This window comes from Bradyrhizobium genosp. P (assembly GCF_049949265.1).
Lineage (GTDB): Bacteria > Pseudomonadota > Alphaproteobacteria > Rhizobiales > Xanthobacteraceae > Bradyrhizobium.
In genome coordinates, this window is record NZ_CP188195.1 from 1,910,589 (window position 1) to 1,967,532 (window position 56,944).

At 58.9% G+C, this 56,944-nt stretch carries 54 protein-coding genes and 5 pseudogenes (2 of these 59 only partly in view); 36 read left to right on the forward strand and 23 right to left on the reverse strand.

What is annotated here, in order from left to right; genetic code table 11:
• Positions 1-182 carry the 3' portion of an ABC transporter substrate-binding protein gene (locus tag ACP2YO_RS09395; protein ID WP_426440612.1) on the forward strand. It extends 1,012 nt beyond the left edge of the window, so 182 of the gene's 1,194 nt are visible here — the last part of the coding sequence; its start codon lies off the left edge, out of view; its stop codon occupies positions 180-182.
• Between the two features lie 81 nt (positions 183-263).
• A complete protein-coding gene (locus tag ACP2YO_RS09400) occupies positions 264-1,145 on the forward strand; it encodes an NmrA family NAD(P)-binding protein (protein ID WP_426440613.1) in 882 nt (293 codons plus the stop codon).
• Positions 1,146-1,283: 138 nt separating this feature from the next.
• Here ACP2YO_RS09400 and ACP2YO_RS09405 read toward each other — a convergent pair whose 3' ends face one another.
• A complete protein-coding gene (locus ACP2YO_RS09405) occupies positions 1,284-2,417 on the reverse strand; it encodes a zinc-binding dehydrogenase (RefSeq protein WP_426440614.1) in 1,134 nt (377 codons plus the stop codon).
• Positions 2,418-2,726: 309 nt separating this feature from the next.
• Here ACP2YO_RS09405 and ACP2YO_RS09410 point away from each other — a divergent pair, with 309 nt between their 5' ends.
• The 4 genes from ACP2YO_RS09410 to ACP2YO_RS09425 all read left to right on the forward strand — a co-directional run bounded on the left by ACP2YO_RS09410 (position 2,727) and on the right by ACP2YO_RS09425 (position 5,477).
• Positions 2,727-3,518: an SDR family oxidoreductase gene (locus tag ACP2YO_RS09410; RefSeq protein WP_426440615.1), complete on the forward strand. Its 792-nt coding sequence runs from the start codon at positions 2,727-2,729 to the stop codon at positions 3,516-3,518.
• Between the two features lie 140 nt (positions 3,519-3,658).
• Complete coding sequence (locus ACP2YO_RS09415; protein WP_426443111.1) at positions 3,659-4,132, forward strand: MaoC family dehydratase; 474 nt, start codon at positions 3,659-3,661, stop codon at positions 4,130-4,132.
• 51 nt (positions 4,133-4,183) lie between these two features.
• Positions 4,184-4,951, forward strand: coding sequence for an SDR family NAD(P)-dependent oxidoreductase (locus ACP2YO_RS09420; RefSeq protein ID WP_426440616.1), 768 nt, complete (start codon positions 4,184-4,186; stop codon positions 4,949-4,951).
• Between the two features lie 73 nt (positions 4,952-5,024).
• Positions 5,025-5,477: a MaoC family dehydratase gene (locus ACP2YO_RS09425; protein ID WP_426443112.1), complete on the forward strand. Its 453-nt coding sequence runs from the start codon at positions 5,025-5,027 to the stop codon at positions 5,475-5,477.
• Between the two features lie 82 nt (positions 5,478-5,559).
• Here ACP2YO_RS09425 and ACP2YO_RS09430 read toward each other — a convergent pair whose 3' ends face one another.
• Positions 5,560-5,709: a hypothetical protein gene (locus ACP2YO_RS09430; protein WP_426440617.1), complete on the reverse strand. Its 150-nt coding sequence runs from the start codon at positions 5,707-5,709 to the stop codon at positions 5,560-5,562.
• Between the two features lie 375 nt (positions 5,710-6,084).
• Positions 6,085-6,507 (reverse strand): MarR family winged helix-turn-helix transcriptional regulator, encoded by a 423-nt coding sequence (locus ACP2YO_RS09435; protein WP_426440618.1) that lies wholly within the window; start codon positions 6,505-6,507, stop codon positions 6,085-6,087.
• A 160-nt stretch (positions 6,508-6,667) separates the two neighbouring features.
• On the opposite strand from ACP2YO_RS09435, the gene ACP2YO_RS09440 reads away from it, so the two are divergent.
• Positions 6,668-7,006 carry an NAD-dependent epimerase/dehydratase family protein gene (locus ACP2YO_RS09440; RefSeq protein WP_426440619.1) on the forward strand — a complete coding sequence of 113 codons (339 nt, stop codon included), beginning with the start codon at positions 6,668-6,670 and terminating at the stop codon, positions 7,004-7,006.
• 109 nt (positions 7,007-7,115) lie between these two features.
• The gene (locus tag ACP2YO_RS09445; RefSeq protein ID WP_426440620.1) at positions 7,116-7,325 is read left to right on the forward strand and encodes a hypothetical protein; all 210 of its coding nucleotides are present in this window, start codon (positions 7,116-7,118) and stop codon (positions 7,323-7,325) included.
• On the opposite strand, the gene ACP2YO_RS09450 is transcribed toward ACP2YO_RS09445, so the two are convergent.
• The 4 genes from ACP2YO_RS09450 to ACP2YO_RS09465 are packed head-to-tail and all read right to left on the reverse strand — an operon-like array spanning position 7,304 to position 10,449.
• A complete protein-coding gene (locus tag ACP2YO_RS09450; RefSeq protein WP_426440621.1) occupies positions 7,304-7,579 on the reverse strand; it encodes a hypothetical protein in 276 nt (91 codons plus the stop codon). The genes ACP2YO_RS09445 and ACP2YO_RS09450 overlap by 22 nt on opposite strands.
• Before the next feature lie 45 nt (positions 7,580-7,624).
• Positions 7,625-8,482 carry an SDR family oxidoreductase gene (locus ACP2YO_RS09455; protein ID WP_426440622.1) on the reverse strand — a complete coding sequence of 286 codons (858 nt, stop codon included), beginning with the start codon at positions 8,480-8,482 and terminating at the stop codon, positions 7,625-7,627.
• A 7-nt stretch (positions 8,483-8,489) separates the two neighbouring features.
• On the reverse strand, positions 8,490-9,221 hold the full coding sequence (locus ACP2YO_RS09460; RefSeq protein ID WP_426440623.1) for a GNAT family N-acetyltransferase: 732 nt from the start codon (positions 9,219-9,221) through the stop codon (positions 8,490-8,492).
• 31 nt (positions 9,222-9,252) lie between these two features.
• Entirely contained in the window at positions 9,253-10,449 is a 1,197-nt protein-coding gene (locus ACP2YO_RS09465; protein ID WP_426440624.1) for an alpha/beta fold hydrolase, read from the reverse strand.
• 467 nt (positions 10,450-10,916) lie between these two features.
• On the opposite strand from ACP2YO_RS09465, the gene ACP2YO_RS09470 reads away from it, so the two are divergent.
• A complete protein-coding gene (locus ACP2YO_RS09470; protein WP_426440625.1) occupies positions 10,917-11,213 on the forward strand; it encodes a hypothetical protein in 297 nt (98 codons plus the stop codon).
• A 21-nt stretch (positions 11,214-11,234) separates the two neighbouring features.
• Positions 11,235-11,519, forward strand: a complete 285-nt coding sequence (locus ACP2YO_RS09475; RefSeq protein WP_426440626.1) for an integrase core domain-containing protein — start codon at positions 11,235-11,237, stop codon at positions 11,517-11,519.
• A 316-nt stretch (positions 11,520-11,835) separates the two neighbouring features.
• On the opposite strand, the pseudogene ACP2YO_RS09480 reads toward ACP2YO_RS09475, so the two are convergent.
• From ACP2YO_RS09480 to ACP2YO_RS09515, 8 genes and pseudogenes are all read right to left on the reverse strand, one after another.
• Positions 11,836-12,084, reverse strand: a pseudogene (locus ACP2YO_RS09480) (2Fe-2S iron-sulfur cluster-binding protein); the annotation flags it as partial.
• A gap of 40 nt (positions 12,085-12,124) precedes the next feature.
• Positions 12,125-13,057: a helix-turn-helix domain-containing protein gene (locus tag ACP2YO_RS09485; protein ID WP_426440627.1), complete on the reverse strand. Its 933-nt coding sequence runs from the start codon at positions 13,055-13,057 to the stop codon at positions 12,125-12,127.
• A gap of 432 nt (positions 13,058-13,489) precedes the next feature.
• Positions 13,490-13,843: an aromatic-ring-hydroxylating dioxygenase subunit beta gene (locus ACP2YO_RS09490; protein WP_426440628.1), complete on the reverse strand. Its 354-nt coding sequence runs from the start codon at positions 13,841-13,843 to the stop codon at positions 13,490-13,492.
• A 286-nt stretch (positions 13,844-14,129) separates the two neighbouring features.
• Positions 14,130-15,062 (reverse strand): Rieske 2Fe-2S domain-containing protein, encoded by a 933-nt coding sequence (locus ACP2YO_RS09495; protein ID WP_426440629.1) that lies wholly within the window; start codon positions 15,060-15,062, stop codon positions 14,130-14,132.
• 201 nt (positions 15,063-15,263) lie between these two features.
• Positions 15,264-15,803: a LysR family substrate-binding domain-containing protein gene (locus ACP2YO_RS09500; RefSeq protein WP_426440630.1), complete on the reverse strand. Its 540-nt coding sequence runs from the start codon at positions 15,801-15,803 to the stop codon at positions 15,264-15,266.
• Between the two features lie 137 nt (positions 15,804-15,940).
• Positions 15,941-16,608, reverse strand: a pseudogene (locus tag ACP2YO_RS09505) (IS630 family transposase); the annotation flags it as partial.
• Positions 16,609-17,354, reverse strand: a pseudogene (locus tag ACP2YO_RS09510) (IS630 family transposase); the annotation flags it as partial.
• A gap of 67 nt (positions 17,355-17,421) precedes the next feature.
• Entirely contained in the window at positions 17,422-18,336 is a 915-nt protein-coding gene (locus ACP2YO_RS09515; protein WP_426440631.1) for an alpha/beta hydrolase, read from the reverse strand.
• A 519-nt stretch (positions 18,337-18,855) separates the two neighbouring features.
• Here ACP2YO_RS09515 and ACP2YO_RS09520 point away from each other — a divergent pair.
• The 6 genes from ACP2YO_RS09520 (at position 18,856) to ACP2YO_RS09545 (ending at position 23,622) form a co-directional block, all read left to right on the forward strand.
• Positions 18,856-19,377 (forward strand): hypothetical protein, encoded by a 522-nt coding sequence (locus ACP2YO_RS09520; protein ID WP_426440632.1) that lies wholly within the window; start codon positions 18,856-18,858, stop codon positions 19,375-19,377.
• 279 nt (positions 19,378-19,656) lie between these two features.
• Complete coding sequence (locus ACP2YO_RS09525) at positions 19,657-20,415, forward strand: SDR family NAD(P)-dependent oxidoreductase (RefSeq protein WP_426440633.1); 759 nt, start codon at positions 19,657-19,659, stop codon at positions 20,413-20,415.
• The gene (locus ACP2YO_RS09530) at positions 20,402-20,890 is read left to right on the forward strand and encodes a hypothetical protein (RefSeq protein WP_426440634.1); all 489 of its coding nucleotides are present in this window, start codon (positions 20,402-20,404) and stop codon (positions 20,888-20,890) included. The genes ACP2YO_RS09525 and ACP2YO_RS09530 overlap by 14 nt, the downstream gene beginning before the upstream one ends.
• A 9-nt stretch (positions 20,891-20,899) precedes the next feature.
• The gene (locus tag ACP2YO_RS09535) at positions 20,900-21,193 is read left to right on the forward strand and encodes a methyltransferase domain-containing protein (protein WP_426440635.1); all 294 of its coding nucleotides are present in this window, start codon (positions 20,900-20,902) and stop codon (positions 21,191-21,193) included.
• 56 nt (positions 21,194-21,249) lie between these two features.
• Positions 21,250-21,507: a ferredoxin gene (locus ACP2YO_RS09540; RefSeq protein WP_426440636.1), complete on the forward strand. Its 258-nt coding sequence runs from the start codon at positions 21,250-21,252 to the stop codon at positions 21,505-21,507.
• Positions 21,508-21,732: 225 nt separating this feature from the next.
• Positions 21,733-23,622, forward strand: a complete 1,890-nt coding sequence (locus tag ACP2YO_RS09545; RefSeq protein WP_426440637.1) for an AMP-binding protein — start codon at positions 21,733-21,735, stop codon at positions 23,620-23,622.
• Positions 23,623-25,221: 1,599 nt separating this feature from the next.
• Here the strand turns inward: ACP2YO_RS09545 and ACP2YO_RS09550 are convergent.
• Positions 25,222-26,136 (reverse strand): helix-turn-helix domain-containing protein, encoded by a 915-nt coding sequence (locus ACP2YO_RS09550; RefSeq protein ID WP_426440638.1) that lies wholly within the window; start codon positions 26,134-26,136, stop codon positions 25,222-25,224.
• Positions 26,137-26,922: 786 nt separating this feature from the next.
• Here ACP2YO_RS09550 and ACP2YO_RS09555 point away from each other — a divergent pair.
• From ACP2YO_RS09555 to ACP2YO_RS09575, 5 genes and pseudogenes are all read left to right on the forward strand, one after another.
• The gene (locus ACP2YO_RS09555) at positions 26,923-27,477 is read left to right on the forward strand and encodes a class I SAM-dependent methyltransferase (RefSeq protein WP_426440639.1); all 555 of its coding nucleotides are present in this window, start codon (positions 26,923-26,925) and stop codon (positions 27,475-27,477) included.
• A gap of 463 nt (positions 27,478-27,940) precedes the next feature.
• Positions 27,941-28,381 carry a MarR family winged helix-turn-helix transcriptional regulator gene (locus ACP2YO_RS09560; protein ID WP_426440640.1) on the forward strand — a complete coding sequence of 147 codons (441 nt, stop codon included), beginning with the start codon at positions 27,941-27,943 and terminating at the stop codon, positions 28,379-28,381.
• A gap of 152 nt (positions 28,382-28,533) precedes the next feature.
• Positions 28,534-28,865: pseudogene (locus ACP2YO_RS09565) on the forward strand (aldehyde dehydrogenase family protein); the annotation flags it as partial.
• 35 nt (positions 28,866-28,900) lie between these two features.
• A pseudogene (locus ACP2YO_RS09570) lies at positions 28,901-29,086 on the forward strand (aldehyde dehydrogenase family protein); the annotation flags it as partial.
• Between the two features lie 339 nt (positions 29,087-29,425).
• Positions 29,426-30,655 (forward strand): cytochrome P450, encoded by a 1,230-nt coding sequence (locus ACP2YO_RS09575; RefSeq protein WP_426440641.1) that lies wholly within the window; start codon positions 29,426-29,428, stop codon positions 30,653-30,655.
• A 508-nt stretch (positions 30,656-31,163) separates the two neighbouring features.
• Here the strand turns inward: ACP2YO_RS09575 and ACP2YO_RS09580 are convergent.
• From ACP2YO_RS09580 to ACP2YO_RS09590, 3 genes are read right to left on the reverse strand one after another with little or no spacing between them, the layout of a single operon-like run.
• Complete coding sequence (locus tag ACP2YO_RS09580; protein WP_426440642.1) at positions 31,164-31,466, reverse strand: YciI family protein; 303 nt, start codon at positions 31,464-31,466, stop codon at positions 31,164-31,166.
• A gap of 46 nt (positions 31,467-31,512) precedes the next feature.
• A complete protein-coding gene (locus tag ACP2YO_RS09585; RefSeq protein WP_426440643.1) occupies positions 31,513-31,833 on the reverse strand; it encodes a 2Fe-2S iron-sulfur cluster-binding protein in 321 nt (106 codons plus the stop codon).
• A gap of 57 nt (positions 31,834-31,890) precedes the next feature.
• Positions 31,891-32,922: an NAD(P)H-binding protein gene (locus ACP2YO_RS09590; protein ID WP_426440644.1), complete on the reverse strand. Its 1,032-nt coding sequence runs from the start codon at positions 32,920-32,922 to the stop codon at positions 31,891-31,893.
• Between the two features lie 473 nt (positions 32,923-33,395).
• Between ACP2YO_RS09590 and ACP2YO_RS09595 the strand changes: the two genes are divergently transcribed.
• Together ACP2YO_RS09595 and ACP2YO_RS09600 are read left to right on the forward strand one after the other, a co-directional pair.
• Positions 33,396-34,637: an ABC transporter substrate-binding protein gene (locus ACP2YO_RS09595; protein ID WP_426443113.1), complete on the forward strand. Its 1,242-nt coding sequence runs from the start codon at positions 33,396-33,398 to the stop codon at positions 34,635-34,637.
• A gap of 108 nt (positions 34,638-34,745) precedes the next feature.
• On the forward strand, positions 34,746-36,593 hold the full coding sequence (locus ACP2YO_RS09600; RefSeq protein WP_426440645.1) for an AMP-binding protein: 1,848 nt from the start codon (positions 34,746-34,748) through the stop codon (positions 36,591-36,593).
• 644 nt (positions 36,594-37,237) lie between these two features.
• Here the strand turns inward: ACP2YO_RS09600 and ACP2YO_RS09605 are convergent.
• The 3 genes from ACP2YO_RS09605 to ACP2YO_RS09615 all read right to left on the reverse strand — a co-directional run bounded on the left by ACP2YO_RS09605 (position 37,238) and on the right by ACP2YO_RS09615 (position 39,785).
• Positions 37,238-37,600, reverse strand: coding sequence for a helix-turn-helix transcriptional regulator (locus tag ACP2YO_RS09605; RefSeq protein ID WP_426440646.1), 363 nt, complete (start codon positions 37,598-37,600; stop codon positions 37,238-37,240).
• A gap of 118 nt (positions 37,601-37,718) precedes the next feature.
• Entirely contained in the window at positions 37,719-38,840 is a 1,122-nt protein-coding gene (locus tag ACP2YO_RS09610) for an IS630 family transposase (protein ID WP_426440647.1), read from the reverse strand.
• 291 nt (positions 38,841-39,131) lie between these two features.
• Entirely contained in the window at positions 39,132-39,785 is a 654-nt protein-coding gene (locus ACP2YO_RS09615) for a hypothetical protein (RefSeq protein WP_426440648.1), read from the reverse strand.
• A gap of 744 nt (positions 39,786-40,529) precedes the next feature.
• Here ACP2YO_RS09615 and ACP2YO_RS09620 point away from each other — a divergent pair.
• From ACP2YO_RS09620 to ACP2YO_RS09675, 12 genes are all read left to right on the forward strand, one after another.
• Positions 40,530-41,144 carry a hypothetical protein gene (locus ACP2YO_RS09620; protein ID WP_426440649.1) on the forward strand — a complete coding sequence of 205 codons (615 nt, stop codon included), beginning with the start codon at positions 40,530-40,532 and terminating at the stop codon, positions 41,142-41,144.
• A gap of 594 nt (positions 41,145-41,738) precedes the next feature.
• Positions 41,739-42,539 (forward strand): response regulator, encoded by an 801-nt coding sequence (locus ACP2YO_RS09625; protein WP_426440650.1) that lies wholly within the window; start codon positions 41,739-41,741, stop codon positions 42,537-42,539.
• A 454-nt stretch (positions 42,540-42,993) separates the two neighbouring features.
• Positions 42,994-44,595, forward strand: coding sequence for a GMC family oxidoreductase (locus ACP2YO_RS09630; protein WP_426440651.1), 1,602 nt, complete (start codon positions 42,994-42,996; stop codon positions 44,593-44,595).
• Between the two features lie 235 nt (positions 44,596-44,830).
• Positions 44,831-45,112, forward strand: coding sequence for a hypothetical protein (locus ACP2YO_RS09635; protein WP_426440652.1), 282 nt, complete (start codon positions 44,831-44,833; stop codon positions 45,110-45,112).
• A 514-nt stretch (positions 45,113-45,626) separates the two neighbouring features.
• Positions 45,627-46,244, forward strand: coding sequence for a hypothetical protein (locus tag ACP2YO_RS09640; RefSeq protein ID WP_426440653.1), 618 nt, complete (start codon positions 45,627-45,629; stop codon positions 46,242-46,244).
• A 343-nt stretch (positions 46,245-46,587) separates the two neighbouring features.
• On the forward strand, positions 46,588-48,219 hold the full coding sequence (locus ACP2YO_RS09645; protein ID WP_426440654.1) for a GMC family oxidoreductase: 1,632 nt from the start codon (positions 46,588-46,590) through the stop codon (positions 48,217-48,219).
• A gap of 77 nt (positions 48,220-48,296) precedes the next feature.
• The gene (locus tag ACP2YO_RS09650; protein WP_426440655.1) at positions 48,297-48,446 is read left to right on the forward strand and encodes a hypothetical protein; all 150 of its coding nucleotides are present in this window, start codon (positions 48,297-48,299) and stop codon (positions 48,444-48,446) included.
• A 114-nt stretch (positions 48,447-48,560) separates the two neighbouring features.
• A complete protein-coding gene (locus tag ACP2YO_RS09655; RefSeq protein ID WP_426440656.1) occupies positions 48,561-49,520 on the forward strand; it encodes an ABC transporter substrate-binding protein in 960 nt (319 codons plus the stop codon).
• Between the two features lie 136 nt (positions 49,521-49,656).
• The gene (locus tag ACP2YO_RS09660; protein ID WP_426440657.1) at positions 49,657-50,466 is read left to right on the forward strand and encodes an ABC transporter substrate-binding protein; all 810 of its coding nucleotides are present in this window, start codon (positions 49,657-49,659) and stop codon (positions 50,464-50,466) included.
• 1,207 nt (positions 50,467-51,673) lie between these two features.
• The gene (locus ACP2YO_RS09665; protein WP_426443114.1) at positions 51,674-51,874 is read left to right on the forward strand and encodes a leucine zipper domain-containing protein; all 201 of its coding nucleotides are present in this window, start codon (positions 51,674-51,676) and stop codon (positions 51,872-51,874) included.
• Between the two features lie 35 nt (positions 51,875-51,909).
• Positions 51,910-52,389, forward strand: coding sequence for a DUF2231 domain-containing protein (locus tag ACP2YO_RS09670; RefSeq protein ID WP_426440658.1), 480 nt, complete (start codon positions 51,910-51,912; stop codon positions 52,387-52,389).
• Positions 52,386-53,708 carry a PQQ-dependent sugar dehydrogenase gene (locus tag ACP2YO_RS09675; protein ID WP_426440659.1) on the forward strand — a complete coding sequence of 441 codons (1,323 nt, stop codon included), beginning with the start codon at positions 52,386-52,388 and terminating at the stop codon, positions 53,706-53,708. The genes ACP2YO_RS09670 and ACP2YO_RS09675 overlap by 4 nt, the downstream gene beginning before the upstream one ends.
• A gap of 327 nt (positions 53,709-54,035) precedes the next feature.
• Here the strand turns inward: ACP2YO_RS09675 and ACP2YO_RS09680 are convergent, their stop codons facing one another.
• Positions 54,036-55,523: a hypothetical protein gene (locus tag ACP2YO_RS09680; RefSeq protein WP_426440660.1), complete on the reverse strand. Its 1,488-nt coding sequence runs from the start codon at positions 55,521-55,523 to the stop codon at positions 54,036-54,038.
• 588 nt (positions 55,524-56,111) lie between these two features.
• Here ACP2YO_RS09680 and ACP2YO_RS09685 point away from each other — a divergent pair.
• Positions 56,112-56,944, forward strand: partial view of a tetratricopeptide repeat protein gene (locus ACP2YO_RS09685; protein WP_426440661.1) — the 5' portion only. It continues 328 nt past the right edge of the window; 833 of the gene's 1,161 nt are visible here — the first part of the coding sequence; it begins with the start codon at positions 56,112-56,114; its stop codon lies beyond the right edge, outside the window.

Here is a 56,944-nt window from a genome sequence, read left to right on the forward strand (position 1 = left end):
TGGCCAAAGCCGCCTCGATGAACTTCGATCTGCCCATGTTGCTTCCGGGCATTGTCATCAAGACTTCGTCGTCAGACTACTTTCCGCTGCAGCAAATGAGGCTGGGCAGGTTTGACGGCGAACGATGGCAGCTATTCGGCGACGTGTTCGAGGACGAAGCCGACCTAGCCGAACCACGATAGAGAACGCTGAACCAAGCGTCCGCGAAGGCGTGAGGTCCAGACTTAAACGAGTATATGCTCTCAAACCAGAGGAGACTCAGGATGTCTGATCCAGTTTATCTGATCACCGGTTCGACGGGAACGACCGGGAGCGTTGCGGTCGAACAGCTCCGGAAAGACGGCAAGCGTGTCCGGGCGATGATTCACAAGGAAGACAAGCGCTCGGCCGCCCTGCGCGACCTGGGCGCCGAGACGGTAGTCGGCAACTTCCTCGATCTCGACGAGGTCAAGGCTGCCATGGAGGGCATAGCAGGGGCCTACTTTTGCTATCCGCTGCGGAATGGACTGATTGATGCCACAGCATTTTTCGCACAAGCCGCCCGCGAGTGCGGCGTCGGATCCATCGTTAACATGTCGCAGATATCGGCCAGGCGAGAGGCGAAAAGCCACGCCGCCCGCGACCATTGGATTTCCGAGCAGGTTTTCGACTGGAGCGGGATCCCGTCCACGCACATCCGGCCGACGTATTTTGCAGAATGGCTGACCTACAACATGCCTGGCTGGCGCGTAAAGGATGGCGCGCTGCGTTTCCCGTTTGCGAACGCCCGGCACGCACCCATCGCCGGAGAGGACCAAGGCCGAGTCGTTGCAAAGCTGCTACAGGATCCCAAGCCGCACGCCGGCAAGGTCTACCCGCTGTTTGGACCTGTCGAGCTCGATCACCACGAAATCGCGACGCGACTGTCCAAGACACTCGGCAAGACCTTTACGTATAAGCCGCTTACGATTCCCGAATTTCGAGCTGAAATGGAAGCCGGAGGGTTTAGCCCCCGCATGGTGCAGCACATCTGCTCGACAGCTCAAGACTATCAAGACGGTGTTTTTGCTGGCACCAACGACGTGGTAGAGAAAATAACCGGACAACCACCCCTCAGCGTCGAACAATTCGCTGAACGAAATCGAGCAAAATTCGTAACCAAGTAGGACCATCGGAGCATCGGCCCACGCCGGGCCGATGCACTTTTTGGATTTTTCGATTTGGACGTGATTGAGGGCAGATTTCTATGGCGCGAGCCTGTCTGCCCAGCACCCCTTTTTGAGAATGCGCTTTGCTGGCATTTCTCAAGCCTTGTGCGGAGCAATCAGGAATTTTTCGCCCGTCGCGTTCCGCGCGTAAACAGTCATGTTGGACAATGAAAGTGCTTCCGGCAGTGAGACCACCTTGGTGTATTTGCTCGCGAAGGTGGTGGTAATTTCTGCTCCGACCCTTTGTCGCAATTTCTGCTTTGCTTGCAGGCCTATCTTCTCGAGGAACGGAAACAGTAGCCATCCGCCCACGCCCCAGGCCATTCCGAAGCTGCGCCGCAATTCCATCGGACGAAGGTCGAGCGCGCCGTAAACGTAGACCTGCTTATGCAAGGGCGAGCCGTAGGTGCTGTATCCAGTGGAATTCTTGCTCAATGCGGCTTCCATGCAAGTCAGTATCTGGCCGGCAAGCTTTCCGCCGCCGATCGCATCAAAGGCCAGCGTCGCGCCCGTCGTGATCAAAGCCTTGGTCAAGTCGTCGAAAAAGGTGGTGGACGTAGAGTCGCAGATATACTTTGCGCCTATCCCCTTCAGGAGTTCCGCCTGTTGCGGACTGCGAACGATATTGACGAGCCCAATTCCGTCCTTCATGCAGGCTTTGTTGAGCATCTGACCAAGGTTAGAAGCTGCGGCCGTATGAACAAGCGCCTTATGGCCTTCGCGCCGCATGGTCTCGATCATGCCCAGCGCGGTGAGAGGATTGATATAGGCCGACGCGCCTTGTTCCGCCGTGACGCCTTCAGGGAGGACAAAACACTCGTCCGCGCGAATACAGCGATACTGAGCGTACATGGCGCCGCCCGCGATGGCGACCGTCTTCCCGACCAGCGCCTGCGCAGCGGGGGAGGCGCCGGCCCTCACGACCGTGCCCGCGCCCTCGTTGCCGACGACCATGGACTGATCGACTCGGGCGGCAAGGGCCCTCATGGCGGCCGGCGTCACCGGCGCCGTCACAACCGTTTTGTCGGCCGATCCCGTCTCTTTGGCCGTCGAGAGATCTGCGGCGCCAAGAAGAAGGCCGAGGTCGGATGGGTTGATGGGTGTCGCTTCCACACGAACGATCACTTCGTCCGCGGCCGGTTCAGGCAAGACGTCTTGAACCAGCGATATCTCGATTTCACTGCTGCTCTTGAGCAACGATCTGAGCTGAACGCCTGTAATTTGTTCCACGATGTCTACTCCTTTTGCTCGCTTCCGGTCGTCTCGACCGGGCGAGATTCACGGTTCAATGAGCGTGGCTGATTCCGTCTGCAGTCGTCCGGAGCGCGCGAACTTCCAGATCCTCGAAGCGCATAAATCATAGACACTTCGGTACCTTACCTCGAAAGTGGCGCGCCGATTGACAACTTACTTAACGGTCAGTATGTTATAGCACCGCGCTTCGATGTCAAGTCGCGGACGTCCCTTCGGCGGCACGCCAGCTCGCTGCGACGGGCGACCGCCCATCGGGCGAGGAGCAACAGTTAACGGAGTAGCTCAATGGCAAGCGTGAAAAGCACCTTTGACTTGACGGGCAAGACGGCCCTCATAACCGGCGGTTCGCGCGGACTTGGCTTGCAGGTTGCGGAGGCCCTGGGCGAACAGGGCGCAACAATTGTTCTGTCGTCCCGGAAATCCGCGGATCTTGAGCAAGCCCAGGCTCATCTTTCCAAGTTCGGGATCCATGCGGACTGGATTGCGGCCGACAACTCAAAGGATGACGATGTCGCCCGTCTCGCAGAACAAACGATGTCGAAGCATGGACGCGTCGATATCCTGGTGAACAACGCGGGCGCCACTTGGGGTGCGCCGACGGAAGATCATCCTGTTGACGCTTGGGACAAGGTGATGAACCTGAATATTCGTTCTCTCTTTCTGCTGAGTCAGCAGATCGGAAAGCGGTCGATGATCCCGAACAAATACGGCCGCATCGTCAACATCGCATCGATAGCGGGGCTTCTCGGAAGTGTCAGCGAGATGCAGACGATCGCCTACAACACAAGCAAAGGGGCTGTCGTGAATTTCACCCGCGCCCTGGCCGGTAGCTGGGGCCGCTATGGCATCACCGTCAATGCACTCGCGCCCGGTTTCTTTCCATCGAAGATGACAAAGGGGGTCATCGACAACGTGGGCATCGACAAGCTAACGACCGGCGTTCCGTTGCAGCGGATCGGAGACGGGGACGACCTCAAGGGTGCCGCGCTCCTTTTTTCAAGCGATGCCGGCAAACACATTACGGGACAAATACTGGCGATCGACGGCGGTGTGACGGCGGTCATGCCGTCCTCGTAAGCGACGCTGGGCTGAGCGCTTTCAACGCACGGTTCAAGCACCGGATGGAAGGCGCCGGCAGGCTTCATGTTAGAACTGATCGTACCTACAATCCTTAGCGAGCCCCGCCCGATGCAGGCCTACAAACACCCGTGAGCAAGATGGCGGTATCTCGATTTCTGACGTCGATCAACGAACGCTACTTCGAGGATTATGAAGTGGGTTCGGTATTTGTGTTCGGCCCGATCACCGTGGATGAAGCGGAGATCATTTCCTTTGCAACCAGGTTCGACCCGCAGATCATGCATGTCGATCCCGTGAAAGCGGCGGAAGGCCGGTACAACGGGCTGATTGCCAGCGGATGGCACACCCTCTCCCTCATGATGGGCCTGTACGTGGACAATTACCTGTCCGCGGTCGCGAGCCGAGCTTCCCCGGGCGTGGATGAAGTCCGCTGGGTTCAACCGGTAAGACCCGGCGACGAGCTGAGGCTCCGCGTTTCGGTGCTCGAAGTTCGGCCGTCCCGCTCGAAACCGGACCAGGGAATGGTTATTTCCCTGCTAGAGGCCTTGAGTCAGGATGACGCAGTCGTTTGCAGCCTCAAAGCCATGAACCTGTTCGAAAAGCGAAAATAACAAGCGCTGCCGACAAGCCGCGAGCCAGCTGTCGAACCATGGAGAAACCACTTGACGACGAATATGGAAGGAAATCACATCATTTCGCATGAAACGAAGGGCGCCGTGCTCATAGTCGGCGTCGGTGCATCACAGGGTTTGGGAGCGGCGATCGCGCGTCGCTTCGTTCAAGGCGGCCATCCCGTAGTGATCGCTGGCCGGAATGCGGTTAAGCTTGAGGCTACCTTGGCGGAATTGAAGGCGACGGGGGCAAAAGTCGTTTCCGTCGTCGGTGACGCGTCTGTCGCAATCGACGCTCAGCGGTTCGTGGCGACGGCCTGCGAACTTGCTCCTCTAGCAGTCGCAATTCACAACGCGGGAAGCAACCGGCCCGCGCCCTTTCTAGAGATCAGCGAAGAGCTTTTTAGCGATCACTGGCGCGAGCATACGCTAGGTGGCTTTCATGTGGCCCAAGCGGCTCTTCCGCGCCTCATCGAAGGCGGCGGCGGATCTTTGTTTTTCACAGGGGCGAGCGGCAGCCTCCGCGGCAAATCGCATTTTGCGCCGTTTGCGGCGGCAAAAGCCGCTCTTCGCAACATGAGCCAGAGCATTGCGCGGGAGTTTGGTCCGAAGGGCGTCCACGTCGGACATGTGGTGATCGACGGCGGCATCGACGGAGATCGCTTCAATACCGTGAGGCCCGGCGTCAAGGAGAAACGGGGCGCCGACGGTCTCCTTAATATCGAAGCCATTGCCGAGGCCTATTGGACGCTGCACCACCAGCATCGGAGCGCGTGGACGCTCGAACTTGACGTTCGTCCATGGTCGGAGCGCTTTTGAGTTCTCGCTTCCTAACGACGGCGGCGTGCCGTCTGTTCGCCACATCGCAACCGATAATCTGTGGGTAGATAACATGAACCGCGAAGACTACATGAAGCTTGTCGGTCAAGAGGTCGGCGTATCCGAATGGCATACGGTCGATCAAAAACAAATCGACGCGTTTGCTGATGCGACCAACGATCATCAGTTTATCCACGTCGATCCGGAACGGGCCAGGCGAGACGCGCCGTTCGGCGGAACTATAGCGCACGGCTTCTTGTTGCTGTCAGCGCTGCCGGCGATGGCTTATGAGACGCTGCCGCCTCTCGATGGCGCAGCCATGGTTATAAACTATGGATTCGACAAGATCCGATTTTTGACGCCTGTACGCGCGGGAAAACGCGTGCGCGCACGCTTTACTCTGAGCGAGGTCACGATGAGGTCGCCAAAAGAGCTGTTGGGACGTACGGCGACTATGCTCGATATCGAAGGGGAGCCTAAACCGGCGTTGGTCGCCGACTGGTTGGGATTGCATTATTTCGAGTGAACAGGCGGGACATCAGTACCACATCCGTCGCGTCTAGCATCGACCTCCGAAGCGAATCCTTAGACCGCGGCCTCCCGAAAGTTTATTGCCGATCACCAGGGAGAACGAAGCTTTCGACGACCACGGCCTTGCCGTCCCGGTTTGCATAGCCTGCGTCGGTTCCCGCGCCGATCATCTCTTTGATCCCGAGAGGACGGCCGATCTCACCGTAGATGCCGCGCGCCTTTTCCACGAGGACGCGTGCGGCGGGACTTGCGACAAGGGCGGGTTCTCCCGGCCGTGACTTTCACGGTCGTTTCCGTATCCGGGGCCAACTTCTGCTTCACCATCTCGTCGAGAGCCGCCGGAGCCTCTGCAGGCCAAATGAGAGACCGCACTGCGGAGCGGTCGGAACACCCTTCGTGAACAACACGACCTCGTTCGATTGAACCTGATTCTTTATGAAGTCTTGGACGCTCACGATCGATCTCCTCATGTTGCCGAGCCGACACCCCGGGCGTGCTCGGTTTTTACGACAATCCTTCGCACCGGGGCTTCCATTGGGAGAAAAGAGCATATGCACCTATCAGCGTGGGGTTCAATGCGACCAGCGCCAGAGCTTCTTCTCTCACGCCTCCGTGACCTCGCGCAGCATCTCCCGGTAATCCGCGGCGAACTTTGCGCCATGCTTTCGCTGAAACTGCTCGTGAGCCGACTTCCATAGGGGATAGGCCTGCGCCAGCAATGTCTTGCCCTTGCCGGTGAGCGATATGCTGCGGCTTCTTCTGTCCGTCTTGGAAACGACCGATTTCAGGTAGCCGTCGCGCTCCATCGGCTTCAAGTTCTTTCCGGTCGTGGTGCGGTCCAGGACCATGATCTCGGCAAGGTCGTTGACGGTGAGCTCGCCCTTCCGGTCGATGGCCGCCAGGATCGTGAGTTGGCTCGTCTTGATTCCGCAAGGTGCAAGCTTCGCATCGTAGACCAGGGTGAGGCGCCGTGCCGCCTTGCGGGCTGCGAGGCAATTGCATTCGCTGAAGTCGAAGACGGGCATCGCCGGTCTTTCTCGTCGGTCGGAAACGGGCCGGACTTTACTGCCGTCTAACGCCCGAGATAAGGGCCTTTGCGGGTCGGGTCTCGGGCGGCCTTGATCGAAGTCCGAAACGCCGCTATACAAATAGGAGCATATACTCTTATTACAGGACGGTGGTCAAATGGAGGCGATTTATGTAGTGACGGGAGCGACAGGGCCGACCGGAACGTTTGCTGCCGAGGAGCTGCGAAAGGCCGGTGCGAAGGTGAGGGCATTCGTCCACAAGGAGGACGAAAGGGCGTATCGGCGCCGAAGTCACCTTCTGGACTATGGTGCCGTGCAGAAAGCGCTGAAGGGCGTCACAGCGGCCTATTTAGTATATCTGATCCGGCACGGACTGCTCGACGTCACGGTCTACTTTGACCAGGCTGCCCTGGATGCGGGTCTGAAGGCGATCGTCAACTTGTCGCAGATTTCCGCCCGCCAGGTCTCGAAGAGCAATGCGGCGAGGGACCTGTGAACGCCTTCTCGACCGTTCCGGCGTTCCGACCACGCATTTGAGGCCGACGTTCTTTGCCCAATGGCTTCTCTACCACCGCCGCGCCAAGAGAATCGCCGAGACTGGGATCATGAGCTTTCCGTTCGGAAACGGCCGGCATGCGCCCATCGCCGCCGAGGATCAAGGGCGCGTCATCGCCGCCATCCTGAAGGATACCGCTCCGCACGCGGGCAAAACCTATCCGTTATTTGAGCCCGTGGAGGTGGACCATTACGAGCTGGCCAGGCGGATCAGCAAGCCGCTGGACCGGGAGGTGACCTATATGCGCCGAAGCCGATAGAGGATTCTCGCGCGAAGTTCGCCAACAATCCGAACGCGCCCGCTCATCTGGTGCAGCACCTGTGCGAAGTCGCGCAGGACTATCAGGATGGCCTGTTCAAGGGAACGAGCGATAGCGTCGAAAGGATCACCGGACAGAAGCCCTTGAGCATCGAAGAGTTCGTCCAACTTCATAAGTCCGAGTTCGTTGGCTGACCCATCGAGGCTGCGCGTCACGTCTTTCGTGGCGCGCGGCGATCGGATATCCGTCGTCATATAACCGGAGAGGTCGGCTGCAGCTTGCTCTCCGGAATGAGTTCGCTAGTGCGCTTCGATGAAATGAGTGAAAGACGTTGGCTGCGTTCCTGCCATCCGCTGCCAAAGGTCGGAGACCGGCATTGGGGTCCTGGTTCGCAGCGCGGCGGACTGGGCCACGAGGTGATCGGCGCCGCGCGGGTTCGGTTCGCCGGCTTCCTCCACCTTCCAGATCAGGATCCTCCGCCACTCGTCGGCGCCAGTTCGGTATATCCGACATGCTTCCCGATGGTCGCGGCGATGGTTTCGGCGACCTCTGAATAGGCGAGTGGATAGTGGGGGCGCCGCGAGCACCCTTTCTTGCGTCAGCGTTTCGTTCGCCAGAAGCGCTGCCGCCAGCCTGCCGACGTCGACGCTCAGTGCCGCGTTGCCGAACGCGTTTGCGATCCTTCCCGTCTTTCGGATTTCGGGACCGCCATTCTTGAGGATGTTTTCCATGAAGAACGCAGCGATCCGCAATGAACTCCTTGAAATTCTGCCATTCGAAGATCTTTTCTGCGACCCATTGCGCCCGCCCTTGCGGCGTCGCGCTATCCGGGCTTGTGGATCGCAGCGACAGATCGATATGCGTTCGAGGCCGCGCTCCTTGCCCGCAGTCGCGAACAGACCCGCGGCTCCGGCGCCGACCGGGTAGCAGAAGTAGGCTGATTTGACGTTTTCGAGCGCCTTCAGAAGACTGGCGTAATCGCCGTAGTCGCCCACCGTGATTTCGGCGCCGAGAGCTTCGACTGCGGCCGAACGTTCTTCTCTTCGGCGGACAAGCGCTCGAATGCGAAAGCCTCTCTCGATAAGGGTGCTGGCCACGGACCGCCCCTGGCGGCCCGTGGCACCAGTGACAAGAATGGGACGGGTTTGATCCGGCATGTGTCACCTATCGATTAGTGTTCTGCAATACCGTGAGATGCATGCGACTTCGGCGAACGAAGCCCAGCTTTTGATACAGCGCTATGGCGGGCGTGTTGGAGGCGAAGACGTGGAGGAAAGGCACCTCGTGACTGAAGACGATCGCACGGACGACCGCTCCGATCAGTTCCGCCGCCAATCCGGTTCCGCGATGCGAAGGATGCACGCAGACGGCACTGATCTCCGTAAAACCGTCGAGCTTCATGCGTTCGCCCGTCATGGCGACGAGCCTTCCGTTCTCACGGACGCCGAGGTAGCGGCCAAGTTCGATGGTCCGAGGCCCGAACGGGCCCGGGTTTGTCAGATCGACGAGAGCGCGCATCTCGGAGATGTCGGCGGTCCCCAGCGTCACGAGCGGCGTGGCGCCCGGACCGGGCGGCTGAGCCGCAAGCACCATCTGATCGACCAGATCGCGCTTGACGACCGTCAACTCCGGCGGGGTCGAAACCTCTTCGACCGTGAAGAATGCAAGGCGATCGCCCGGGGGGAGCAACGGAACCAGCGAACGATAGCTGTCCGGGGTCGCGTCCACCGTGGCGCCGAATGGTCCGAATGCCGCCGGATAGCGACGTGCGCGATCATCCCCCTGCGCCAAACTCTTGTGGCGGCTGACGAGGGCCTCCCAGATCACGCGGTCGAGCGGGTGAGGCGACGACGACGGAGCGCCTGCGCCATGAACGTCTGATCCGTTCAGGGCCATCGTCGTGTCCTGTACGCAAGTGCCGCCCGCATCAGTTGCGATCCTTGGCCGATGCGGAAGCGCCGCGCAGATGCATGAAGGAGGCCACGCGGCCCGCCCACAACGACGGAAAGGCCATGGTGAAATGGCCGTGCGACTGCTCCGATCCCGCTTGAACCGCGTATGTCGCCCCCGGAACGCGTTTCGCAAGCGTCTCCAGCACGCCGAGTCGCACAGGGTTGAATTCGCCGTCGTCGAAGCCGAGCGCGTAGACTTTCGCCTTGATCTTCGCAAAATCGGATTCCAGGTCGCAGTCAACCGACGATTTGATCGTGTAGAGCACGTCGATCGCGTCGTGGCCCTTGGCCTGCTTGCCGATCGAACCGATGAATTTGTCCGCGGCGGCCTGGTCGGGGATCGTGGACTGAAATCTCGGAACTCCGTCGAAGACGAGCCGAAGGAGGTAGTAACCATCTGTCAATCCGCGCGGTTGACGGACGTAGTTGCCCTGGCTCCAGTCCGGATCGGACTGAATCGCACTGACGATCATTCGCCGCCAGAGAAGATTACGGCCGGATATTCGGGTCGGAAGCGCAACGACGGGTATGATGCCTTCCACCGACTCAGGATAGGCCTCGGCCCACTGCCAGGCGTTCATCCCGCCCATCGAGACGCCGACGATCGCGTGAAGTCGCTTGATGCCCAGCGTCTCCGTGACCTCGACCATGTCCTGGTAGCCGTAGGCGGGAAATCCGGTTTTCAATCCGTCGCTGGGCTTGCTCGACTGGCCGTGGCCGACGTTATCCGGAAACACCAGAAAGTAGCGCTTCGCGTCCAACGGACGCCCGGGACCATAGAGCGCCTTCATGAATTCGGGCGTCAGAAGGGCGCCTCCGTCCGCGGCAGTCCAGTGCAGCATCAGCACCGCATTGTCGATTTCGCCCTCGGCGTCGCGATGCGGACTTCCGAGCGTCGCGTAATGCAGGCGAAGCTTCGCCAGGGCCTTTCCGTCGCGGAATGCGTAGTTTTCGTACCGGGCGCCGGACTCGCGTCTTACGTCCGTCACGGTTGCAGGCGCCGTCTGTACGGTCGGCGCAGCGCCGCTTTGTGCCATGCCGGGCGCGGCGTAGAAGGCCGCCCACGCCAATGCCGCAAGAAGGACGGATTGTCGGACGCGAGAATATTGCGCGGACCGCATCGGGACGGCCGGTCGGTCGAACGTGTCGTGGGGATTGCCTGTGTTGCGCACGATTTCAGATCCTTTGAGATTATACGAGCATATGCTCTCATATGAAAGAGGAAATTGTTGCCGACGAGGCCTTATCTCCTCCAAGCAACTCCGCGAGGGGCGGCAGGATCTCCAACGCTTTCCTCGACCAGATGGAGTTCGCCGGTCTGGATATCGTAGAGATCCGTACATGTTCACATGTTTCGGAGTGCCTCGAGAGTTTCTGATGCTGCGCACGTCGCGATGCAGCGACTGAGAGAAGGTCTCCAGGCAGATGTCGTCCTGATCCCACAAGTTCGGTGATGTCCTGCTCGAACTCCTCCTTGAATGTCTGCAGAAATCCTTCCGGCGTGAAGTGCGTGCCCCCGCCAGTCGGTATGATGCACCACGACCACGCTGTCGATTTCGAAGAGATGGCACGCCACGCTGAGGGAACGTTGCGCGCTTCCGGAGGCTCGCCCCCTGCGACAACGACGGGAAAGATCGTCGTGTTCGAACCGATCCGCTTCTTTCCGTCCCCGTCGATGGGGTTCAATCCGAGGCTCGAATCCATTCCGCTTAACGGCGCCGAGATTGTTATTCGCGAGGTAAGCGATGCCGCACAGTCCGATGACAGGGGAGCGCCTGAGCGCTTTCTCACGCTCGCTGCGCTATCCCACGGAAAACCGATTAAGGCGAAAACGGTCCACGCCTCGTGGTCCTTGCCGCTCAGATTGCACTTGGGTGTACCGAAAAACCTCGTCTGGGTTGATGGCGTGACGGAAACGCGTAAGCTGGTGGAATGATCAGGCTGTTGTGTTTGCGCCATGGGCATCCGGGACAAGCCTACCGCACCGGCTTCACCTTGGCAGAATGGCTTTGCCGAACGGCTGATCGGATCGATCCGGCGTGAGTGTTTGGACCACGTCCTTGTCCTGGGCGAGGTGCATCTGCGTCGAATCCCGCGAGACTACGCTCGTTATTACAACGACATCAGAACGCACCGGTCTTTGGACAAAGATGCTCCGATCGCGCGCCAAGTTCAGCAAACCGGAAGCATCAGATCACGCGCTATCCTTGGCGGCCTTCACCACCAATACGCCCGAGCTTAAGTTTTCAGTACACACAGGGATGCGAAGCCCTCCCTCTCCGCCACGTTATAGTGACATCGAGAGAGCCCCGTAAATCAGGCTCTTCTGCACACCGAGGACTTGCTGGTGTAGCCCCGGGGTTTAGCCTCAGTGCGGAGCCTCTATTTGGCACGCGCGGTTGTTGCTGGCAACCGCCGGACGCGGTCATTGGCGCCCGTTCTACGGCGGATGCCCCATGCAGCAACCGACGGGCTGAACGGCTTTGATGACGCGTCGTCGCTTGAGATGTGCGGTATCCGCCTCACAATCAGCCAACGGAAGAGCCTGAACTGAGCCGTCAAACCTGCCGATCCGGCAAGCGCAGCACGAGGCCGTCGAACTCGGGCGTGAGCTTGATCTGGCAGGACAAACGGCTCATGGGCCGCCGCTCGGCGGCGGCGCCGTCGAGCAGCGCGTTCTCCTCGCTGCCCATCGCAGGCAGGCGGCCGAGCCAGCTCTCGTCGACATAGACATGGCAGGTCGCGCACATGGCATTGCCGCCGCACTCCGCGAGGATGCCGTCGATGCCGTGGCTGGTCGCGGCCAGATGCAGCCAAGCGCTAGACGTTGTGAGCGATGATGAATGCTTACCAGCGCACTATCCGGGTGCCAGTGGCGCCGCTTCCTTCGAGATGGGCGCCCGGTGCATGGCCAAACCGATCCCGGAATCTTCTTGCGAAATGGACATAGTTGCGAAAGCCGCAGGCGTACGCGATTTCGTTTAGATGCTGACCAGTACTGAGCGACGCCCGGCGTTCCAGCAGGTGCGCGGCACGATCCAAACGAACGGAATAGACCAATTCGCTGCATGTAAAGCCGCGTGCCGTTAAGAGCTTCTGGACGTAACGTAGCGAAATCCCTGTTTCGGCTGCCACCGCCGCAGGGCCGAAGTCAGGATCGGCACAGCGATCCATGATGACGCCCCGGATACGGGCGAAAAGCCTGTCCGCATGACGGGAGACAGGCCCCGGATCAGAGGGCGCAAATAAAGCGCCAAGTAGATCGTAAAGGGCGAGTCGCATGTGTGGGCCGGCTGACGCAGCTATGGATTGATCGTCTCCGATGCCGTCGAGAACGAGTTGCCGGAGGACGCGCGCTGGTGCCGTTCCGCCGCGCCCGTACAAGCAAGTCTGCGGCTCGAATCCGAGATGAGAAATGAGCGAGTGACGCGGCAGATAAATAGACAGCCATTGCGAACCACTCTCAGATAAGCGCGTCGAGGGCCGCGCCCCATCCAGGAGCCCAACGTCCCCCACTCCGAGTTGCACAGTGTGCTCGTTCTGGGTCACGGCTGACCTACCAGCGACCTGAAATGATGCACAGTACCAATCCACGTCAGCGAGGCGAACATCGCGACCCGTCCGCTCGAACCGGTAAATGTTGCCGCCATGATCCGCCGCCGCAAGCCCGCATTGGATCTTGATCGCGGCTGCCGCGATCCCGTGAACGCTTACTCGGCGCGTCCAACCGGCAAAAGCATTGAGGGACTGACGAAATCGCAGCTCTTTGGAGCCGACCACTTTGTGGTCGCCTCCGCACGTTGAACGGAGCAAAGCCGCCCATTCTTCGAGATTCAACTGCGGAGTGCCGACGAAATCACAGTTTTGTTGCACCATCGCCTCTAAATTTACAGGTATACCGGGTACGAGTACGGGCGCCGCCACACGCGAGTTCCCGTTCATCCACTTGGCCTTCGAAGCCACCCGCAAGGCTCAAAGGCTTGACAAACCCGCTGCGAAGGCCGCTTTCGTGGCTGCAAGGCTCCGGCCTCCGTTGCGAGAGAAGACGACGGGATGCTTGAATCGAGCATCGCGCGCAGTTCCCGGACGAAGCCTGAATTGACGGGCATCCCGGGAGGAGATGCCAGGAACTCTTGGCAAACTGCTTGTCGAGATCGGCGAGAACGGGCTTCCAACATAAAGCCATTCAGGCTGTGTCCGCACATCGACGAGTTACGCGTCTTTGTCGGTTGCCAGCATGTCCCATGCTTGTCGCGACGAAATCTCAGCTCCATTTGCTTCACAAGGGAATAACGCGAGGATATCGACGTTGCGCGAATCCAGAACAACGACACGCTTTTGGAAACGCGCACGTTCTGCGTCCAGCACGACTTCGTCGAGATATTTGCCGGCCGCGAACAGATCCATTCGACCGCTTTCCATGGTCCGAACGACGTGGAAGTTCGATCGAACCGATAGCACGGCCGACGATTGAACTTCCGAGAATACCGGCCGACCAATGACGTGGTTGTAGGTGTGCGGTTCGAAGACGCTGGCAGAATGAAACGCTTTCACCCGATCCGTCATCATGCCTCGGCCCAGGCAACGGACGATTCCGACCGGAAGGTCCGCCTCGTGGTTTCGCGCGTCGTGACATGATACAGCGCGTCTTCCGTGAAGAAATGAGGCCACGCATCCAGTTGCACGTCATCAAGCGCGTTAGCATAGGCGACGATCAGATCCGCTGCCTGTTCGCGCGTCGGTTGATACAGCCGTCTTCCAGCGAGACGAGGCCCGCTGCTCCCGTCAGATTGCTCTGCAACACGCGCATTTCCGCCTGTTCCTCGGTGTCACGCTCATAGCCGAGATAGATCTAGAACAGCTCGGTCTTTTCGACGCCGCGCGGGGCGAAGAAGCGGATGGCCGGTGAGTTCAGGGTGAACTGAACGCACATGTTGGGGAACACGGTCCGGATGCTGTGGGTGATCCCGTCGTCGAACTCTTCCCAAGCCTCGACCAGACCCGGACCGTCGAGCGCGGATTCATAGTTGGCAGAGTGAACCTTTGCCTCGGCGTATTCCGCGGCCTCGTCCATCTTGGCGCGGCGGGCATAGCTCAGATGATGCCACTTGCGCTCGGACAGCGTGATGCCGCCATCCATGTCGAGGCGGTTGACCTTGAAAGTGGTGTAGAACGTGTGCAGCAGGGTTGCGTGATAGGAGTCGCGCAAATTCTCGGCATAGAGCTTCCAGTCGTTGTGGATCATCTGGCTGTGCGTTCCGAGAACGCGCAGTGGCCGCCCCAGATTGCGCTTGATGAACAACGCCATCTCGGGACCCAGATAGGTTTCGACGTCTTCAACTTCGTCCGAGAACGTCCCGAAGACCATGCCGCAAAACGACTCGACCCTGAGCGGCTGCAACCGATGTTGCTTTGGGTCAAAATCATCCGGCATGTCGCCGTGGCCACGCAGGCCGTTGCGGAATGCGACGCCTTTCAGCTTGCCGTCCAGCTCGTAATTCCAAGCGTGATAGACGCAAGTCAGGCTTGGAACATTGTCTTTCCTCTTCAGACAGACTAGCGCGCCCTTATGAGCGCAGCGGTTGACCATCGCATGAACCTTGCCGTCCCGATCTCGAGTAACGATGACCGGTGTTTCGCCGACGGTCGTCGCCCGATAATCGCCGACGTTCTTGATCTCGACGTCGAGGCACAGGAAATTCCAGGTCTTGCCCCTGAAAATTCGCTCCTGCTCGAGCTTGTAGATTTCCGGATCCGTAAAGAGCTGGTAGGGCGCGCGGGTCACGCCCTGTGGTGGCCAGGTAATTTTTGTGAATTCCGATCGTACTGCGTGACTTGAAGGCGACATAGCGAGGCTTCCGCAAATTCCCTCCCGCTCAGGGGAGACGTTTGCGAGATACTACGCGTCAGTTATGCAGGGCTTCCAATACATAATTTCGCCTTATTAATAAGCCGCGCCTATCAACGATCTCGAAGCGACAGCTCATCAGCCGGGACGTGCGGCTTGCTTCAATTCCTTGATGAATGAAAGCAAAACAGGCGCCCGTTCGGACTTCCTGTGAACCATGGCCAGCTCTGATTTTTGATCGGAGTTAGATAACGGGCGGTAGACAACATCGGGGATCTTTAGATTCTTGACGGAGCTGGGAACGAATGCCAGTCCAAGTCCGCCGGCCACCATGCCGACAAGAGCCGTGAACTGCCCTGCCCGCTGAGTGATCTGCGGCGCTAATCCAGCCACCGCGCAAAGTTCGGCAACCTGGGCATTGAATCCAACGCCCTGCTGAATTTGAACGGCGTCGAACGGCTCATTCCGAAACCGACTGTCAGGCACCGCCTTCAACTTCGCCAACGGGTGACGTGCAGGAATCGCCAGAATGATCGGATCTCGATAGATCGCGCTAATCGTCAACTCCGGTGCTGCCGACTTTACCGGCAGCCGAACAATTCCGACGTCGAGTTGACCGCTGGCGACGTCCTGGAGTTGCTGCAGAATTCCAAGTTCGTTCAGCCTGAATTCGACCAAGGGATTGACCGCGCGATAACGCGCGATCTCGCCCGCGAGAACGCCAGAAAAATACTGCCGATCCCACGAAGCCTATTTCGATATGGCCAAGCTGACCTCGTCCGGCTTGCTTTGCCACTAGTACCTCTGCACAGTGATTATGACTCTTTGGAAGCGTCTGGGTAGGCTCGGCCCATTTTTGCGCGGGCTTTTTCTGTCGTGAACATCCATTTGATGCGGGAGCGTGCAGCATTTCTCTGCCGTTCCCAAGCGGTGATTTCGCGGCGCAGTCGCTTGGGGTCGTCGATCCTGCGAGCGAGGCACTGTCCCCGCAAGACGCCGATCTCGATCTCAACCATGTTGAGCCAGCTTGCGTGCTTGGGAGTGAAGTGGAACTCGATCCGCCGCAAGATCCGTCTGGCTTCGGCGGGCGGAAAGGTCTGATACAGGGCGCCGGCGGAGTGGGTCGATAAGTTATCCTGCACGACCCGGATGGTCTCGGCATCGGGATAATGGATGTCGACGAGGTCACGTACGCATTCGGCATAATCTTTTGCCGCTCGTCGCTCTGTAAGTTTGACCTTGCGCCAGGGACGATGCACGTCGAGGAGAACGAAGAGATTGACCGTCCCGTTGCGACGATACTCGTAATCGTAACGTTCGAGCCGGCCCGGCTTCATCGGGATTGGCTGACGGACCTCGCCGATGAGTTTTCGTCGAAGCACACGACCGGCCGCTTGGGATCGGGCACCTCGGCATAGAGATCAAGCACGTCCTCCATGCGGGCGACGTATTCGCCATCGACCTGCGGAATGCACCACATGCCGGCCGGAAGCTCGCCTTCGATGGCGTTGAGGAAGCGGATGAACTCCTGATGCCGGTGGCGCTGCATGCAGCGCCCGATGACTTTGCCTGCCAGCACATTGAGGGCTGCGAACAAGGTCGTGGTGCCGTGCCGCTAATCATGGGTATGGTTCCGCAGCGGCCGCGCTTGAGCGGCAAGCCCGGCTGGGTTCGGTCGAGCGCCTGGATCTGGCTCCTCTCGTCGACCGAGAGCACGATGGCGTGCGCGGGCGGATCGACATAGAGCCCGACGATGTCGCGCAGCTTCGGCACGAACTCCGGGTCGCGCGACAGCTTGAACTGCCGGACCAGGTGCGGTTGGAGACCATGAGGCCGCCAGATGCGCCGCACCGAGGAGACGCTGATCCCGGCGACCCCGGCCATGGCGGCCGCCGTCCAATGGGTCGTCTCGCCCGGCGGGGCGCCCTGGGTCAGGGCAACGACGCGTTCGGCGATCTCCGCCGCCAAGGGCGGGATGCGCGACGGCCGCGTCTTGTCGCGCAACAAACCCTCGACGCCGGCCTCCATGAACCGCTCCTGCCAGCGTCAGACCGCGGTCTTGCTCTTGCCGGTCCGCCGCATGATCGCGTTCGTGCCGTCGCCGGCTGTGCTCAAAACCACGATCCGAGCGCGCCAGACATGTTTCTGCGGGCTGTTCCGATCCGCGACGATCGCTTCCAGTCGGACACGATCCGCCGCACTTACTGTGACAATGATGCCTGTACGCATCCCTAGGTTCGCAATTCCGCGAGCCAAGAGGAATCCCAGACAGGACTCTTCCGTCAGATTATATCCACTAGCTTGTGAGGTCGAGCTTCGACCGAAGCCACCGGCCCATATCGGTTATTGCGCCGTCCGTCTCAGGCACGCGGCCAGCACCGAACAAGAAAAGGTGCTGGCCTTCTGGGACCGCGTGGAGGGTCACATTCACCGACGCAGCCCTAGCTCGCTCCGCGAAATCAAGTATCTCGCCGACCAGCAATTCATGCGCGCCGTAGTAGATGTTGATCGGCGGCAACCCCGATAGGTCCGCGAAGAGCAAGTTCACTCGCGGATCACTATAGGCCACTCCAGTCTCACCTAACCAGCTTTCGCGGAAGAATTCCATAAGCGGCATGGACAAAACGTTGTCAGTCGCAGCGTTGGTCTTGTACGTTGTATTCTTGAGCTCGGGGTCGTACCAGGCGGAAATCGAAAGGATAGCCGCAGGCAACGCAACGGACTGCCCCCGCAGACGAAGGCACAGGCTTACTGAAAGGTTGCCTCCAACCGAGTGGCCCGCGCTAACTATTTTTTCTGCGCGATAACCCTGAGAGAGTAACCAGCGGTAAGCCTTCTCCACGTCATCGTGCTGGGACGGAAACTTGTTCTCTGGCGCGCGTCGGAAGTCTACGACAAGAGCGCGTATTCCCGCTGCCTTCGCAATATGCCCCGCAACCTTCCGGTCACTATGCATCGAGAAAACAACGGCACCGCCGGCGTGGCAGTGCAGCAGCACGCAATTGTTGTCGCATCCTTCAGGAATACACCAGATTGCCGGCACCCCGCCGGCATCGACCTCGGCATAAGTAACTTGCTCCGGCTCTTTCGTCGAGGACGCCAAGCCCTCCCAACCATCCCTAACGGTCTGCAGATCTAAGTTCGCGTTGGCCAAGCGCTGCTGTCTATCCGCCAATCGCTCAGCGAAATCGTTCGATTGTGCACTTCCCATGATCGCTCCTGCGGTTCATGTTGATCACCGAAAACGTGGGCTGAGTTTAGATGGCGGGCGATTCGACGTCGTGAGAGCCGACCGCGCACTTTCACCGGTACTGGCGCGCACTACCCGATCGCCTGCGCCATCAGGTTCTCCTGAGTGAGCGCCTGGGGCGTTACCGAACCGATGTCGAAACTTTGAAGACCGCTTTCTCACGCTTACCGCCCGTTCATAGGGTCGATCTCAAAGGGCAGCAAGGGGTCGATTCCGACCGTCCGGCGGCCCACCCAGCCGGGTATCAAGTGTCAGACTTTATCCACTAGGTTCTTTTGCGCCCGACCGAACCCGAGGAGCTAAAGATGAGGCCAGCCCTGCGAAGAACGCTTCTAATCTGCTTGGTCCTGCTTTGGCCGATCAGTTCGGGGAGTGCGGATGACGGTGTCAGGAAACAGGCAGTTGCCTGGCCGGACAGTTTCGTCACCCGTCTTGAAGCGCTCGCTCTGCCGCAGACCCTGAACGCGGACCTGCTCAGTCATGACAGCGACCCTCACTCTCGAACGAAGGTGCGACACCCATCATATGGCCTCGCCGGCGCGCATCGTCGCCGAGCGGGTGAAGGGCGCCGACAAACAGCCGACGGCGGAGCAACTGCAACTGCTCGGCGTGAGTACTTCCGATGCTGTCCGCTATCGCCGGGTGCGGCTGCACTGCGGCGCTTATATCCTGTCGGAGGCGGACAACTGGTATGTACCGACTCGACCGAGCAATGACATGAACCGGCTGCTCGACACCACCGAGACTTCTTTCGGCCGGGCAGTCCAGCCTCTGAATTTTCGACGCCGAACCCTGTCAGCAAAACTGCTCTGGCTGCCTCTGCCCGAAGGCTGGGAAACTCGTGCATCCATCTCAGACAGAAATCCCGCAATGCTGCGGATTCCCGATGCGGTACTCGAACATCGTGCTGTCTTGACACTGCCGAATGGCACACCGTTCAGTGCGGTGGTCGAGACGTATACGGGCGATATTCTAGCATTCCTACCACCGTCGGGACCTTAGGTTTGTTCTCGAAATGAGATCGCGTCAAAGAGGGAAACATCTTTGTGCGTCCACGACACATATCAAAGTGCGTCGTCGGTACATGACATCCGGTTTCAAGCGAATAGATTTCCGCCAACGGAGGGACTCACTTCGTCCCCCATGATTGGCGAAGACGCGAGCGTTGGCTCTCGGCCTGAAGAAGTGGCTTCGGGCGTGGGAAGCACACGCCGGCGCGTCACGTCGCCCGGAAGAGATAGCTCCGCTAGAGAGATCAGCCGACATGGCGAGAGAAGAATCATGACCACTTCCACACAGGGCACCGCGGTGGTGACGGACGCTGCGTCAGGCATAGGCGCGATCTATGCCGATAGACTCGCGCGGCGCGGCTACGATCTCGTTCTCGTTGCACGCAACTGCGAGCGTCTCGATGACGTGGCGAGGCGCTCCACCACGGACGAGACCGGCCGAACTGTCAAGATCGTCGCGGCGGATCTGGCCGAAAAGATGGATCTCGGAAGGATCGAAGCGTTGCTGCGGAGCGACCTCAGTATCTCGCTGCTGGTGAACAGCGCGAGTGTCGGGGTCTCGGGTCCGCTGGCGGAGTTTGACGTCGACAAAATGGAGGACATGATTGCGCTCAACGTCAGGGCGCTGACCCGGCTGACCAGCGCGGCGGTTCCAGGATTCGTCAGCCGCGGGGGCGGCACGATCATCAACATCGCATCCGACGTTATCGCGCCAGGAATTTTGAACGGTGTCTATGCCGGGACCAAAGCGTTCGTGCTGGCGCTGAGCCTGTCGCTGCACGAGCAGCTTTCCGACAAGAATATCCGCGTGCAGTTTTGGGAGATTGCCGGACATCCGATCGGACATTTACCGCGCCAGATTGTGATGCAGGCAGGCGACATGATCGATGCCGCACTCGCCGGCCTTGACTACGACGAACTTACCATCCTCTCGCCTCTACCGGACGCCGCAGATTGGCAGGCTTATGGCCGCGCCAGTGAAGCTATCCGGCAGTCGGAACAAGTGGAGGCATCAAATGACGATACTTAGAGTGCTTGTCGCGGCGGCAAGCGCGTTCGGGATGATAGTGATGTCGCATGATGTCACCGGCGCGACGAACAGCGTGTCCCTCCGCGATGCGTCCGTCGTCGACAGGCTGCCTGATGATCATCCAATTGGACTTGGAACAATCATCACTCCCGTATCCGTAGAGCGTGCAAAGAACTTGAACGTTGCCACCCTCTCAACCTTCCTCGTCGACTATCCGCCAGGCGCTTCGGCGATGCTCCATCGCATGCCATCACCGGGGTATGTGCTGGTTCACGTGCTATCTGGGACGATCCGTGCTTCGGCCTGGCACGCAGGCGTCGGCATCTATCACACAGGAGAGACGTGGGTGGAGCCTGCTTTCGCCTACAGCATTGCGACCGCAAATTCGAGTGATCAACAATCGGCTCAAGCCCTCGTTATTCTCGTTACACCGGATACGAGAACGCAGACGGGCCGATCCACTCGAGTCGAATGAGAAAAACCCATGCGTAGACATGTGAAAAAACCCAATATTCGGGTGATAACCACAAACGCTCCTCCCTCTGAACTGGGCGACTCCGGAATTGAAGTGAGTCCACTAAGATTTCGCGTCATCTCGGTGCAGGACCTTACCGCAGAAGTCCTGAAGCGGTCCGGCATAAAGCGCGGCATGCGTGTTCTCGACCTCGGATGCGGCTCTGGTGACGCATCTCTCTTGATCGCCAAGATGGTTGGTCCTTCTGGCCTGGTGGTCGGTGTCGATGAGTCGGCGCAAGCCATTGATGAGATAGAGAGATGAGCCAAGATAGCAAGGCTTTGCGCTGGTGCCCGGCGCTTGGTCCCTCATTGGAGCGGATGAATGAGCAGTGCACCGAATCCGCTTCAGCTGCTTCAGGAACAGCGCAGGGGAAATCGCTTCGTGTGCGAATCGATCGCGATCGCGGCCAAGGCCACCATCGATGCAAGGCTTTGGCGCCGGAGTTGTTCGAACTTGATTCATTGGGAAAAGCCCATCCGGTCGGCGACGGTCGCGTCGCGCCCGAGCTCGAAGAGAAGGCGTGGCTCGCGCGAGCCAATTGCCCAGAAGCGGCGTTGGACGTCACGGAGGAGTAGCCGGTCGTGTCTTGCAAGAACTGATTCACGTGATCGAGAAGTAGTGACGTTACAAATGCAAGGCGATTCCCGCGAGTTGAAATTCTCACGCAATGGAGTGTCGCCACACTGTAGCTCGACTTCCCGCGGGAAGACCTTCGCGGCCCGCGAGTGTCGCCCGTCTTTTGTGATGATCTGCAACGCTACAGCGGAGCCGCCGCGGATATCGAAAGGAGAACGCCTGTGATGCCAACTCTCGATCACCTCGCTTCTGTGCCATATTGCCCGATGCCCTCGCCGTCGACCGATATCGAGGTGACGAGAAGGGAAGACGGCACGCTGATCCTACGATCGCGCATTATGCTTGCGGGGGTGAGCGGGACGATTTGCTCATACCTCCCGCACTGGGCCAGGGAAGCGCCGGATCGCGTCTTTCTCGCGCAACGAACAAGCGACAATGTGTGGCAGCAAATCAGCTATGGCGAATTCTGGTCTCGGGTGCGGTCGGTGGGGCAGGCGCTGATTGATCGCGGAGGAGCAGGAGGCGATACGCTGGCCATCCTGTCCGGAAATTCAATCGAGAATGCCGTGATCCAGTTCGCCGCGATGTCGGTCGGTCTGCAGGTCGCGCCGATCTCGCTAGGCTACAGTCTTCTACCTGGTGGCCTCAGCCGCATCGAGGAGATCGCCAAGGTCCTCACGCCAAAGTTTGTGTTTGCCCAGAACGCCGATCCCTATGTGCAAGCCCGCGGCATCCGCGGCTTTGCGCAGGCCGAATGGATGACGGCCGAGAGGGCGGCCGGTACCACGCCGCTGTCGGAGCTATGCGGCGCGACGCCCGGCCGCCTATTTGAAGCGAGGTTCGCGGCGGTCGGACCGGACACAGTCGGCAGAATCCTGTTTACGTCGGGATCCACCGGGTCTCCCAAGGGAGTAATCAACACCCACCGCATGATGTGGAGCGCGGTGCAGATGATCGCTCAGGTCATGCCGGTCTCGCATCCGCCGGTGCAGCTCGAATGGCTGCCCTGGCATCACACGATGGGTTGCAACATCATTCTCAACGGCATCCTGAAGAACGGCGGCTCGCTCTACATCGACGATGGTCGGCCGACCCCCGAGGCGTTTGACCGAACAATCGCCAATCTGCACGATGTCTCTCCGACGGCCTCTTTCAATGTCCCCGCCGGCTACGCGCTGTTAGTCGCCGCTCTCGGTAAGGATCCGGTGTTGAGAAGCAAGTTTTTCGCTCGCCTCGAACGAATGATGTTCGCCGGCGCGGCGATATCGGCGGCTGTAATAACAAGGCTTCAGGAGCTTGCGGTCGAGGCCAGGGGCGAGCGAATTCCGATTCTGGCTGGATACGGTGCCACGGAAACCGGGCCAACCATCTGCGGATCTTATCGACCGTGCGAGGGCCCGGGAGAGATCGGCCTGCCGGCACCCGGCGTCGAACTCAAACTGGTTCCGGCGATGGACGGTTACGAGGCGCGGGCGCGTGGCCCGAACGTCATGCCCGGCTATCTCGGATTGCCCGAACTATCCGCGGCAGCGTTCGACGAAGAGGGCTTCTACCGGGTAGGCGATGCGGTCGCGTTCATCGATCCCGCCGATCCGTCCCGCGGGCTGAAGTTTTCCGGGCGTCTCTCCGAGAATTTCAAAATGATGAATGGCACATGGGTGCTCGCCGGCAACCTGCGCACAGCCATTCTGAACCGGATGGGCGGCGTGCTGCAAGATCTGGTCGTCGGAGGCGAGAACCGCGATTCGCTCGTTGCGTTGGTCTGGCTCAATCCGGACCGTGCAAAGCAAAATGCCATCGGCGCGACAGGCACAGACGCCGTGGAGACCCTTGCAGCGGATCCCGGCGTTTGCGCATACATCCATCGGGTTCTGGACGAGCACAACCATGCAGCAACGACCAGCGCGCGGATATCGGCCGTTGCCATCCAGATCCAGCCGCCGTCGCTCGCGGCAGGCGAGACAACGGACAAGGGGTACATCAATCAGCGCGCGGTCTTGAAGAATCGTGCCGCCATCGTCGACAGTCTCTACGCCGGAGCAAGTGCGCCGCACATTATCCGCCTTCGCTCTCATCCACGAGCATTGTCGAGGGCCGGGAGTGCCGTCACGTGAGTTGATTGCATGACCCCTTCCTTTATGTTTGCTGGACTCCACAATACTCCTCCGATCGGCTGCCGGCCTTGGATGCTCGCGCAGGTGAGCAGCCAAGGGAGACAGCTGTATTTGTTTTTGGCCGGCATGGATCACTCTGGCGCGGCGCTGCCCATGAGGAAGTGGATAATTTGATGGGAACAGCGCACGTTGCGCCTCCTCGTCAAACTCTATTTTGAAAGGGTGGTCTTTGCCCACGGCCCGGGCACGGGACACCGCCGGTCGGGCGTCTACGGCCGCAAACCACCGCATAAGGTCAGAAGTGTATCGCGAGCGAGCCAATCTGGCCGGTCCGACAGCAAAACAACGCTCTCCTGCTCGCGTGGCGGTCATCGCACGCACCGACGTTCCAGCAGGTGCGCGGCGTGCTCCAAACGACTGGAATAAATTAATTCGCTGCATGTACAGCCGCGCGCCGTTAGGAGCTTCTGGACGTAGCGTAGCGAAATCCCCGATCGGCTCGCGAGGTCCAGCCTCCAGTGATCTAACTTCTCGGCTGGTGATGGATTTGGAACCAGGTATCACCGCACGACGGGAATTTGATGGCAGAATCATCCAGGCCGGGCCCGCCGGATGCTCCCCCGAATAACGACATGCAAACAGAGTTAGCAGCAGAAATTGCCACGGCGGTTTTAGGAATGGAGCTGGTGACGCCATCCGACGCCGCTTCTTGGAATCCGTCGTCGAGCCGCACGTCCTTCCTCAAGTGCGGGAGCGGCAGGACTTGTGAATCAACAAGGTGCTCGTGTCGCCAATAATTTAAAACTTGTTAGGCGACTACCCGCTTTAGGCGACGGAGGCTACAGGCGAACGGCGCAAGCTCTCAAACGTCCGAATTCTTCAATCCATATTCAAAGCGCCGACATAACTTCGTTCATGCGAGTTGAACGAGGCGAGGTCTGATATGTGTTGTTCCAAAGGTCAAAAGGACGATTTTTGCGTTGCTCCGCTTCAGATAAAACATGATGCACCGGCGAGCTTAGGCCAATCAATTCCGCCGAAAGGATTGGACAGTCCCGGTGCGCAGCCCCAACTGTACCAAGCCTTATCGATTACACGGGACCATGCCTGGCGGTTGCAAAGGGTTTTCAGTACCGCGACGGCTATTGTATTTTCAGCCCTGGCTCCCGCCGCGCTGATGACAGCAATTTGGAGCGATCCAAAGCTCGCGCCGCTGGTGTTTGTCTTCACTTTGGTTATCGCGCTCAGTCATGCAGTTCTGCTGGGACTTCCGATCTTCTTGATTTTTCAGTCACGGGGATGGATCGGGATCACAGCATGCGTTGTGCTCGGTTTTGCGATCGGAGCCGTTCCAGGCGGCATTCTAACCTTTCCAGTGTCAGATTTCGCCCTTTATGGGAGCGCTTGGACCGCCGGTACGCCGACGGCGATTAGCGGGCTAAGTACAGCTGCAATATGGGTCAGCTATGTCAGGTCTCTCATGTATCTTGGCCTGCTCGGAGCCTTTGGAGGATTAGTATTTTGGGTCGTCCTGATGTCCTCGGGCGCATTAGATCAACATGGTGGAAAAAACTCGATGCTGGGGAAGCGCGCGCCGAGTCACCAGAAGAAATATTCATGGGCGATTGGAGCGCCGTTCGACCCGTCCGCTACTAAACCTTGTTCCGCCGAGACCGGCAACAGCGCGCGTTCGGGCGGAGCTCCGAGGACAGCGTTGAAATCGTTTATCATGTGGGCCTGATCGGCAAAGCCGCATCCATAGGCAATATCAGCCCAAGCCGATCCACGAGTCCGCTCGACCAACACCTTCTCGATTCTTGCACAACGTGCAAATTTCTTGGGGGTTACGCCAAATACGCTACGAAACCTGCGCAACAGTTGCCGCTCGCTTACGTGCAGGTCCGCGGCAAGCCGATGAACGCGTGTTGAAGGATTACTCCGCAAGCAGGCTGCAGCGTGACATATCATGGGATCGGGTTCGCGCGGACAGATGTGAGCGCATAGAAAGTCCGCTACTGCCGCCACTCTCTCTAAGCTAGTCGGCGCTTCGGAGACGGCCTCTTCAAGAAGCTTGACTTCGTGAGCATCGAAAACGTCGCCTAGATCGACTTTGGTATCTGAAAAACACTGCAAGTGCTCGGCGAACAAGAGGGCGCTGGCTTCCGGTTTAAGCCTTACCATTATTGCACCGAGCGGGCCGGGAGGACGTATCGTGCTAACTCCGGTATCTAGCTTTGTTATGATGCTGTAATATCGCCTGTGCTGATTGTTTGTGTCGAGGAACTTCCGAGAAGATCTCATGGCTTCACGGTATTGAACTATCAAATAAGGTGCCGTGCTGGGCAGCACCTTGATCGCGAGAGCCCGAGCCATGTCCGAATCAGGGTAGTCCCAATCCGAGATGTCTTCAACGAAGCTGGCGAGCTTCGGAAAGTTTTCACGAACGCTAAGCCGCCGGAACGGACAAATGGCGGCGGTGCTTCTGTTCTCACTGAGCAAAATCGGCTGCGACATCTCGTTCGTCCCATTTCATTTAGAGACTGGAGATGGTTCAAGCGCGGCCCGGCGATTGGCTGGCGCCATTCTCTTCTTGGCGTGGGCTTGATCTGCAGTCATCGACGGCATCGTCTCACGGCCGCGAACCGTAATCGTGCGAGGTCGCTGGCCCTTCACTGTGACGACGCTGCAAAGTGATTGTTGGCGCATCTGAGACTCCCGTAAATGTCTATCCGGGTAATGACTTAAGTGCTGCTCGTACTATTCCGCTAGTGGCTGCGAGTTCTTTTGCCGTACGCCAACCCGTCGATTTGCGACTAATCACACTCGCGGGTGGCAGCTCATGCAAGCCATTTGTCGTTACGCTAGTAACAGTAACGGCTCTGTTATCCGCTGGTTGAGACGAAGGGCCTTGTCGGATTTTTTCAATTGCATCCTCGTGCTGATCTCTATTCGTAGCTCAGACGATACGGAAGCCGTCTTGCAGTGTTCCGGTCGAATGAAGGAATGGAGCGGGAAATGGGAATAGGTGTAATTGCTTGCTCTGATGGTGCGTTCTGCACAGTTGCAACTTCGCGCGGCGCGGAAAGCTGCAAGCTTAGCCAGAACGATTCGGCGGTCATCGATCTCGATCGTCTTCGCACCGCGACAGTGCGCGCTCCGCCTGGTGAAAGTGCGTTTGGGCTCAACACATCCGATCTTTATCGCCTAACTACAGTCCGTCGATCGCTATTCTCGATTGAGATGATGGCGCGGACCGCAGTAGCGAGAATATTCGGCAGCCGGAACAAGCGGAGGCACCCAATGCGTGAACTCCCGAAACAGCTCAATATGCAGATGGCAACAGCAAACGTACCTCCCTCTGAGCCGGGTGGCTCCGGAATTGAAGTGAGCCCACTAGGATTTCGGGTCATCTCGGTGCAGGACCTTACCGCAGACGTCCTGAAGCGGTCCGGCATCGAGCGCGGCATGCGTGTTCTCGACCTCGGATGCGGCTCTGGTGACGCATCTCTCTTGATCGCCGAGATGGCTGGTCCTTCTGGCCTGGTGGTCGGTGTCGATGAGTCGGCGCAAGCCATTGATGAAGCTGAAAAGCGCGCAACAGTCGCCGGCCGTTGCTATTGGATGCGGTTCGTCAGGGCGAATCCCGACACCTTCGTTCCCCCTGAACGATTCGATGCTGTCGTTGTTCGGCTGAGTCTCTTGCGCCAAGGTGAACCCGCCACTTTCCTGCGGCTCTCCGCCTGCGTTCGCCCGGACGGAGTGATCATCGTCGTCTCTCCGGCAGGCCAGTCGCAAATGCCGATTCGATCCTTGATCGAAATGGGCCGGCTATTGTCATGGGCGCGGGGTTTGTGAGTTGCATAGCGCTCGAATGTCTGTTTCACGGCATCGATCTCGTCGAGGCGGGCGCCGATTGCTAGATGTTTGGCTGGAGACAAAATGATGCAAAAGAGCATTGCAATGGCGAGGAGGAAGAAAATTGCCTTGGTCGCTCACGACAATTGTGAATCGGCGCATCAGAGTGACCCCGCTCAGATCAATGATGTCAGTGCTTATCGCGCCGATCGGCGTCGGGACCCCGCGCCGATCTACACGCAGCTACTTTCACGACCACCTGTGTCCCCGACGGCGTCGGCTCGGCGACTCATCAAGGACTCCTGCACGCTTTCACCGGCGAAGAGCCCGGTTGAAAATAGGGGTATATAAGGATAACATATCAGAGTGGACGCGACCGGCAACCCTTAAAGTTGTGGTCTGCAACCGCGAATTTCCGTAGAAGGAACTTCAGTATCGAATTGGATAGAACGGGAATGAGACTTTGAGCGTAGAAAAGCCAGAAAAATGTAATTGCAACGAGGTGCGTCGTGCCGCCAGGCATCTTTCTCGGTTCTACGACATGGCGCTCGCACCTGTCGGTCTAAGGGCGACACAGCACACACTGCTCCGTCACCTTGCTGATTTTGGGCCGTCCACAATGGCGCAGCTCGCGCAGCGAATGGCGATGGATAGGGCGACCATGGGCCACAACCTCCGTCCGCTCGAGCGAGACGGGCTTCTCAAAATCGCGATTGACGATAACGATCGTAGATCGAGGGCTGTCTCGATCACATCTCTTGGCCGAGAGCGGCTACGGCAAGCGCGTCCGTTCTGGCGCCAGGCTCAGTCAACCTTCGAGGCAGCCGTCGGTGTCGACGTAGGCAAAATCCATGCGCTCATGGAGCGCATCGTGAATACGCCCTTGTTCGACCGCGAAGCATAACCGAAGGAATCGCGATAATCGGATAAGATTGTTCTCGAAGGTCACGCCGCAATCGAATCGGAAGGCTGCGGCGCGCCTGAGCGATCGGGACCTGCAATAACTTCTTTGCCCGGGTCTCGCACGGCCTTGATTGTTCGTGACCGCCGCAGCATCGTCAGCCTACCGGTGTTGTCGGCATGATTACGCCATGCGAACTGGCCGATCAACCATATCATGGTGAAGGTTGTACCCGGGTTAGCTACCGGTTGCACACTCGTTCACAACCCTCCGAAATCGCCCCAGTCAATGCTCATGTACTGGCCGACATCTTCCATGAGACGGGAGTTCTAAGGGTGTTTACGACATTGTCGACGGCAGGGGACCGGTGGTCGGTCCAACCATATCCGGCCATCCCGGCATCGATATCTCCTTTACCGGCTCGACGGCCGCTGGCATCGACGTGGCCAAGCGTGCTGCAGATACAGACAAGCGGGTTCATCAGGAGCGGTTTATGGCCTTGTCGCCTAGGTTCAGTCCGAAAGTGATGTTCGAGCCGAGTCGGTGGCCCGTCGGTTCCAGGCCAGGATGGTCTACATCAACGGAGCTTCAGAAGATTCTGAAGCGCCATTCGGAGGATACAAAATGTCGGGGAATGGCCGCGAGCGGAGTGAAATCGCGTTCGGAGAATTCCTTGAGACAAAGGCTATCATCGGAAAAGCCGCTTGATCCTTCGTGCGCCGAAAACCACTCACCGATGGCTGAAATGAACCTAGAGCGTAAAGGGCGGTGCACGTCGACTCGTACCGATCGGAATTGGTCCGAGTGGATCGGGCCGAAGCTTGAAAAGCTTCCGCCCGCCGATCTCGGTGTTCTGCTCCGCCCTGTTTTAGCAACGCCGATATCCTTGCGATGAACACGTGAGCTTATCCGCTGCCTAAATCTCGGCCTGCCATTCCGCCGCTTACGTTAGGTCTAGACATGGTTTGATAATATGCTTATATGCCCCTAACGAGCATCTAAAACATTGGCGCTTCCAAAGATAAGCGCGACAATAAGGAGACTAGTATGCGTGGTATGCGGAACTTCGGTGTCGCGTCTGGTCGCGACGCAGTGTTTGCGATGCCGCTCGAGGACATCGATCCGGTGGACGCGGAGATCTTCAAGAACGGAACTTATCTCCACCATTTCGAACGGCTCCGCAAGGAAGACCCCGTCCACTATTGCGACCGAAACGAGCACGGACCGTACTGGTCGATCACCAAGTACAACGACATCATGTATGTCGATACGAACCACGCGCTTTTTTCGTCCGAGCCGACCATCACCTACAAGACGGCCTTCGAGAATCCACTGCCAATGTTTATCGCAATGGACCCGCCTCGTCATGAATCGCGGCGGAAGGCTGTGACGCCAGCTTTCACCGGACCAAACCTGAAGATCCTTGAAAAGCTAATTCGTGAGCGCGTCGGACAGATTATGGATTCGTTGCCGCACAACGAGACATTTGACTGGGTAGATCGAGTGTCCATCGAACTGACATCGCAGATGCTCGCAACTTTGCTGGATGCGCCAGCTGAAGATCGCAGAAAGCTGATTCATTGGTCCGACATCGCCACCTCGGCCGAGGTTTTCGACGAGAGGCGCCGCAAGGAATTGCTTGAATGCGGAGAATACTTCACGCGTCTCTGGAACGAGCGCGTGAACGCGTCTCCTCGTCTGGATCTCATTTCCATGCTGGCCCATGGCGAAGCGACGCGAAATATGAGCCCGATGGAGTTCCTGGGAAACATGGTGCTGTTGATCATCGCCGGCAACGACACCACGCGTAACTCGATGAGCGGCGGCGTGGTTGCCATGCACGAGAGTCCGAAGGAATTCGAAAAGCTGCGGGCCGATCCAGCGCTTGTCGGCAACGCCGTGTCGGAAATTATCCGGTGGCAGACACCGCTCGCTTATATGCGCCGCACGGCGAGCCAAGATGTGGAGTTGCGCGGAAAGACCATAAGAAAGGGTGACAAGGTTTTGCTGTGGTACGTGTCGGGCAATCGAGACGACGAGATCATAGAGAACCCCGATGCTTTCTTGATCGAACGAGCCCGCGCCAGACAGCATCTGTCGTTCGGTTTCGGTATCCATCGTTGTATCGGCAACAGGCTGGCAGAAATGCAGCTCCGTATCGTCTGGGAGGAGATCATCAAGCGCTTTCGACGGATCGAGGTCGTTGCAGAGCCGGTTAGAGCTCCATCCTCCTTTGCAAATGGTTACACCTCGCTTTCCGTTCGCATCGCTGCGTAGTCATGAGGACCGCGCCCGCAGGAGCCGCCTCGGGCGATATCCTCGAGATATAGGTACGGTGCCCATCCTGTGCATCCGTGGCGGCTGGGTATCGCGTGGTTTTACCGGACATCCGGGGATATGGACAAAGCGAAGCGACAAAGGGTCCGGCCAGTTGCTCATTGCCGGCAGCCGCGATCCCATAATCGCCGGTAGTTAGGGGGGGCAGCTCTGCAAGCTCTTCCGGAACTGGTACCCGGGGTGAAGCAAGTGCTCATTCCTGACGGTGGGCACTGGATACAGCAGGAACGGCCGAAGAGGTCAATCGCGCGCGTTGATCGAACATCTGCAGGTCGTCCGTAATCGTCGGGTTGCCAGCTCCCAGTTTGGAAGACCGCTTGCAGGATGCAGCCGAGGAACAAAATGGATCTTTCGCAATGAGCCGGGCGGTGCACCATGTCGTACTCGACCCTATGCGGCGGGGTTAGCCTCGCGTTGAGGTCAACTTCGAAAAGCCAGGCCGCCAGAACTAGATCGCTGGCCAGCGCAACTGCCTCATGCGGAACTGCTCGTATCTTGCGCCCGTTCCGGCGAGAATCATCGGATCGCGTTCAAGCAGCGTTGCGAGGTCGTCACCCTCTTGAAGAACAAAAAGCGACAGCCCGAATCCCCCCGCTGGATCCTCCACAGGGCCGTGAGCGATCACTTTGCCCAGTGTCAGCAACGACTGCAGATATTCCCCATGAGCCTTCATTAGCTGTGCCTCAGCTTCCGACATGGTGCGGATAAAATCCGGACGAGGCGGGTAGAACTTGCAGAAATGGTAACGCATGTCTGATCTCTTTTGGTTCCAGGAAATGTCCTGCGGCTTCGCTCTTCTACTGCTGGCTTTCAGGCATCGCGACTAGCAGGCCGTCCAAAGCCGGAGTCACCTTGATCTGACAGGACAGACGGCTGTTGTTCTCGACACCGTCAGCAAATTCGAGCATCTTGCTTTCGGCCTCGGAGCGTTCGCCCGTCGCTCCAAGCCAATCTTCGTCTACATAGACGTGACAAGTCCCGCAGGCGCAGTTGCCGCCACAGTCGGCGTCGATGCCCGGAACGCGATTCGCTATCGCGCCTTCCATAACGGTCTGGCCAAGATCCACCTCGATAACATGCATTAAGCCGCTATGCTCGACATAGGTGATCTTGACCATTTCATTTCCCGCGATGCGATCTAAGGCCTTACAGTCCGGGTGCTCAGGCTCATCCGCTCAAGCAAACGCGCGCTTTGGATTGAGGTCCTTGACCTCACGGTGTTGGATATGATTGGGCGTTCCCTTGGCGAAACGCCACGCTTCCGTCTCGATCACCTGTCGGAACGTCGTGGCCTTACGTCCAAGCAGCCTTTCTACATCATGCGTCACCTCCGCGATGTAGCGATCCCCCGCATTCTGCATCGCAAGATTCGTTAGATGAAGAGCAGCGTGGTCGGTGATTTGAGGCATGAGTTTGTACATGTTCTTCCGAAACTCCTCGAGCGTCCCCGGCACATATTGAATTGGCCGAGCAAGTACGGCAGAAATGTCATCTGCAAATCCATGCATGTCCTTGCGTTCCGCTCCGGTTAGTTCGTATGACTTGCCGGCATGTCCGGCCGGATTGGACAGGATCTCGACACAGACGTCGCTTACATCCACCGTCGCCACGGGCGCCGTCTTGCCGAGACCAAAGGGCAGCCTGATCGTGTCGTCTTCCTTGATCGTCATCGCCGGTATCCAAAGCGTAATCGGATTCTCGACGAACATGGCCGCCTGAATATGTGAAACCGGCAGCCCCGACCAATCCAGCGCACGCTCGCCGACCCAGTGCGCGCGTTGCTGGGGTGACCACTGAACGTCCGCGCCCAGGACCTGGACACGTTGCTCCTGCGGCGCCGACATCGTCTCGAGCGACATATAACATTGCTCGTAATCGGACATGTTCACAAAGATCTCGGTTCCTCCTTCCGCCTTGGCGGCTGCAGCAAGCAATATTGTAGCGTCTGCGTAGGATGGATTGAGACTCATGCTGAAATACACGCGCCGAACGCCTTTCATGGCAAGGGTGACGTCGCGCGGGTTGAGTAAATCGCCGACGAAAACCTCGGCTCCGAGATCGCGCAAATTTTGTGCCCGCTCGTCGTCGATGCGGACGAAACCACGAACATTAAATCCGCGATCCAGTAGCTTCTTCACGATCGTCCGGCCGACCGATCCCGTTTGACCTCCCGCGCTGGTCACGAGAATAGGCGTACTCTTGCTCATTTTGCTTCCTCCTGCTCACGAGCGTCTGTCTGGTCGTTATTGTGCCTGTCGATCGTAACAGTAGATCGGACAAAATAAGGGCATATGAGACATATAGCGCGGATCGATATTGGTATGCAAGACCTGACGCAATCGAGGGGCGAAAAACTGATGAGTGCGCAGCAGATCCAGTGACCAATCGCAGCGGGTCTCGACAGGCGAGTGGGCATGTCCTTCGTTTCTTGGTCTGGCGCTTGCTTCGGAGGGACGGGGTGTGTCGCTGAGTCAGGTGGCTTCTGTCGAGCGTCCCCACGAGCTTTTATTTCGAGGGCGAACCGATGGTCTCCGAATAGCAGGTCTGGACATAGGGGCGTATATAGTCTTATATGCCCCTAAAAGAGGAGCATTTTCACATTGGTGTTGAATTGGGGGAGGCGAGCATGGATGGTATAGGGAATTGCAGTGTCGCTTCGGTTCGCGACGCAATTGCTTCGATGCCGCTCGCGACCATCGAGGGGCGCTCCAGCGGGCTGCGATTTGCAGCTGCGATTGCAATTATCGTCGCAAGTAGCAGCATTGCAGTTGCCCAGAAGAAATACGACGCGGGGGCTTCTGACACCGAGATCAAGATCGGCAATATCATGCCCTATAGCGGACCGGCCTCCGCCTATGGCGTGATGGGCAAGACGGAAGCCGCGTATTTCGATAAGATAAATGCGGAAGGCGGAGTGAATGGCCGCATAATCAAGTTCATCAGCTACGATGACAGCTACAGCCCACCAAAGGCCGTGGAGCAAGCGCGCAAGCTGGTGGAGAGCGACGAGGTTCTCCTGGTCTTTGGCCCGCTCGGCACGTCCTCAAATTCCGCGATCCAGAAATATCTCAACGGCAAGAAGGTCCCGCAGCTCTTCGTCTCCTCTGGCGCCTCCAAATGGAATGACCCTCAGCATTTTCCATGGACCATGGGTTGGCAGCCTTCCTACCAGAGCGAGGGGCGGGTCTTCGCGAAGTACGTCCTGAAGGAAAAGCCAGGCGCCAGGATCGGAGTGCTCTACCAGAACGACGATTTTGGCAAGGAATATCTGAAGGGCCTCAAGGACGGTCTTGGCGCCAAGGCTCACATGATCGCTGCCGAGGAAAGCTATGATGCTGCGGAACCCACGATCGATAGTCATCTCGCGAAGCTGAAGGCTTCGGGTGCCGACGTCTTCATTAGTTTTACCACCCCAAAATTCGCAGCGCAGGCGATCAAGAAAATTGCCGAACTCGAATGGCGACCGATCCAGCTTCTCGCGGGCGTGTCAGTTTCCGTAGGCGCCGTCATAAAGCCCGCAGGTTTCGAGAACGCGCAAGGTATTCTTTCTGTCGGTTACATCAAGGATCCGTCCGATCCGCGATGGGAGAACGATTCCGGCATTAAGAAGTTCAATGCGTTCTTTGAGAAGTACGCTCCTCCGGGAACCAATAGAAACGACGGCTTTGTCGCCTACAGCTATTCTGTGGCCCAGACGCTTGTGAAGGTGCTCGAAATGTGTGGGGATGATCTGACTCGGGATAACGTGATGAGGCAAGCCGCAAATCTAAAGGGATTTGTGCCTGACACAGTACTTCCCGGTATCACACTCAACACCTCACCAACCGATTTTGCTCCAATGAAGCAACTGCAGGTCTGGAGATTCAAGGGCGAAACTTGGGAGCCCATCGGTGGCGTCATAAGCGCGGATCTCAGCGAATAGCCACGTCTGAACAGGTCGTCGGCACGATCCGCGGCTCAGTACCGAGTGACGCTGTGCTTCCGTCGCCGGCTCAGACCGAGTGGCTACATCAAAAATGGAAGGGCGGAAATGCAGGCTGCACCCTATAAGGAATTACCGTTTCCGCCAGTTGAGCTGGATGTGACGCGGCGAGCCGATGGCGCAATAATCCTGCGATCGCCGCGGCCTTTGACCAATGTTGCGCGAAGCGTCTGCGACTACCTTCCCAAATGGGCGTCCGAAGCGCCGGACCGAATCTTTCTCGCGCAGCGCGATAACACCGGAAAATGGCGAGGTGTGAGCTACGCCTCCGCGTGGCGAATGGCTCAGTCGTTTGCACAGGCCCTTCTCGAGCGCGGCTACAGGCGAGGGGATCACCTTGCGATCCTTTCCGGCAATTCCATTGAGCACGCGATTGTCACTTTTGGAGCGATGTGCGCGGGCTTGGCGGTCGCGCCGATATCACCAAGTTACACCCTTTTGCCGGGTGGCCTTGATCGGCTGGCGCACATCGGTGAGCTGCTCCACCCGTCGCTCGTGTTCGTTCAGCAGCTTGGCCCCTACCGCAGCGTGATGGGTCTTGCCGGATTCAGACAGGCCAGATGGATCGCAACCGAGCGGACCGATCAGGTCATGCTGCTGGATGAGCTCTTGACGAGCAGGCCAGGTGCGGGGTTCGTACAAGCTTTTGACAGCCTCGGCCCCGATGATGTTGGAAAAATTCTGTTCACGTCCGGTTCGACTGGCCTACCGAAGGGCGTCCTCAATACGCATCGCATGATGGCAAGCGCCGTTGCAATGGGCGCGATGGTCAGCGGGCTCGGAGAACCGTCGGTTCAGCTGGAGTGGCTGCCCTGGCATCATACGATGGGCGGTAATGCGACGCTCAACAGCGTCCTCAGGAATGGCGGATCGCTCTATATCGATGACGGTCGTCCAACCTCGGACGCGATCCATCGGACGATCGCAAACCTTCGGTCGGTATCGCCCACATCGATGATGAACGTCCCACTCGGTTGGGCCTTGTTGGTGGACGCCTTGAAGTCTGACGGCCAGTTGCGCCAGGCATTTTTTCGCCGACTTCAGAGGTGCATATATGGGGGTGCCGCAATGCCCAGCACGACCTTGGATGCGATGCAGGAGCTGGCCGTTAGCACAATCGGAAGGAGAATTCCGTTCGTGAGCGGTTACGGAACGACCGAAACCGCTCCTGGGATCTGCTCAACGCAGTGGCCAAGCGAAGAATCTGGCGAAATCGGCGTGCCATTCCCCGGCCTCGAAGTGAAGCTCATTCCGGTTCGCGACTGCTACGAGATTCGTGTGCGTGGCCCGAACGTAATGCCGGGATACTTGAAGCAGCCCGAAGCAACACGAGCTGCCTTCGATGAGGAAGGCTTCTATTGCATCGGAGATACGGTTACCTTCGTCAATTCGGACACGCCGAGTCGCGGGCTCCGTTTTTCCGGACGCCTATCCGAAAGCTTTAAACTGACCAACGGAACCTGGGTTGTAGGGGGCGACCTGCGGGTCAAGTTGCTCAACGCTTGCGACGGCGTACTTAGAGACGCGGTGATCGCCGGCGAGAACCGAGACGCCTTAACCGTTCTTGCCTGGATCAATCCAGAGCGCGCGGCCACGCTGGCGTCAGATAAGCAATCCGGAACAGACGTGGCACGTCTATCACGAGACCCCGGCGTGCTCGCCTATGTCTGTCGGGCCTTCGAGGCGCACAATCAGAGCGCCAGTTCGAGCAACCGGGTTTCAGCATTTATGCTGTTGGACGAACCGCCGTCACTCGGGAAGGGGGAAATTACCGATAAAGCCTACATCAATCAGCGAGCCGTACTCGCCAACAGAGCCGCCCTCGTGGACGCACTTTACGCCGAAAGTCCCGAAAGCGGGGTTGTCATTTGCGCAGGTTCTGCGCCGGGCTCATAGGAGTGGCTGCTCCGTTCTAGATCACCTCGAGATCAGGCGAGCCCTTTTAGGTTGAGGAACTGCGATCTCTCGGTCACTGTCGCGTCAAGGGTCGGGACTGGCGCCATGTCTTCGGTGACGGACTGGCTCATGCTCTGTCTCCTGATCTTGCCCTCATCCCCGGTTGATATCGGCGATCGGAGACTGCTGGCGGGACCACATCTTCCAGAGTGTGAGCCGGTCGTCAGTTCGCAGAGGGCGAGCCGCATGCCTCCGCTTCGCGACTATTGTCACCAGCGGTCACACAACACTCGCTACCAAGCGTCGCTGCTCCTAACTTGGGCCGGACTTCCACCGGCTGGATCGCTCCAGCTTGCGGCTGGCGCACCTACTCGATTAGTGAGGCGCCCCCCTTATGTCGGGCAGACCCAAAGAGGCGGTCGGTAGCGATCTGGATGCGGAGATTTGATCTGTTCGGCCTGGGTTAGCCGATTCCCGATTCGTTTAATCGCGCCCTGCGCCTTTGGTCCGAGCCGGGCTCGCGATATGGATCGTCGCGAGCTGGGATCCGGTCGTGCGGGGCGTCGATAGAGGCCTCAGTCGCCTCAGGCGCGCGTATGCGTGGGCGGGCAGGCAAACTCCGCTACGGCGATGCCACCCGAGCGCTAGGCGTTGCGAGCGAATAATGAATGCTCACTTGCACCGGCGAGCACTATTCGGGCGCCATTAGCACCGCGCGCTTCGAGATGGGCACTCGGGGTATGACCAAACCGATTCCGGAATCTCCTTGCGAAATGAGCATAGTCGCGGAAACCGCACGCGTATGCGATTTCGGTGAGATGATGACCTGTCTCGAGCGACGCCCGACGTTCCAGAAGTTGCGCGGCGTGATCCAAACGAATGGAATAGACTAATTCGCTGCATGTACAGCCGCGCGCCGTCAAGAGCTTCTGGACATAGCGTAGCGAAATCCCCGTTTCGGCTGCCACCTCGGCGGGGCCGAAGTCCGGATCGGCGCAGCGATCCATTATGACGCCCCGGATACGGGCGAACAGCCTGTCCGCATGACGGGAAACAGGCCCCGGATCAGAGGGCGCAAACAGGGCGCCAAATAGATCGTAGAGGGCTAGTACCTCTGCACAGTGATTATGACTCTTTGGAAGCGTCTGGGTAGGCTCGGCCCATTTTTGCGCGGGCTTTTTCTGTCGTGAACATCCATTTGATGCGGGAGCGTGCAGCATTTCTCTGCCGTTCCCAAGCGGTGATTTCGCGGCGCAGTCGCTTGGGGTCGTCGATCCTGCGAGCGAGGCACTGTCCCCGCAAGACGCCGATCTCGATCTCAACCATGTTGAGCCAGCTTGCGTGCTTGGGAGTGAAGTGGAACTCGATCCGCCGCAAGATCCGTCTGGCTTCGGCGGGCGGAAAGGTCTGATACAGGGCGCCGGCGGAGTGGGTCGATAAGTTATCCTGCACGACCCGGATGGTCTCGGCATCGGGATAATGGATGTCGACGAGGTCACGTACGCATTCGGCATAATCTTTTGCCGCTCGTCGCTCTGTAAGTTTGACCTTGCGCCAGGGACGATGCACGTCGAGGAGAACGAAGAGATTGACCGTCCCGTTGCGACGATACTCGTAATCGTAACGTTCGAGCCGGCCCGGCTTCATCGGGATTGGCTGACGGACCTCGCCGATGAGTTGCACCGGACTTTCGTCGAGGCACACGACCGGCCGCTTGGGATCGGGCACCTCGGCATAGAGATCAAGCACGTCCTCCATGCGGGCGACGTATTCGCCATCGACCTGCGGAATGCACCACATATCTTTGCGCCATGGTTTGAGGTCATTTTCCGCCAGGCGTCGCCGAACCGTCTCGTGCGACAGGCTGTCGTGTTCGGTGAGATTGACTATCGCACCTGCCAGCAGCTTGAGCGTCCAGCGGGCACGGCCCTTTGGGGGGCTGGCACAGGCGGTCGCCACCAGCAAGGCTTCTTCCTTGCCCGTGAGTTTGCGCTCCGCTCCGGGACGCGGCTCTTCGCTCAGCGCCCGCTCCAGATTGCCTTCCACGAAGCGTCGCTTGGTCCGGTACACGGTCGAGCCGCTCACGCCAACGCTCCTGGCGATCTCCTCGTCGCCGGCCGCGGCATCGGCAGCCAGCAAAATCTGTGCTCGCTTGAGCTTGCGGGACGCATGCTTGCCGCCGCTAAGCAGCACCTTGAGTTCGGTCCGCTCGACTTGGCTGAGTTCGACCCGATAGCGTACATTCATGCCTGCCTCCTTGATCGAGGCACGCACGAACAACTGAATCGGATGGCCGGCGTGAGTCCTTCGGCAAAAGCCTTCACGCCCAAACAGGGGCAGTACCTCGCCTTCATCCACCTCTATACGCGTCTGCACCGCAGACCCCCGGCGGAAACCGACATGCGAGAGTATTTTCGCGTCACCCCGCCTTCGGTTCACCAAATGGTGCTCTCGCTCGAGCGAGGCGGCCTCATCAAAAGGCAGCCCAGGACACCTCGTAGTATCGAAGTCCTCGTTGATCCCAACGACCTGCCGGAGCTAATCTGACCGCCGACCCAACCCGTCAAAATCACTGTGCAGAGCCACTAGTCGCATGTGGGGGCCGGTTGGCACAGCTATCGATTGATCGTCTCCAATGCCGTCGAGAACGAGCTGCCAGAGGACGCGCGCTGCCGCCGTTCCGCCGCGCCCGTACAAGCAAGCCTGCGGCTCGAATCCGAGATGAGAAATGAGCGAGTGGCGCGGCAAATATATACACAGCCATTGCGAACCGTTTTCAGATAGACGCGTCGAAGGGCGCGCCCCATCGATGAGTCCAATATCTCCCACGGCGAGTTGCACAGTGTGCTCGTTCTGGGTCACCGCTGACCGACCGGCGACCTGAAATGATGCACAGTACCAATCCACGTCAGCGAGGCGAACATCACGGCGCGTCCGCTCGAACCGGTAAGTGTTGCCGCCATGATCCGCGGCCGCAAGCCCGCATTGGATTTTGATCGCGGCTGCTGCGACCCCGTAAACGCTAACTCGTCGCATCCAACCGGCAGAAGCATTGCGGTCGATCACTTCATGATCGCCTCCGCACGTCGAGCCGAGCAAACCCGCCGCCGCGCAAATAGGCGATATAGATGCCGACCAGTCCTCGAAGTTCAATTGCGGGGTGCCGACGAAATCACAGCTTTGTTGCACCATGGTCTCCATATTTACAGGTATACGAGCACTATTCACTGTTCGCCTCGGAGTTGGGCACCGCCACGCGCGAGTTCCAGTAGCGGCACGAAGATGTGTGCTGGACTTGATCTTACGATCCGGGCCCCCGGGTAATTAGTAGTACGATGACGGCTTTTGAGTTTTTGTTCGGCGGAAGCACGCACACATCCTGGAAAAAGGTCTCGATCTGCCGGCCACATGAAGCACCAGGCGCGCCTTGCTGGATTAGACAGCCACTGCTGCTCTGTAGGACCTGGTTTCGCGGGAAAGGGGACAGTGCGCGCTCGTACCCGGTCAAAGTACGCGTGGGGCTCACCACTTCTGACCTCTGTCGGTCTATTTCAGTCTCGATATCCGTCGCAGCCGGCTGCTCGACGCGCGCTGAATATTGTCGCCCCGTACCGGCGCGCCCGCTATCGCGCTCTGAGCAAGCCGGTTCCAGCGTGTCAAATCACTTGCGGGACCGACTATTCCTATTTCGGTTTAGGCCGGTTCAAGGATTTGGAAGAGATTAGTCTGTCCGTGGCCGAATTGGAGTCCATCGGGAATGCCAAGCATCTCATTCCGCGAATTCGAAACTAAAGAGCAAGGGCCGAGGTCGCCAGGGTCTTTGACGCCTCGCCCCAACCCGAGAAGCCAAAGATGAGGCCTGCACTGGGAAAAACAATTCTGATCGGCTTGGTCCTGCTTTGGCCATTCGGTTCGGGGAGTGCGGATGACGGTGCCATGAAACGGACGATTCCCTGGCCGGACAATTTTGTCAGCCGTCTTGAAGCGCTCACTCTGCTGCAGACCTTGAACGCCGACCTGCTCAGTCATGACAGCGCGACCCTCACTCTCGAACGATGGTGCGACACCCATCATATGGCGTCGCCGGCGCGCATCGTCGCCGAGCGGGTGAAGGGCGCCGACAAACGGCCGACGGCGGAGCAACTGCAACTGCTCGGCGTGAGTACTTCCGATGCTGTCCGCTATCGCCGGGTGCGGCTGCACTGCGGCGCTTATATCCTTTCGGAGGCGGACAACTGGTATGTACCGGCTCGACTGAGCAATGACATGAACGGGCTGCTCGACACCACCGAGACTTCTTTCGGCCGGGCAGTCCAGCCTCTGAATTTTCGACGCCGAACCCTGTCAGCAAAACTGCTCTGGCTGCCTCTGCCCGAGGGCTGGGAAACTGGTGCATCCATCTCAGACAGAAATCCCGCAATGCTGCCGATTCCCGATGCGGTGCTCGAACATCGTGCTGTCTTGACACTGCCGAATGGCACACCGTTCAGCGAGGTGGTCGAGACGTATACGGGCGATATTCTGGCATTCGCACCACCGTCGGGACCTTAGGTGTGCTCTCGAAAGAAGACTGCGCCCGAGACCCCCGGCGTCCTATTTGATGATCAGAGGAACGCTCAGAGCGAGTCCATAGCCCGATGTGTGAAAGGAAAGACAGTGATGTTGTTGATCGAAGGAGTTGCGTTCGCGGTAGGTTTGCGGATGCTCGCGGTGTCAGTGTACTTCATCGCCATCGAAGCCATCAGAAAAGCGAAGCGGTCACAATAAGGTTTCCCTACAGGGGCAGCAGAGGTCTGAACTGCCTTCGTTATCCCCTCTGACGGCGTACTTCCGGCTCTTGCCCAACGAGCAGACATTCTCGCCACCTGAACGCGACCATCAATGCCGTGCGTGCTGACGAGGCTGGTCCGTGGTTCGCCTTCGGAAATGCTCGCTGCTTTTTCGGTCAGGCTCTCAGGTCCGCTCTCGAATCGCGTAAAAGGGGAAAACTTCTTTGTGCGTCCTCGACACGTATCAAAGTGCGTCTTCGACATATGACATCTGATTTCGAGCGAATAGATTTCCAACGAAGGGACTCACTTCCGATTTCGTGTTCAGGCCTAGACCTAGGTCCCGGTTGGTGGCGGCCAATTCAAGAGTCCGACTATGTTGGCAGATGTAGGTCGTATCATTGTTGTTGATGATGATCCCGCCTTGCGGCAAATGGTGATCGGATATCTGGAAGAGCATACTGTGCCGACCAGGGCAGCGTCCAATCGGGCTGAACTGCGCTGCCATCTTGAGAAAACGCAGCCCAGTCTGATCATTCTCGACCTTCGCCTCGGTCAGGAGGATGGGCTCGATTTGCTGCGAGAAATCCGTTCGCATTCTGATGTGCCTGTCATCATCACCACCAGGCACCGGCCCGACGAAATCGATCGCATCGTCGGCCTTGAGCTCGGCGCCGACGATTACATCATCAAACCGTTCAGCCTGAGAGAGCTCCTGGCGCGTGTCCGCGCGGTGTTGCGGCGTCAGGAGATCGGACGGGCCGCGCGCGCCCGCGATCCCGAGCGCGGCGGCTACCGCTTCAACGGCTGGAAGCTCGAGCGCCGCGGCCGCAAGCTGATCGACGCCAACGACACTTCGGTTCCCCTGAGCAAGGGGCAATATACCTTACTGCTTGTTTTTCTCGAAGCGCCGCTGCGCCCGCTGACTCGCGAATACCTGCTACAGGCGACCCGGGTCCATGACAATATTTTTGACCGGAGCATCGACATTCAGGTGTTGCGGCTGCGGCGCAAGCTGGAGACTGACCCGAGCGCGCCGCGCGTCATCCAGACCGAGCGCGGCGTCGGCTACGTCTTCCGAATCCGCCGAGCCATTCTAGGATCCATTCGCCCCGTCGAGACGGGCGATGGAGACGCTCAACGCATTTGCCTCGGTCTCCCCTCGCAGGCGGGCTGAGGAGAGCGCGTCGGCGGCCGCCTGCTGAGCCGCAGGCCACGTCTCTGTGCGCACTGCGCGCAGCCGGGCAGGCTTCGGATCTCGAGTAATTGCGGTCGACTTGCCTGACCAAGCCGTAATTGACGGACCAAACCGCCTGGGCACAGGATGGTTTGGCCGTACTACTTGGATGATCATCCGAGAGCGCGCCGCTTTATGCTGGCGAGCATCGGCCAAGGTCTGTGGCCGATAAATGCGTGGCCGAGTTCGGCCATGAGTAGTGCGCGCCCAATGCAGGCGAAAGTGCGCCATCGGCTCTCGACGTCCAACCTCCAGCGATCCAACTTCCTCGGCAAATAACTTCCCATGGGCCGCCAGTCCGATGCCTGGCTACGACCGTAGCGCGCTGGGCTGAGCCTGAAATCACATTGAAGCAAGGGCTCGGCAGGCTGATCAGGGATCTTGGAGTTCACGCATGATCGCGAGACAAGAATTTGACTACATCATCGTTGGGGCCGGGTCGGCCGGATGCGTGCTCGCCGCGCGTCTCAGCCAAGATCCCGTTGTCAGGGTAGCCCTGGTGGAGGCGGGAGGACGGGACGATGCGCCGGAGATCGCCATGCCCGTCGCCTTCCCGCAACTGTTCAAGACGAAGTACGATTGGGACTTCGCGACCGAGCCGGAACAGGCATTGCGCGAGCGGCGGATCTACCTGCCACGTGGCAGAACGCTGGGTGGCTCTTCCGCGATCAACGCGATGATATACATCCGTGGAAACCAAACTGATTTCGACGGTTGGGCAAGCGAGGGCGCAACGGGGTGGTCGTATCGAGAAATGTTGCCCTACTTCATCAGATCAGAGAGCAACGAGCGAGGCGATCCCACCTATCATGGGCATTTCGGGCCCCTGAGCGTGCAGGACAGCCGCTCTATGCAACCACTTGTGGACCACCTGATCGACGCGGCGGTACAGTCGGGCCATCGGGCTAACAGTGACTTCAACGGTGCCGAGCAGCTTGGGGTCGGGCGTTTTCAGCTCACCCAACGCAACGGAGTTCGATGCAGCGCCGCTGCCGCTTATCTCCATCCGGCGCTCGATCGGCCGAACTTGCGCGTTTTCACGGATACCCTAGTGCTGCGCTTGTCGTTCGAGGGACACCGAGCCATCGGTGTGTCGGTCCATCGCGATGGCCAGGAGGAAACGTTTTTCGCCGGAAGCGAGACTATCCTCGCAGCCGGCGCCTACGGCTCTCCGCAACTTCTCATGCTTTCTGGCATCGGACCGGCCGACGACCTCACCCCATTTGGAATTCAACCGATCGTCGATCTCCCAGTGGGGACGAACCTGCAAGACCATCCGGAGGTGCCGATAAGCTACCTGACCGATGAGAAATCACTTTTCGGCGCTGGCTCCGCCGACGATATGGCTCTCTATCAAGAGGGCCGTGGCCCGTTGACCTCGAACATCGGGGAGGGTGGCGTGTTCCTGTCAACGTGCGGCGACGAGCGCGTGCCGGACTGCCAATTCCACATCCTGCCCGTACTGTTCTTCGACGAAGGACTGGCGACGCCGGTCGATCACGCCTGTACGATGCAACCAACGCTGTTGAAGCCGACCAGCCGCGGCAGAGTCACGTTGCGGTCGGCGCGCCCCGGCGCGAAACCGCGCATCTCCCATAATTATCTGGCGACCGAGCACGATCGCGCCACGATGATCGCTGGAGTCCGGTCGGCAATGGATATCTTCCGGCGACCCGTGTTGTCGAAGGTGCAGCGTGCACCCTTCTCTGTTCCAGCATCCGACTCGGCAGCGGACATCCTCGCATTTATCGCCGAGAAGACAGGTAGCGACTACCATCCCTCGTGCACCTGCGGGATCGGCGGCGTCGTCGACTCGGATCTCCGGGTTTTCGGTACTGAAGGACTCCGTGTGGTCGATGCGTCGGTGATGCCGTCAATCGTCCGCGGCAACACCAACGCCGCCGTGATCGCGATCGCGGAGAAGGCGGCAGACATTCTGCTCGGGAAGGAACCTGCAGCGGCGGAGCGACGAGATGTAGATATGCGCGCGTGGTGAGCGGTGGCATGTTATCAAGCCTTAAACGAGGCGCGCATAGGCGGCATTGCCATCGGATCGTGCGCTCCTGTGCCGCTGAGCATTCGCCATCCCTCACAACGTCTAGCGCTCAAGGCTACATTGCCTAGCGGATTGCCTGCCGGCCCACGCAGGGCCAAGTAACACGCGCGCCGAGGATTGAGGCGGAACGATTGAAAGCGATGTTCGTGCAGATGAAAAATCAAGGGAGTTCATGATGAACGAAAGCGAACTGAGGCTTGGGGCGCGTCTCGCCGCAATCGAGTATTTGCTAAGCGACCTTTGGGCTAAATTGTACATGCTCAGCAATGCGACCAACGCGAAGGTTGAAGCGGCGCACACCAGCACTATCGAGCGCTTTACCAAGCAAACCTTTCCGGGGATGGATTCCGCGTTGGGTGATGCTTTCGCCGCAGAACTGGAGGAGGCCGTTGTTCGTATTTTGTCCATGCAGAGAACGATGCTTGGTGACCTGAACAAAAAGTTGGGGCGAACCTGATTCCGGAGGATTGCATGACCTTTCTGGATTTACGTCGACACACGCCCCTGCGTGGTCGGATCAGCTTCCACGGTGCGAGAAACGCTCAAGAGCCAGGTCGTTGAGGCCGGCGTGACATACGTCATGTGCCAACTCGCTTTCGGAGATCTTCCGCTCGCTGCATCGCTCCAAACGATCTCGATGATGCAATCGAGCATCCTTCCCGATCTCACTCGATCTGTTAGTCGAAGTTGATGAGCACTTACATTGCAATGCGAAGCCGGCGAGTTGAACTTCTCACGCAATGGAGCATCGCGCATATTGATGTGCCTTGAACACGGTATCGCCGAGGAATCAGGTCTCGATGGATTCGAGCTAATTTCGACCTCCGAGGGACCCCGGCCCGGTCCATTTCGCGCCCCGAAGGTGAGGATGATCGCGATCCCGAGCACGCTTTCGGGTGGCGAGTATAATTCTGGAACGCTCGTCACGGACGCGCGCAGGAAGTTGAAGCAGATATTCAGGCCATCCGTTGATGATGCCGCTGTCGATCATCCTGGATCCGGAAATCACCCGGCACACCCCGCAGACCTTGTGGCTCGGGTTAGGCACACGCGCGATGGATCACGGGATCGAAGCAATCTGCTCTCCGAGAGGCAATCCGCTGGTTGAAAGCGTGTGCTTGCGCGGCCTGCGCTACCTGTACGATGGCCTGCAGGCCACCAAGGAAAATCCAGGCGATTTGGAAGCACGGCAGTTTTGCCAGCTCGGCTCGTGGATGTCCGCATTCGGACTGCAATGCCGCATCCCGATGGGGGCCAGCCACGCGATCGGACACGTGCTGGGTGGTACCTGCGATGTCCCGCATTACCTGTGCACTGCGGTGATGATGCCTAGTGTGCTGAAATACAATCAACCCGTGACGGATGAAGCCCAGAAGAAAATCGCCAAAGCGTGGCCCGCGCCGGGCGCGAGGGCCAGCGACGTCTTTGCTCAGTTCATCGGTCGGTCGGGGTTGCCCAGCCACCTCTCGGAAGTCGGTGTGACCAAGGAGAAGTTCCAACTGATCGCCGGCAACGCGATGCTGTCGATCTTCACCCGGGCCATCAAGGGTCCGGAGGATATCGCCGAAATTCTTCAACTTGCCGCGTAGCGGCCACTGCGGTTCGCAGGCCGTTGGATTGGGTCTGGGTCCAGCTTCGGCCGTCGCGGGGGGCATCCGGTGATCATCATCACATCGCCGTGCATGTGGCCGTTCTCTTACAACCGTATTCTTTTTCATCTTCCTGAAACGATGCGGTAGCGCAAAGTCTCGATGTATGGGCGGCAAACAGTGCGCGCCGGGACTGGCGAAAGTACGTCATGGGCTCATGACGACCAATCCCCGACCGCTTACATCAGTCGATGATGACAGCAAGATATGATGACAAACATATTAATCGCCGGGCTTGGCGTAAACCGGCGGCACGCCGGCACTGCATTCACAAGGAATCCCCATGAACGTAAATTCCGCTGAATTCGAAGAGGCGGTAACGGCAAATCAGCGAAGGCTTCGCGCGAATCTGCGGTCGCGTTACGATTTTATCGTGTGCGGATCCGGATCCTCGGGCTCGGTCGTCGCGCGACGATTGGCCGAGAATCCGGACGTCTCGGTGCTGCTGATCGAGGCCGGCGGCACCGACAGCGTGCCCGAGGTAGAGATGGCGGCGGCTTGGCCGCAGAATCTGGGTAGCGCGCGCGACTGGGGCTTCGCGGCTTTGCCCAATCCGCACCTCAACGGACGTACGATCCCGATGAGCATGGGCAAGGTGTTGGGCGGAGGATCAAGCATCAACGTCATGATCTGGGCTCGTGGCCACAAGAGCGACTGGGATTATTTTGCTGCCGAGGCCGGTGATCCCGCCTGGAGCTATGAGTCCGTCCTCGCCATCTACCGCGAGATCGAGAATTGGCAGGGCGCGCCCGATCCGGCCCGACGCGGACGCGATGGTCTGCTCTACATCACGCCGCCGATCGAGCCAAACCCCGTCGCAGTCGCAATGCTCGACGCCGCCGCGGAACAGGGCATATCCGTCTTCAACGATCAGAACGGCGCCATGATGGAGGGCCCGGGCGGTGCGTCCTACTTCAACCTGCGCATACGCGACGGCCGGCGGCAGTCGATTTTCCGGTCCTACGCATTCCCGCTGATGAACCGGCCGAACCTCACAGTGCTGACCGACACCCTGGTCACCCGCGTGATCATCGAAAGGGGAGCGGCAATCGGCGTGGAGTGCCAACTCGACGGTCGGGCCCAGCGCCTTCACGCTTCGCAGGAAGTGATCCTGTCCCTGGGTGCCATCCACACCCCGAAGGTGCTGATGCAGTCCGGTGTTGGCGACGCGGACACGCTGGCATCCCTTGACATTCCCGTGATCCAACACCTTCCCGGAGTGGGCGCGAATTTTCAGGACCACATCTGGGTCTCGAGTTGCATCTGGGAATATCCGGAGCCGGTGGCCCCCCACGATAATGGTGGCGAAGCCACCATCTTCGCCCAGAGTACCCCGGAGCTGGACAGTCCGGATATCCAATTGCTCCAGATCGAGTTTCCCGTCGCGAGCCCCGAGCTGGCGGGACGGCACTCGATACCGGCCGGATCCTGGGGGATCTTTCCGGCGCTGCTGCGTCCGCACAGTGTCGGCCGTCTGCGCCTGACAGGCGCCAAACCGGAAGATCCCATCCTGATAGACTCGCAGATCCTTTCCGATCCGGCCGACCTAGTCGCTTTGCGGCGATGCGTGGAACAGGCGCGGGAGATCGGCAACGCTCGGGCACTCAGGCGCTTCGTAAAGCGGGAAGTCATGCCGACGGCGCTCTCGCCTGCAGCGATGGACGATTTCATCCGAGACGGGGTGATGACCATCTGGCATCAGAGCTGCACCGCAAAGATGGGGCGGGATCGCATGGCTGTCGTGGATAGCCGCCTAAAAGTCTACGGCATCGACCGTCTCCGCATTGCCGACGCCTCGGTCATGCCGCGGGTTCCTCTGGCTAACACTATGGCTCCCAGCGTCATCATTGGCGAGCAGGCGGCGAGGGCCATCGTCCGTGAACGTCAACTGGCCGCAACGGCGGTGGCTCCTTGATGATCTCGGCGAACCATCAAATCAGCCGAGGGCAGTCCGAGCCTTCTTCTCGGCCGGCGAGCCCTTCGACCATTCCCATGCTGACCGGGCTGTGCGCCTTTGCCGAGGCGGATCTCGAGCGTCTGAAGGAGATCGTCGATCGCCATCGTCCGGTGCTAGACATGCGTAATCCCACACCGCTCGAGTTTTCGCTTCGTCGGGGTACGCTGAGCGCGGCGGTTGAGTGATCTGGTACGGCACGTGCACACGCCTATCCGGGCTGAGAAGCGGAAGTTTGTCCCAATATGCTGTGCGAATATGAAAACACTATCTCGCTTGTCCGGCTTAGCGTGAGACGGTTGATGTTTGGCGCGGATGACTGTCGGCCACTGAAAGCGCGAATCCTTCATCTGCTGGAAAAAAGCCCTGCGAACGCTGGAGTACGACGAATGGTCTCGATTTCTAATCTGAAAACAAGAATACGCATCTCACCAAATCCTCCTGTATTTGACCTTCCGATCCTGGTTGCGCTGGAACATGGCCTGTTCGCTCAGGCGGGGCTGGATGTCGATTATTCCGTCAAATATGCCGACCACGACAAGCTCGAGCGTGACGTGCTGAAGCGGCAGAAAGAGGCGCTGTTCGAGCAAGGCGCCGCCGAAACCTTCAACGTATGTGAGTGGGGCGGTATCGACCGCCTGGAGCGCGGCGCGGGCCGCGGTAAGATCGCAGCACTTCGTCCGGCGATCGCGGCTCAGGCTATCGTTTCCTTCGACCCGAAGCTGCAGTCGCCCCGCGATCTCGCGGGCGTTGCGATTGGTATCAACGACTTTACCGGGTCGCACTACACGACCATCGGGCTGCTCGAAGGCGCGATCGGCAAAGATCAGATTATCACGACCCATGTCGGGGCGCCCGAGGTTCGGCTTCAGGCGTTGAAGGAAGGCCGCGTTCGTGCCGTGACGGTGATGGAGCCCTTCATCAGCCTGGCCTTGAAGCAGGGAGCGCATCTGATTGCGCTAACGTTCTACCGCGGCGCCGAGATCGTATCGCCGGATTTGGGTCCGCTCGATATCGGGACTTATTTCAAGGTGCTGGATCAGGCCGTCGATCTGATCAATGCCGACTTTGGCAAGTACGCGCATTATATCGTCGGCATCGCGAAGGATCAGATCGGCCCGGATGAGCTGGATGGCCGCTTTGTCCGCTACACCCATGCGGAACGTTATTCGCCCGAGCTTTTCGATCCGGCCTATCACTGGATGAAGGAGAGGGGCTTTACCGACGGGCGGAATAACCATGATACGCTGGTGGTTTCCTAGGTGAATCCTCGTCAACGTCCCGATCGAGGCGAGCAGGCGATCTTACTCGCCTGGTCGGCGCGCGCTGTCGAAAGTGCCACGAATGGTAAGTGAAAAAGCCGGCAGCTTGTCGCGGTGGTCGCCGAGTCGGAGGAGGTTGCTTGGTGGCCTGGCCGGCGCTGCTGCTGCGCCGTTTGTCTTGAAGAGCCCGGCGCTGGCACAATCGAAGCCGGTCGTGAACGTTGCGTTGTCGACGCCCGGAAGCGCAGGCTCGATTTGGCGCGCGGTCATCGGCACGCTCGATCCGGCGTTGAGTGCGGATTTCGATTTGCACTGGATTGCGGGCGATCCCGGGCAGATGCAGGTTCAACTCGCGGCGGGTGCGCTCGACGTCGGGCTGTTCGGCGCGATCGGTCTTGCGACCCTGGCGCGGAAGGGCAGCGATATTACGCTGTTCGGTCCGGGGCTCAACAATCACGGACGCATCGTCGTCCGCGCCGACAGTCCCTATCGCAAGCCTTCCGATCTCGTCGGGAAAAAGGTCGCGACCCAGCCGAAGACAACCGAGACCTATCAGCAGGCGCGCGTGGCGTTATCGCTGATCGGAATCGATATGGACCGCGATTTCGAGATATTTTTCGGGCCGCCGACAGCCAATCTGGCACTGTTCGATCGCGGCGACGTCGATGCCGTGATCGTGGTCGAGCCCACCGCGACTCGCGCGGTCGGTGCCGGCGCGCGGGAACTCGCAACGGTAGGCGACATCTGGAAACAGTCTTCCGGTGTCGGCGCCGCGCCCTTCCTGGTCGGTCTGGCGGCCAAGCGGAGTTGGCTCACCCCCAATCGGAAACTTGCTTCCTCGGTAGCTCGGCTGTTTTCGCGAGCCAACGGCGCCCTGCATGGAGACCCCAACCTTTTCGTGCGATACGCCAGCGACATGGGCCTTCGTCCCAGACAAGCGGAATGAAAATCGAGGACGAAGAAGTCTTCGGCCCGGTTCTTCGGACCGCAACACCAGGGAGTTGCTCAGATCCAGAATGCTGCGCCGATCCAACACGACGAAGGCGAACGCTTTAACGCGCATTACGAAATGCAGAACGCGCCAAGAGCGGAGGCCGCTCGCGGTCCTGTCGACGGGGTGCTTCAACGGGACGATATGGACCTCCACCTCCAATGGATCCAGCGTCCGGAGAGCAAAGAGCACGCCAATTCCCATACGGATTGCACGGATCGGCGCACACGAGCTGTGCCAATTCGCGACAGACCGCGCTTTCTGCTGATTGATCATTTTTACCTCCACGGCCGGTCGAACCATCCGGCGACGCTCCGCAGCAAGTTATTTAATTGTGTCGGAAATATGTCTTCGGTTACACTATCTAAGATCGCGTTTTCAATATTGGTTGTGTCGCTGCGTCTCAAATCCAGCCGCGTTTCGGTCGGTTCGCGCAACGAAGGAATCGGAAACTGCGTGCAAAGGAGGAAGTCTTGCGCGGATACCCAAGGATTCGTCGTGCGAATGGGGCTTGACCGAAGAACAGCTCAACTTTTTAACTCTTGATAGGAGCTACCTTGTGCTCTCGAAACGCTCTCGCAGGCTTCGTCGAACATCGACAGCGAGGCGTTCTGCTTATCTCGAGGCCGTCTTCCGCTTCGGAACGCTGGTACGCCGGAGGCGGCCGACCTTCTCCGTGTCGGTGTCGAAATCCAACCTGAACCTCGTTTCGAAGAGGGAGCGTATCCGTTCAAGCACTGCTCGTCGGCGCGGGTCTACCTTGGCGGGAAGTTCTCGTTCCACGACCACGACCGTTTTTCTGCTGATCCCGACAAGCCGCGCGAGTTCTCCCTGATCCACACGAGCGAGTTCCCGCGCGAGCTTGAGCATTTTCGGAGAAAGAAGTGGGCGAATCTCGCGTTTGGCCAACCAGTGAATCCAGTTCGAATGTGAAGGATTCATTTGCCGATGGAGCAGACTGTCTGTCCAGTACAAGGATTCGATATCCTAGGCTTTTTGTCGGCCCGGGCGCGTCGTCTGCGTCGCAGGCACAGAACAGCTGCTTTCGAATGCGCCCCGAATCCTTGTGCAATGCTTGCGTCCGGACGAGGCCGTTTCTTCGGGCGCCTCGAAATTGCTTATCGCGCCGCGACGCCGCAGAGCGCAGCAGAAGCCTGCGTCGGTGGCCCGGGATTTTCAGGTCAGCGCCAAGACCATGCTTAAGCGGGTTGCGCGGTTTCGCGCCGAGGGTTCGGTCGGTCTAGATGATCGAAGCTCTCGACCACACCGTATTGCGGGCACCGGATATGGCGCACTATTCGATTGTTTTAACGGCAACAGTGCGGCTGGCCCAGTCTCAGGTGTCGCTGAGTATAGAAACTGAGGAACGGGTTATTGCCGCCCTGGATTGCAGGATTTATGCTGACCGAACTCAGTCGCGCAAGGATACGGGAGAAACAGATGGCGGGGCCAATTGGCAAGAGCCGTATGCATGAGCCATTGCACCCGTTTTTTGTTGGATTGGGTGGCGCGTTGCTCATGGCCGCTCTGTTCACGGACTACATGTACACGAGCAATTCGCTGATGCAGTGGGCCAACTTCTCTGTTTGGCTGATCACTGGGGGACTCGTGCTGGCGCTTCTCGCCACAATCTTCTTGGTAGTTGACTTCGCGCTCGGGAGGGCCGGACCGATCCGTTGGCTCGATTTTGGTTTGGTAGGGTCTGCCGCAGTTCTCTCCCTGGTCAACGTCTTCGTTCATACGCGAGATGCGTGGACGTCGGTTGTCCCAACCGGCATCACTCTGTCAATCATCGTCACCATCCTGCTCCTTGCCGCTGGTCTTCGAGGCTGGTGCGTTACCGCCGTCAAGACCGCGAGCCGGGGAGAAAGCGAATGATCGCGAATCGGGTTCGAGCGACTTCGGGACTGATGATTCTGGCGTTGCTCGCCGCCTGCGGTGACCAAGGCGGCGATCCATCAAAACAATATGGACCGAATCCAGACCTTCCCGAAGCTCACCAATATCTGGTGCCGCCCATGAGCGTACCGCTGGCAGTTGGCTGGAAAGCTGAGGAAACGCCAACGGTGCCCCGCGGCATGCGCGTTCAGGCGATGGCGACCGGACTGATGCATCCGCGGATCGTCTACCCATTGCCCAACGGCGATATTCTTGTCGTCGAAGCCAACGGTCCCGGTACCAAGCCATTCCGACCCAAGGATTACATCTCAGGCAAAGTAAAGGCGCGAGCCGGTGCCTCCGACAAGGGTGGCAATCGCATTACTTTGTTGCGTGACGCGAACGGCGATGGCGTTCCGGAGATGACGACTGTTCTGGTCGACCATCTGCACTCGCCGTACGGCATTGCATGGGTGGCGGACACGTTGTATGTCGCCAACACCGACGCGATCATCGCCTTTCCGTTCACGCCGGGGCAGACGAAGATTACGGTGGCCGGAACAAGGCTTGCCGATTTGCCCGCAGGCCCGATCAACCACCACTGGACCAAGTCGATGGTGGCCAGCCCGGATGGATCAAAGCTGTATGTCGGGGTCGGCTCCAACAGCAACGTCACGGAGAATGGGATAGACGTCGAACAAGGGCGTGCAGCGATCTACGAGATTGATCGTTTGACGGGCGCCAAGCGCCTTTACGCGACCGGAACGCGCAATCCGACGAACCTCGCCATCCAACCTGGAACGGGGCAATTGTTCGCTGTGGTCAATGAGCGGGACGAGATCGGGCCGGATCTGGTTCCGGATTATCTATCATCCATCAAGGACGGCGGTTTCTACGGCTGGCCCTATAGTTATTGGGGACAGCATGTGGATGTGCGCGTCCATCCGCAGGACCCAGCGATGGTGGCGAAGGCAATCCAGCCGGATTACGGCCTCAGCTCCCATGTTGCGGCACTCGGCCTCGTATTCAGTCAAGGAGAAACGCTGTCACCGGAGTTCGCCGAGGGTGCGTTCGTTGGTGAACACGGCAGTTGGGACCGCGACCCGCTGAACGGCTACCAGGTGATCTTCGTCCCCTTCGTGAATGGACGGCCAAGCGGGATGCCGACCCCCGTGATGACGAACTTCCTGGCACCGGATAAACATACGGTTCACGGGCGGCCGGTCGGCGTGGCACTTGACCGGACCGGTGCCCTGGTCGTCGCTGACGATGTCGGGAACGCGGTCTGGAGGGTGAGCGGCTCGGTCGGCCGAGACTGAGTGCGAATATCAACGCCGTTCTCAATAAGAAGGGTCGCGCTCGCAAGGCGACCTCTGTTTTGCCAAAACCGACGTCGCCGCAGACGACCCGATCCATCGGATGGCCGCAACCGGACGACGAGGACTACCTCGATCGCGAATAGGGCATCCCGCACTTGAAGGGGTTGCCATGCCGCATCGCGAAGCTGAGCCAGCGGAAGGCCGATCGAGCCTGATGACGCGACGAAACGCCACCGCCGTTTTGCCGGTACTGCCCCCAATCGGCCGAAGGTGGCCAATCTGAGCGCCTATCACCGATCGAATCCAGCACGCTAGGCAACAAGCGATCTAATCAGGATAGATGCCGCCAGCATCCAGGAACGCCTTCAAGAGGGCGTCGCTCCAAAGCGCCATCGCGGCGGTCTTCTCGGGGATGCGTTGTGCCTGAAAATACCAGCGCTTGCCCGTTCTACCGACCTGGTCGAGTTCGTTTCGGCGGTCCCCCGCGATCTCGTGCCCGATCATCAGGGAAGCAGTGCCTGGGGGCAGGGGCGTGTGGTCGAGAATGAAGTCGCCGAGCGTGGAGCGGATGACGTGCATGGAGAACGCCGGGATCCTATGCAGCACGTTTCGATGATTGCCTTGGCGGAGGCCTCTCATACTACGCAGATGGTTCGCGAGCGCCGATCCGGATGCGGGAACATCGCCGACGCTCATGACCCGAGAGGCGAATACCCATTTGCTCGAGCGGTTGACGATGCGGTTATGCTTGCGCTCCGACGCCGCCTTCTTCCAATCGCGTCTGCAGCAATCGATGATGTGCAGACCGAGAGGGGGGATGGGCAGCGCGAACGCATCCTGGGTTTTCATGACTTCCGGCTGCCAGGTGGCCAATCCCCAGCCGGGCTCGCCGCGCGGATCTTTGAACTCGACGTCTTCGAGGGCGACCCACGTACCCGAGCCGCGGCGGTGCCCGGTCAGGGCGTCCCACCACAGTCCCCAGCGCACGGACGGGGAGACGCGGGCATTGCCGGTGCGCGAGGCACAGAACCGTTCGTGTTCGGCGAGAAGTTGGCCGAGGTGTTCGACCTTGAAATTCTCCTTCTTCTTCCTCAGTGCCTTCTGGCGGGCGACCCTTTCCTTCACCTCGTCGTCAGTCCGCAGACGTTTTTGGGCGAGCAGCCACCACTGGCGACCCGTAAGGCCGCTTTCCTTCCTCCTGTACGAGGCGGCCCAAGAAAATGCGGCTTGCGCGTACGCGCGGAACTTGCGGTACGCGCTGAACCCGTGATCCGCATGCAGCTTCTGCTGAACGCCTTCGAACCAGTCCTCGTTCAGATCGACAAGCTGCTTATTGTCGTGCTTCGAAACCTCCGGCCTAGCAAAAACGAGCCGGGCGTCGTTCTGCGTCTCGGTCGAAGGGTAGATAGGCTTGCCGGATGCGTCTTCCCGCATTTCCGACAGCTGTTTCTTATACTCCGCCACGAGCTTGCCCCACGTCCAGCCGGGGATCTCCTGCGCCGTGCCGTCGGTCTGCGGCCGGCCATCCAGCTTGGCCCATTCGGCCCGCACCAATTTCTGAGCGTCCCGCAATCCAAGGAATCGATCGCCTAGTGCGCTGCCGCGCTTGCGCAGTTCGGGAACCTTGCTCGCCTTTGCGGGCGGAATTGCCGTTCCGATCTTGAGGGTGCGGGAACGGGTTTTCACCAGCCAGGAGGCCGAATGACCGCGGACCCTGAGGACCCAGTAGGGCTGCAGCCTGTCGCAGAAGTCCACGATCTCGTTCGTGCCCGCGATAGCCAGCTCGACGGCCCCCTCGACCGTCTCAGCGGTCATGTCTACGCGACGTGATGCCATTTTCCATTCCCGAAGACTAGGATTTCGGTGGTACGTACCACGGTCGTACCGTCGAAGTCCAAAAATATCGTCGGCGGAAAGGGGACAAGGAACGGTTTCGAAGCATTTTTTCAAGAATTATTGCGCGAAACTGCTGTACAAACGCGCTTGAGCATAAGAGGCGGTAAATCATAATCCTGGGGTCGGCGGTTCGAGTCCCTCTCCCGCTACCATAGTTCATGCAAGCATCTGAGTTAGTTGGATAACTTTGGCAATTGTCCGGCGCCGGTAACCGGCTGCCCAATTCACACCCGTGCAATCGACCCATCTTGAGCGCATCTCTCACTGCGCGGAAGGTCGCGAACGATTGCTAAACTTGGTAAATTGTGGAGGCGCATCGCGCGCGCGAATGGCCGTCCATGACTGCGCTGATTGAAGCCGCAGGGCTCCGTCTCGACCGCTGTTTGCGGGCCTTGCAAATCGGGTAGCCAACGCCGCTTCCGGCGATGAAGGCCTTAACGGTGGACGGTAGCCTGCACCCAGTATACAGGTGCGGTCTCGTCCGATGGTTACCCTCGGTAGCAGTAGATGCCTGACCTTGCTAAGGTCTTTAGAGATGCGCTTGCCGCGTTCCACGGCAAGGATCTGGTTCGGGCAGAACGGCTCTTCAGCCGCGTTCTCAAAGTCGATCCTGCCAACGTCGCGGCGCTCAACCTAATCACAATTGTCCTGATGACCATGGAACGGTTCGCCGAAGCGGAACGCCATGTCGAAAAGGCGACATCACTAAATCCGAATTCTGACGTATCATTTTACAACTACGGACTCATTTGCAAACGCTTGAACAAGCCAAAGCGAGCCCTTGAGCAATTCAACAAGGCTCTCGCGCTCAATTCGAGCGTTGCCGAAACGTGGAACAGTCGGGGAGCGGTCTATAACGAACTCGGAGAGCATAAGCTTGCGGTTGGGGATTTTGATAGAGCAATTTCGCTAAACCCAGCTTTCGCAGAAGCGCATTCAAACCGAGGCAACGCACTCCTGATGCTTAAACGTAGGCCGGACGCGATTGTCGCCTACGACAGAGCGTTATCTCTCAGGCCGCAGCTCGCAGGCGCTTGGTTTGGTCGAGGCAACGCCCTTTACGACCTCAACCGATACGACGAAGCTTTTGAGGCCTACGACAAGGCATTCAGGATTGAACCGGAACTGGAAGATGTCGAGGGAGTGCGGCTTCATACCAAGATGCGTTTGTGCAACTGGGATCGCTTGGAAGAAGAGGTTGCCCATCTGACGGCAACGATTCGAGCTGGTAGAGGGAGTTGCGGCCCATTCGCGCTGCTGTCTCTGTCCAATTCGAGCGGCGATCATTTTCGTTGTGCTGAAGCGTGGGTAGCGCGCAAGTGTATGCCATCACCCAAACC

Coding starts and splice junctions, on each gene's coding strand:
- ACP2YO_RS09400 (WP_426440613.1), top strand. CDS start 264: ATGTCTGATCCAGTTTATCTGATCACCGGTTCGACGGGAACGACCGGG.
- ACP2YO_RS09410 (WP_426440615.1), top strand. CDS start 2,727: ATGGCAAGCGTGAAAAGCACCTTTGACTTGACGGGCAAGACGGCCCTC.
- ACP2YO_RS09415 (WP_426443111.1), top strand. CDS start 3,659: ATGGCGGTATCTCGATTTCTGACGTCGATCAACGAACGCTACTTCGAG.
- ACP2YO_RS09425 (WP_426443112.1), top strand. CDS start 5,025: ATGAACCGCGAAGACTACATGAAGCTTGTCGGTCAAGAGGTCGGCGTA.
- ACP2YO_RS09435 (WP_426440618.1), bottom strand. CDS start 6,507: ATGCCCGTCTTCGACTTCAGCGAATGCAATTGCCTCGCAGCCCGCAAG.
- ACP2YO_RS09440 (WP_426440619.1), top strand. CDS start 6,668: ATGGAGGCGATTTATGTAGTGACGGGAGCGACAGGGCCGACCGGAACG.
- ACP2YO_RS09445 (WP_426440620.1), top strand. CDS start 7,116: ATGAGCTTTCCGTTCGGAAACGGCCGGCATGCGCCCATCGCCGCCGAG.
- ACP2YO_RS09450 (WP_426440621.1), bottom strand. CDS start 7,579: ATGACGACGGATATCCGATCGCCGCGCGCCACGAAAGACGTGACGCGC.
- ACP2YO_RS09455 (WP_426440622.1), bottom strand. CDS start 8,482: ATGCCGGATCAAACCCGTCCCATTCTTGTCACTGGTGCCACGGGCCGC.
- ACP2YO_RS09460 (WP_426440623.1), bottom strand. CDS start 9,221: ATGGCCCTGAACGGATCAGACGTTCATGGCGCAGGCGCTCCGTCGTCG.
- ACP2YO_RS09475 (WP_426440626.1), top strand. CDS start 11,235: ATGGGCATCCGGGACAAGCCTACCGCACCGGCTTCACCTTGGCAGAAT.
- ACP2YO_RS09490 (WP_426440628.1), bottom strand. CDS start 13,843: ATGACGGATCGGGTGAAAGCGTTTCATTCTGCCAGCGTCTTCGAACCG.
- ACP2YO_RS09515 (WP_426440631.1), bottom strand. CDS start 18,336: ATGGGAAGTGCACAATCGAACGATTTCGCTGAGCGATTGGCGGATAGA.
- ACP2YO_RS09520 (WP_426440632.1), top strand. CDS start 18,856: ATGACAGCGACCCTCACTCTCGAACGAAGGTGCGACACCCATCATATG.
- ACP2YO_RS09525 (WP_426440633.1), top strand. CDS start 19,657: ATGACCACTTCCACACAGGGCACCGCGGTGGTGACGGACGCTGCGTCA.
- ACP2YO_RS09530 (WP_426440634.1), top strand. CDS start 20,402: ATGACGATACTTAGAGTGCTTGTCGCGGCGGCAAGCGCGTTCGGGATG.
- ACP2YO_RS09535 (WP_426440635.1), top strand. CDS start 20,900: ATGCGTAGACATGTGAAAAAACCCAATATTCGGGTGATAACCACAAAC.
- ACP2YO_RS09540 (WP_426440636.1), top strand. CDS start 21,250: ATGAATGAGCAGTGCACCGAATCCGCTTCAGCTGCTTCAGGAACAGCG.
- ACP2YO_RS09545 (WP_426440637.1), top strand. CDS start 21,733: ATGCCAACTCTCGATCACCTCGCTTCTGTGCCATATTGCCCGATGCCC.
- ACP2YO_RS09550 (WP_426440638.1), bottom strand. CDS start 26,136: ATGTCGCAGCCGATTTTGCTCAGTGAGAACAGAAGCACCGCCGCCATT.
- ACP2YO_RS09555 (WP_426440639.1), top strand. CDS start 26,923: ATGCGTGAACTCCCGAAACAGCTCAATATGCAGATGGCAACAGCAAAC.
- ACP2YO_RS09575 (WP_426440641.1), top strand. CDS start 29,426: ATGCGTGGTATGCGGAACTTCGGTGTCGCGTCTGGTCGCGACGCAGTG.
- ACP2YO_RS09580 (WP_426440642.1), bottom strand. CDS start 31,466: ATGCGTTACCATTTCTGCAAGTTCTACCCGCCTCGTCCGGATTTTATC.
- ACP2YO_RS09585 (WP_426440643.1), bottom strand. CDS start 31,833: ATGGTCAAGATCACCTATGTCGAGCATAGCGGCTTAATGCATGTTATC.
- ACP2YO_RS09590 (WP_426440644.1), bottom strand. CDS start 32,922: ATGAGCAAGAGTACGCCTATTCTCGTGACCAGCGCGGGAGGTCAAACG.
- ACP2YO_RS09595 (WP_426443113.1), top strand. CDS start 33,396: ATGCCGCTCGCGACCATCGAGGGGCGCTCCAGCGGGCTGCGATTTGCA.
- ACP2YO_RS09600 (WP_426440645.1), top strand. CDS start 34,746: ATGCAGGCTGCACCCTATAAGGAATTACCGTTTCCGCCAGTTGAGCTG.
- ACP2YO_RS09605 (WP_426440646.1), bottom strand. CDS start 37,600: ATGGATCGCTGCGCCGATCCGGACTTCGGCCCCGCCGAGGTGGCAGCC.
- ACP2YO_RS09610 (WP_426440647.1), bottom strand. CDS start 38,840: ATGAATGTACGCTATCGGGTCGAACTCAGCCAAGTCGAGCGGACCGAA.
- ACP2YO_RS09615 (WP_426440648.1), bottom strand. CDS start 39,785: ATGGTGCAACAAAGCTGTGATTTCGTCGGCACCCCGCAATTGAACTTC.
- ACP2YO_RS09620 (WP_426440649.1), top strand. CDS start 40,530: ATGAAACGGACGATTCCCTGGCCGGACAATTTTGTCAGCCGTCTTGAA.
- ACP2YO_RS09625 (WP_426440650.1), top strand. CDS start 41,739: ATGTTGGCAGATGTAGGTCGTATCATTGTTGTTGATGATGATCCCGCC.
- ACP2YO_RS09630 (WP_426440651.1), top strand. CDS start 42,994: ATGATCGCGAGACAAGAATTTGACTACATCATCGTTGGGGCCGGGTCG.
- ACP2YO_RS09635 (WP_426440652.1), top strand. CDS start 44,831: ATGAACGAAAGCGAACTGAGGCTTGGGGCGCGTCTCGCCGCAATCGAG.
- ACP2YO_RS09640 (WP_426440653.1), top strand. CDS start 45,627: ATGATGCCGCTGTCGATCATCCTGGATCCGGAAATCACCCGGCACACC.
- ACP2YO_RS09645 (WP_426440654.1), top strand. CDS start 46,588: ATGAACGTAAATTCCGCTGAATTCGAAGAGGCGGTAACGGCAAATCAG.
- ACP2YO_RS09650 (WP_426440655.1), top strand. CDS start 48,297: ATGCTGACCGGGCTGTGCGCCTTTGCCGAGGCGGATCTCGAGCGTCTG.
- ACP2YO_RS09655 (WP_426440656.1), top strand. CDS start 48,561: ATGTTTGGCGCGGATGACTGTCGGCCACTGAAAGCGCGAATCCTTCAT.
- ACP2YO_RS09670 (WP_426440658.1), top strand. CDS start 51,910: ATGCTGACCGAACTCAGTCGCGCAAGGATACGGGAGAAACAGATGGCG.
- ACP2YO_RS09675 (WP_426440659.1), top strand. CDS start 52,386: ATGATCGCGAATCGGGTTCGAGCGACTTCGGGACTGATGATTCTGGCG.
- ACP2YO_RS09680 (WP_426440660.1), bottom strand. CDS start 55,523: ATGACCGCTGAGACGGTCGAGGGGGCCGTCGAGCTGGCTATCGCGGGC.